Source organism: Aquimarina pacifica (genome assembly GCF_000520955.1).
Lineage (GTDB): Bacteria > Bacteroidota > Bacteroidia > Flavobacteriales > Flavobacteriaceae > Aquimarina > Aquimarina pacifica.
The window spans coordinates 1-57,671 of record NZ_JACC01000038.1 but is presented as its reverse complement, the minus strand read 5'-3'; the positions used below and the strand labels follow the sequence as shown (position 1 = coordinate 57,671).

The 57,671-nt window shown below is 33.0% G+C and carries 58 protein-coding genes and 1 tRNA gene (1 of these 59 running past the window's edge); 33 read left to right on the top strand and 26 right to left on the bottom strand.

What is annotated here, in order from left to right; all coding sequences use genetic code 11:
- Positions 1-228 carry the 3' portion of a bifunctional folylpolyglutamate synthase/dihydrofolate synthase gene (locus tag DZ60_RS0117200; RefSeq protein ID WP_025743267.1) on the top strand. 990 nt of this gene lie to the left of the window's left edge, so 228 of the gene's 1,218 nt are visible here — the last part of the coding sequence; its start codon lies off the left edge, out of view; its stop codon occupies positions 226-228.
- A 91-nt stretch (positions 229-319) separates the two neighbouring features.
- A tRNA-Val gene (locus DZ60_RS0117195) sits at positions 320-394 on the top strand.
- 77 nt (positions 395-471) lie between these two features.
- Here DZ60_RS0117195 and DZ60_RS0117190 read toward each other — a convergent pair.
- On the bottom strand, positions 472-654 hold the full coding sequence (locus DZ60_RS0117190; RefSeq protein WP_025743266.1) for a hypothetical protein: 183 nt from the start codon (positions 652-654) through the stop codon (positions 472-474).
- A gap of 21 nt (positions 655-675) precedes the next feature.
- Positions 676-945, bottom strand: a complete 270-nt coding sequence (locus tag DZ60_RS0117185; protein WP_025743265.1) for a heavy-metal-associated domain-containing protein — start codon at positions 943-945, stop codon at positions 676-678.
- A 338-nt stretch (positions 946-1,283) separates the two neighbouring features.
- Between DZ60_RS0117185 and DZ60_RS0117180 the strand changes: the two genes are divergently transcribed.
- The 3 genes from DZ60_RS0117180 (at position 1,284) to DZ60_RS0117170 (ending at position 4,018) form a co-directional block, all read left to right on the top strand.
- Positions 1,284-2,378 (top strand): adenylate/guanylate cyclase domain-containing protein, encoded by a 1,095-nt coding sequence (locus DZ60_RS0117180; protein WP_025743264.1) that lies wholly within the window; start codon positions 1,284-1,286, stop codon positions 2,376-2,378.
- A 197-nt stretch (positions 2,379-2,575) separates the two neighbouring features.
- Positions 2,576-3,076, top strand: coding sequence for a nicotinate-nucleotide adenylyltransferase (locus DZ60_RS0117175; protein ID WP_025743263.1), 501 nt, complete (start codon positions 2,576-2,578; stop codon positions 3,074-3,076).
- Positions 3,077-3,181: 105 nt separating this feature from the next.
- Positions 3,182-4,018: a universal stress protein gene (locus DZ60_RS0117170; RefSeq protein WP_025743262.1), complete on the top strand. Its 837-nt coding sequence runs from the start codon at positions 3,182-3,184 to the stop codon at positions 4,016-4,018.
- Between the two features lie 89 nt (positions 4,019-4,107).
- On the opposite strand, the gene trxA is transcribed toward DZ60_RS0117170, so the two are convergent.
- The 4 genes from trxA to DZ60_RS0117145 form a co-directional block, all read right to left on the bottom strand.
- On the bottom strand, positions 4,108-4,410 hold the full coding sequence (gene trxA / locus DZ60_RS0117165; RefSeq protein ID WP_025743261.1) for a thioredoxin: 303 nt from the start codon (positions 4,408-4,410) through the stop codon (positions 4,108-4,110).
- Positions 4,411-4,790: 380 nt separating this feature from the next.
- Positions 4,791-5,681 (bottom strand): RsiV family protein, encoded by an 891-nt coding sequence (locus tag DZ60_RS0117155; protein WP_025743260.1) that lies wholly within the window; start codon positions 5,679-5,681, stop codon positions 4,791-4,793.
- A gap of 175 nt (positions 5,682-5,856) precedes the next feature.
- Positions 5,857-6,141, bottom strand: a complete 285-nt coding sequence (locus DZ60_RS0117150) for a hypothetical protein (protein WP_025743259.1) — start codon at positions 6,139-6,141, stop codon at positions 5,857-5,859.
- Positions 6,142-6,291: 150 nt separating this feature from the next.
- Entirely contained in the window at positions 6,292-6,702 is a 411-nt protein-coding gene (locus tag DZ60_RS0117145) for a hypothetical protein (RefSeq protein ID WP_025743258.1), read from the bottom strand.
- Positions 6,703-6,980: 278 nt separating this feature from the next.
- Between DZ60_RS0117145 and DZ60_RS0117140 the strand changes: the two genes are divergently transcribed.
- From DZ60_RS0117140 to hemN, 4 genes are all read left to right on the top strand, one after another.
- Positions 6,981-8,123 carry a PAS domain-containing sensor histidine kinase gene (locus DZ60_RS0117140; RefSeq protein WP_025743257.1) on the top strand — a complete coding sequence of 381 codons (1,143 nt, stop codon included), beginning with the start codon at positions 6,981-6,983 and terminating at the stop codon, positions 8,121-8,123.
- Positions 8,120-9,175, top strand: a complete 1,056-nt coding sequence (locus DZ60_RS0117135) for a response regulator (RefSeq protein ID WP_025743256.1) — start codon at positions 8,120-8,122, stop codon at positions 9,173-9,175. The genes DZ60_RS0117140 and DZ60_RS0117135 overlap by 4 nt, the downstream gene beginning before the upstream one ends.
- A 191-nt stretch (positions 9,176-9,366) precedes the next feature.
- Entirely contained in the window at positions 9,367-10,206 is an 840-nt protein-coding gene (locus DZ60_RS0117130; protein ID WP_025743255.1) for a universal stress protein, read from the top strand.
- 45 nt (positions 10,207-10,251) lie between these two features.
- The gene (gene hemN, locus DZ60_RS0117125; RefSeq protein ID WP_034230009.1) at positions 10,252-11,628 is read left to right on the top strand and encodes an oxygen-independent coproporphyrinogen III oxidase; all 1,377 of its coding nucleotides are present in this window, start codon (positions 10,252-10,254) and stop codon (positions 11,626-11,628) included.
- Between the two features lie 139 nt (positions 11,629-11,767).
- On the opposite strand, the gene DZ60_RS0117120 is transcribed toward hemN, so the two are convergent.
- The 7 genes from DZ60_RS0117120 to ccoS all read right to left on the bottom strand — a co-directional run bounded on the left by DZ60_RS0117120 (position 11,768) and on the right by ccoS (position 18,157).
- Complete coding sequence (locus tag DZ60_RS0117120) at positions 11,768-12,469, bottom strand: sulfite exporter TauE/SafE family protein (protein ID WP_025743253.1); 702 nt, start codon at positions 12,467-12,469, stop codon at positions 11,768-11,770.
- Entirely contained in the window at positions 12,470-12,922 is a 453-nt protein-coding gene (locus DZ60_RS0117115) for a FixH family protein (protein ID WP_025743252.1), read from the bottom strand. It lies immediately after the preceding gene.
- Between the two features lie 90 nt (positions 12,923-13,012).
- On the bottom strand, positions 13,013-14,437 hold the full coding sequence (gene ccoG / locus DZ60_RS0117110; RefSeq protein WP_025743251.1) for a cytochrome c oxidase accessory protein CcoG: 1,425 nt from the start codon (positions 14,435-14,437) through the stop codon (positions 13,013-13,015).
- Positions 14,438-14,486: 49 nt separating this feature from the next.
- Positions 14,487-15,467 carry a cbb3-type cytochrome c oxidase N-terminal domain-containing protein gene (locus DZ60_RS0117105; protein WP_025743250.1) on the bottom strand — a complete coding sequence of 327 codons (981 nt, stop codon included), beginning with the start codon at positions 15,465-15,467 and terminating at the stop codon, positions 14,487-14,489.
- Positions 15,464-15,649 (bottom strand): cytochrome c oxidase subunit IV, encoded by a 186-nt coding sequence (locus DZ60_RS0117100; protein WP_025743249.1) that lies wholly within the window; start codon positions 15,647-15,649, stop codon positions 15,464-15,466. Before DZ60_RS0117100 ends, DZ60_RS0117105 begins: the two co-directional genes overlap by 4 nt.
- 118 nt (positions 15,650-15,767) lie before the next feature.
- Positions 15,768-17,960, bottom strand: coding sequence for a cytochrome-c oxidase, cbb3-type subunit I (gene ccoN / locus DZ60_RS0117095; RefSeq protein ID WP_025743248.1), 2,193 nt, complete (start codon positions 17,958-17,960; stop codon positions 15,768-15,770).
- A gap of 2 nt (positions 17,961-17,962) precedes the next feature.
- On the bottom strand, positions 17,963-18,157 hold the full coding sequence (gene ccoS / locus DZ60_RS0117090; RefSeq protein WP_025743247.1) for a cbb3-type cytochrome oxidase assembly protein CcoS: 195 nt from the start codon (positions 18,155-18,157) through the stop codon (positions 17,963-17,965).
- Positions 18,158-18,272: 115 nt separating this feature from the next.
- On the opposite strand from ccoS, the gene DZ60_RS0117085 reads away from it, so the two are divergent.
- Positions 18,273-18,482, top strand: a complete 210-nt coding sequence (locus DZ60_RS0117085) for a YgaP family membrane protein (RefSeq protein WP_081740523.1) — start codon at positions 18,273-18,275, stop codon at positions 18,480-18,482.
- 214 nt (positions 18,483-18,696) lie between these two features.
- Here the strand turns inward: DZ60_RS0117085 and DZ60_RS0117080 are convergent, their stop codons facing one another.
- On the bottom strand, positions 18,697-21,084 hold the full coding sequence (locus DZ60_RS0117080; RefSeq protein ID WP_025743245.1) for a heavy metal translocating P-type ATPase: 2,388 nt from the start codon (positions 21,082-21,084) through the stop codon (positions 18,697-18,699).
- A gap of 111 nt (positions 21,085-21,195) precedes the next feature.
- On the opposite strand from DZ60_RS0117080, the gene DZ60_RS0117075 reads away from it, so the two are divergent.
- The 12 genes from DZ60_RS0117075 (at position 21,196) to DZ60_RS0117015 (ending at position 30,059) form a co-directional block, all read left to right on the top strand.
- Positions 21,196-22,041: a universal stress protein gene (locus tag DZ60_RS0117075; RefSeq protein ID WP_025743244.1), complete on the top strand. Its 846-nt coding sequence runs from the start codon at positions 21,196-21,198 to the stop codon at positions 22,039-22,041.
- Positions 22,038-22,925, top strand: a complete 888-nt coding sequence (locus DZ60_RS0117070; protein ID WP_025743243.1) for a universal stress protein — start codon at positions 22,038-22,040, stop codon at positions 22,923-22,925. Before DZ60_RS0117075 ends, DZ60_RS0117070 begins: the two co-directional genes overlap by 4 nt.
- A gap of 55 nt (positions 22,926-22,980) precedes the next feature.
- Positions 22,981-23,832: a universal stress protein gene (locus DZ60_RS0117065; RefSeq protein ID WP_025743242.1), complete on the top strand. Its 852-nt coding sequence runs from the start codon at positions 22,981-22,983 to the stop codon at positions 23,830-23,832.
- A 158-nt stretch (positions 23,833-23,990) separates the two neighbouring features.
- On the top strand, positions 23,991-24,839 hold the full coding sequence (locus DZ60_RS0117055) for a universal stress protein (protein ID WP_025743241.1): 849 nt from the start codon (positions 23,991-23,993) through the stop codon (positions 24,837-24,839).
- 65 nt (positions 24,840-24,904) lie between these two features.
- Positions 24,905-25,756 (top strand): universal stress protein, encoded by an 852-nt coding sequence (locus DZ60_RS0117050; protein ID WP_025743240.1) that lies wholly within the window; start codon positions 24,905-24,907, stop codon positions 25,754-25,756.
- A gap of 14 nt (positions 25,757-25,770) precedes the next feature.
- Complete coding sequence (locus tag DZ60_RS0117045; protein ID WP_025743239.1) at positions 25,771-26,193, top strand: hypothetical protein; 423 nt, start codon at positions 25,771-25,773, stop codon at positions 26,191-26,193.
- Between the two features lie 197 nt (positions 26,194-26,390).
- Complete coding sequence (locus tag DZ60_RS0117040; protein ID WP_025743238.1) at positions 26,391-26,813, top strand: hypothetical protein; 423 nt, start codon at positions 26,391-26,393, stop codon at positions 26,811-26,813.
- Between the two features lie 80 nt (positions 26,814-26,893).
- Positions 26,894-27,337 carry an Hsp20/alpha crystallin family protein gene (locus DZ60_RS0117035; RefSeq protein ID WP_025743237.1) on the top strand — a complete coding sequence of 148 codons (444 nt, stop codon included), beginning with the start codon at positions 26,894-26,896 and terminating at the stop codon, positions 27,335-27,337.
- Between the two features lie 90 nt (positions 27,338-27,427).
- On the top strand, positions 27,428-27,871 hold the full coding sequence (locus DZ60_RS0117030; protein ID WP_025743236.1) for a hypothetical protein: 444 nt from the start codon (positions 27,428-27,430) through the stop codon (positions 27,869-27,871).
- Between the two features lie 94 nt (positions 27,872-27,965).
- The gene (locus tag DZ60_RS0117025) at positions 27,966-28,382 is read left to right on the top strand and encodes a hypothetical protein (protein WP_034230005.1); all 417 of its coding nucleotides are present in this window, start codon (positions 27,966-27,968) and stop codon (positions 28,380-28,382) included.
- 20 nt (positions 28,383-28,402) lie between these two features.
- Positions 28,403-29,065, top strand: coding sequence for a hypothetical protein (locus tag DZ60_RS0117020; RefSeq protein ID WP_025743234.1), 663 nt, complete (start codon positions 28,403-28,405; stop codon positions 29,063-29,065).
- Positions 29,046-30,059, top strand: a complete 1,014-nt coding sequence (locus DZ60_RS0117015) for an NAD(P)-dependent oxidoreductase (protein WP_025743233.1) — start codon at positions 29,046-29,048, stop codon at positions 30,057-30,059. The genes DZ60_RS0117020 and DZ60_RS0117015 overlap by 20 nt, the downstream gene beginning before the upstream one ends.
- Here the strand turns inward: DZ60_RS0117015 and cls are convergent.
- The 6 genes from cls to gldJ form a co-directional block, all read right to left on the bottom strand.
- Positions 30,043-31,464: a cardiolipin synthase gene (cls, locus tag DZ60_RS0117010; RefSeq protein WP_025743232.1), complete on the bottom strand. Its 1,422-nt coding sequence runs from the start codon at positions 31,462-31,464 to the stop codon at positions 30,043-30,045. The two genes, DZ60_RS0117015 and cls, sit on opposite strands and share 17 nt — an antisense overlap.
- 25 nt (positions 31,465-31,489) lie before the next feature.
- The gene (locus DZ60_RS0117005; protein ID WP_025743231.1) at positions 31,490-32,326 is read right to left on the bottom strand and encodes a universal stress protein; all 837 of its coding nucleotides are present in this window, start codon (positions 32,324-32,326) and stop codon (positions 31,490-31,492) included.
- Between the two features lie 474 nt (positions 32,327-32,800).
- Complete coding sequence (locus DZ60_RS0117000; RefSeq protein WP_025743230.1) at positions 32,801-33,679, bottom strand: thiopeptide-type bacteriocin biosynthesis protein; 879 nt, start codon at positions 33,677-33,679, stop codon at positions 32,801-32,803.
- Entirely contained in the window at positions 33,676-35,973 is a 2,298-nt protein-coding gene (locus DZ60_RS0116995) for a lantibiotic dehydratase family protein (protein WP_025743229.1), read from the bottom strand. Before DZ60_RS0116995 ends, DZ60_RS0117000 begins: the two co-directional genes overlap by 4 nt.
- Before the next feature lie 168 nt (positions 35,974-36,141).
- Positions 36,142-37,419 (bottom strand): UDP-N-acetylmuramoyl-tripeptide--D-alanyl-D-alanine ligase, encoded by a 1,278-nt coding sequence (locus tag DZ60_RS0116990; protein WP_025743228.1) that lies wholly within the window; start codon positions 37,417-37,419, stop codon positions 36,142-36,144.
- Positions 37,420-37,498: 79 nt separating this feature from the next.
- On the bottom strand, positions 37,499-39,175 hold the full coding sequence (gene gldJ, locus DZ60_RS0116985) for a gliding motility lipoprotein GldJ (RefSeq protein ID WP_025743227.1): 1,677 nt from the start codon (positions 39,173-39,175) through the stop codon (positions 37,499-37,501).
- 804 nt (positions 39,176-39,979) lie between these two features.
- Here gldJ and porV point away from each other — a divergent pair.
- The 6 genes from porV (at position 39,980) to DZ60_RS0116955 (ending at position 46,450) form a co-directional block, all read left to right on the top strand.
- Entirely contained in the window at positions 39,980-41,134 is a 1,155-nt protein-coding gene (gene porV, locus DZ60_RS0116980) for a type IX secretion system outer membrane channel protein PorV (RefSeq protein ID WP_025743226.1), read from the top strand.
- Positions 41,135-41,422: 288 nt separating this feature from the next.
- Positions 41,423-41,905: a cytidine deaminase gene (locus DZ60_RS0116975; RefSeq protein ID WP_025743225.1), complete on the top strand. Its 483-nt coding sequence runs from the start codon at positions 41,423-41,425 to the stop codon at positions 41,903-41,905.
- 151 nt (positions 41,906-42,056) lie between these two features.
- Positions 42,057-43,058: a pyruvate dehydrogenase (acetyl-transferring) E1 component subunit alpha gene (pdhA, locus tag DZ60_RS0116970; protein WP_025743224.1), complete on the top strand. Its 1,002-nt coding sequence runs from the start codon at positions 42,057-42,059 to the stop codon at positions 43,056-43,058.
- Between the two features lie 3 nt (positions 43,059-43,061).
- Positions 43,062-44,672, top strand: a complete 1,611-nt coding sequence (locus tag DZ60_RS0116965) for a pyruvate dehydrogenase complex dihydrolipoamide acetyltransferase (protein WP_025743223.1) — start codon at positions 43,062-43,064, stop codon at positions 44,670-44,672.
- An 82-nt stretch (positions 44,673-44,754) separates the two neighbouring features.
- Entirely contained in the window at positions 44,755-45,729 is a 975-nt protein-coding gene (locus tag DZ60_RS0116960) for a M20/M25/M40 family metallo-hydrolase (protein WP_025743222.1), read from the top strand.
- A 40-nt stretch (positions 45,730-45,769) separates the two neighbouring features.
- Positions 45,770-46,450 (top strand): SDR family NAD(P)-dependent oxidoreductase, encoded by a 681-nt coding sequence (locus tag DZ60_RS0116955; protein ID WP_025743221.1) that lies wholly within the window; start codon positions 45,770-45,772, stop codon positions 46,448-46,450.
- 42 nt (positions 46,451-46,492) lie between these two features.
- Here the strand turns inward: DZ60_RS0116955 and DZ60_RS0116950 are convergent, their stop codons facing one another.
- Positions 46,493-46,870 carry a hypothetical protein gene (locus tag DZ60_RS0116950; RefSeq protein WP_152537465.1) on the bottom strand — a complete coding sequence of 126 codons (378 nt, stop codon included), beginning with the start codon at positions 46,868-46,870 and terminating at the stop codon, positions 46,493-46,495.
- An 83-nt stretch (positions 46,871-46,953) separates the two neighbouring features.
- Positions 46,954-47,481 (bottom strand): hypothetical protein, encoded by a 528-nt coding sequence (locus tag DZ60_RS0116945; protein ID WP_152537464.1) that lies wholly within the window; start codon positions 47,479-47,481, stop codon positions 46,954-46,956.
- A 515-nt stretch (positions 47,482-47,996) separates the two neighbouring features.
- Here DZ60_RS0116945 and DZ60_RS0116940 point away from each other — a divergent pair.
- From DZ60_RS0116940 to DZ60_RS0116925, 4 genes are all read left to right on the top strand, one after another.
- Positions 47,997-48,863 carry a DUF4349 domain-containing protein gene (locus DZ60_RS0116940; protein WP_161634440.1) on the top strand — a complete coding sequence of 289 codons (867 nt, stop codon included), beginning with the start codon at positions 47,997-47,999 and terminating at the stop codon, positions 48,861-48,863.
- Between the two features lie 75 nt (positions 48,864-48,938).
- The gene (locus DZ60_RS0116935; protein WP_025743217.1) at positions 48,939-49,535 is read left to right on the top strand and encodes a SprT-like domain-containing protein; all 597 of its coding nucleotides are present in this window, start codon (positions 48,939-48,941) and stop codon (positions 49,533-49,535) included.
- A 3-nt stretch (positions 49,536-49,538) separates the two neighbouring features.
- Positions 49,539-50,618 (top strand): mannose-1-phosphate guanylyltransferase, encoded by a 1,080-nt coding sequence (locus DZ60_RS0116930; RefSeq protein ID WP_025743216.1) that lies wholly within the window; start codon positions 49,539-49,541, stop codon positions 50,616-50,618.
- 8 nt (positions 50,619-50,626) lie between these two features.
- Positions 50,627-52,072, top strand: a complete 1,446-nt coding sequence (locus DZ60_RS0116925; RefSeq protein ID WP_025743215.1) for a DUF389 domain-containing protein — start codon at positions 50,627-50,629, stop codon at positions 52,070-52,072.
- 21 nt (positions 52,073-52,093) lie between these two features.
- On the opposite strand, the gene DZ60_RS0116920 is transcribed toward DZ60_RS0116925, so the two are convergent.
- Positions 52,094-52,858 (bottom strand): ABC transporter ATP-binding protein, encoded by a 765-nt coding sequence (locus DZ60_RS0116920; RefSeq protein WP_025743214.1) that lies wholly within the window; start codon positions 52,856-52,858, stop codon positions 52,094-52,096.
- Positions 52,855-53,595: an MlaE family ABC transporter permease gene (locus tag DZ60_RS0116915; RefSeq protein ID WP_025743213.1), complete on the bottom strand. Its 741-nt coding sequence runs from the start codon at positions 53,593-53,595 to the stop codon at positions 52,855-52,857. The genes DZ60_RS0116920 and DZ60_RS0116915 overlap by 4 nt, the downstream gene beginning before the upstream one ends.
- A 114-nt stretch (positions 53,596-53,709) precedes the next feature.
- Between DZ60_RS0116915 and pafA the strand changes: the two genes are divergently transcribed.
- Positions 53,710-55,350, top strand: coding sequence for an alkaline phosphatase PafA (gene pafA, locus DZ60_RS0116910; RefSeq protein WP_025743212.1), 1,641 nt, complete (start codon positions 53,710-53,712; stop codon positions 55,348-55,350).
- Between the two features lie 106 nt (positions 55,351-55,456).
- Here the strand turns inward: pafA and DZ60_RS0116905 are convergent, their stop codons facing one another.
- Both DZ60_RS0116905 and DZ60_RS0116900 read right to left on the bottom strand, forming a co-directional pair.
- Complete coding sequence (locus DZ60_RS0116905) at positions 55,457-56,707, bottom strand: fibronectin type III domain-containing protein (protein ID WP_025743211.1); 1,251 nt, start codon at positions 56,705-56,707, stop codon at positions 55,457-55,459.
- 260 nt (positions 56,708-56,967) lie between these two features.
- Positions 56,968-57,615, bottom strand: a complete 648-nt coding sequence (locus tag DZ60_RS0116900; RefSeq protein WP_025743210.1) for a response regulator — start codon at positions 57,613-57,615, stop codon at positions 56,968-56,970.
- Positions 57,616-57,671 lie beyond the last annotated feature (56 nt).

Sequence of the window (57,671 nt, the reverse complement as noted above, 5' to 3'; positions counted from 1 at the left end):
ACGATTTTACCCTTATTTCCTAAGAATGCACGTTATTATTTTGCGAAACCAAACCTTCAAAGAGGACTTGATGAAAAAGTTTTAAAAGAGAAGGCGATAAATTTTGGTTTGAAAGGAGAGCGTTATAATTCAGTTAAGGATGCCTATGTGGCTTCACTACAGGCAGCTACAGAAAAGGATGTTGTTTATGTAGGAGGGAGTACTTTTGTAGTAGCAGAAATAATTTGAAAATTCTGCAAAATTCTTTTGGCAGACTGCAAAACAGTTGTATATTTGCATCCGCAATCAGGAACAAGGTTGCTTCTTTAAAAAAGAAAAAGGGCGCTTAGCTCAGTTGGTTCAGAGCACTTGGTTTACACCCAAGGGGTCAGGGGTTCGAATCCCTTAGCGCCCACAAAAAGGGAATTATCATAGAAAATGATAGTTCCTTTTTTTTTGAAAATATCTAATACCGATTTAATCATAATGGATTTACATTTTTAGAAATTTCAAAACCTCATATATCAGAAATGCTGGCCAAAAAAATGCTTTTACTATTCCGAGGACCCCAATCCAAAAGCTAGTTGCATGACTGGTATAATATATAATAGCTCCAATAATACCTAAACCATAGATAGGGTTTGAAGAAGCTCCCTTTTGTACTTTTTCTTTCATAACATAATGTTCGTTTAGATATTATTTATTAATTTTTCCGATTGCACAACTCAAATAAGATTTGAATTTACTACCTATTGGATTTGCATTTCCCTTAATTGGATAACCTAGTTTGGTCAGCTCTTTTTGAACCGTTTCGAATCCATCTTCTGTTTTGTAAGAAAAAGAAATGGTGCAATCTTCTTGATTAATGAAGACATCTTTAATTCCTTTAAGTGTATGTAGTTTTTTGGCTATGGTACTTTCGCACCCACCACATTTTAGATTTTGTATGGTTACAGATGTTTTCATTACGTTTTTTTTTGAATTTTTAAAAGTATGTAAAGAATGGTATAGGAACTATGATTTAAATCAGTTTTAGAAATAAAATAGAAACTGTTTTTTTTGGACTGACATAAAAACAAAAACAGGTAACAAAATCACTTAGAATCATAGTAGATACAGAATACATCTATTTGTTAAAAATAGAGAGTGTTTTCAAACTTTTTTAAAAGCTTTTTAAGAAATGAATAATGAAGAAAGGTAAGAAGAACTATAGGAGATTGTTATAATTTATCAATAAAAGAGAACGTTGTGCATAGGAGTATAATTTCTCTCGTTTAAGAAAACTATTATATCTTTATGATTAAATGGTACAAGTAAAACTTAAACGCACCCTAAAGCAAGTTATTCCGTTCGGAATTATATGGTTGATTTCGGCACTTGTATATACTTTTTTAGAATTTGGGATTTTAGGAGATTCCAGTTATTATCCCAATACAGGCAATGTGTATAATTTTAAAGTGTCTTTGATTTACGTATGTTCGGGGAGTTTTTTGATGGGGTTAATTCAAGGGTGGATTGAACAGGTTTGGTTTAAAAAGCTGTTTAAGCGTAATCCTCTTTGGGTTAAAGTTGTTTTAAAAAGCAGCTATTATTTGATGTTGATTATTCTTTTTCTGCTGACCATCTCTGTACTAGCAAATTCACTAATTCTAGATGTACCTATTTTTGATCCTGTAATTATTGATATTTCGAAGAAATTCTTTACTTCTTTTTCTTTTTGGAGTATCGTAATTTATATTGGTGTCTCTTTAAATATAGCCTTGTTTTTTTCAGAAATTTCGGAGTATTTGGGGGTCGAAATTTTATATAACTTCTTATTTGGCAAGTATCATAAGCCAATAAAAGAAATAAGAATATTTATGTTCTTGGATATGAAATCTTCTACTACTATTGCCGAGAAGATTGGTCATGAAATTTATTTTGAATTGATTAAGCAATATTATGAAGATATGACTGATGCTATTTTAGAGACTGAAGGGGAGATATATCAATATGTGGGTGATGAAATAGTAATATCATGGAAAGAGAAAACGGGGTTGTATAAAAATAACTGTATTCATTGTTTTAAGAAAATTAGAGATAATTTTAATGTCAAGGAAAATGATTATCTGCATAAATATGGTTTGGTTCCTGATTTTAAGGCAGGTTATCATATTGGTGAAGTTACCACAGGTGAAATCGGAATTATCAAAAGAGATATTATTTATACCGGAGATGTTTTGAATACCGCAGCAAGGATTCAGGCGAAATGTAATGAGTATAACACCAATGTTTTAATTTCTGAGGAACTCATTCTTAAATTATCAAAGGACGCCACATTTCAGTATACTGAAATTGGAAAATTAATACTTCGCGGAAAATCAGAAACCGTTAAACTTTGTAGCATTAACTTTGACTAATATGAATGCTGTAATAAGGATTTAGTGTAGTTTTTTTCATTCTTAAGTAGTTAGTTATCATTAGGTTTTATCATATCTTATTAAAGTACACTTCTTCTATAATCAAAAGGTAATTTTGGGTTAAGAGATGACTATTGTCATTTTATGCGAATGATGGATGATATATTTTTAATGTATTGAAATTTAAAAATTATATCATGAGAAACGTACTAATTTGCATACTTATTCTGGGGTTAACCTCTTCTTTGTTTACACAGAAAACAGAACAATTATCAGAAGTGTTTATTTCTGCAATAAACTATAAATATCTTAGTGAAGTGGATTCTGAAGAAGTATCGGTCCCTTTGGAGTTAATAAAGCGACAAGTAGCAACTTTTAATCTAAAAGAAGCCGATTTTTATCAAGATGATTATGACTTATATCATGTAACATTTTTTATTCCGGAGGGAAAAATTCTGGCTGCATATGATAAAGAAGGTAATGTTATTAGGACGGCCGAAAGGTACAAAGGAGGCAATCTACCTGCAGCGATTTATGCGGCAATAGTGAAAAGATTTCCGGGGTGGGCAATTTCTAAGAATATTTATATTGTTAATTATAATGATCAGGCAGGGGCGGCTAAAACATACAAGTTAAAGTTAGAAAATGGTGATAAAACTATTCGTGTCAAAATGAATGAACATGGCGCATTTTTATAATACTAATAACGCGTATGTACTAGTTTACTAAATATCTAATTTCCTGATTTTGGTCATATTTTTCAAGCAACTAGTCATATACTTTTGTTTTAAAATATATCTACTATGAAAAAAATTCTTGTACCCATCGACTTTTCATTACATTCTGAATATGCGTTAAAAGTGGCAGCCATAATTGCCAAGCAAATGAATTCAGAAATTATTGTATTACATATGCTTGGTTTATCTGAAGCGATTCTTACTAAAGATGAAGCTCAGGAAGCGGCAGAAGCCATTTATTATATCAAATTAGCAGAAAAAAGATTTACTACTTTTCTGGATAAAGATTATCTAACAGGTATTAGAGTAACAAAAGCTGTACAAAATTATAAAATATTTAGTGAGATCAATGAAGTAGCAAAAGAGAAGAAAGCAGATCTTATTGTTATGGGTTCGCATGGCAGTAGTGGGTTAAGTGAAGTTTTTGTTGGATCTAATACAGAAAAGGTAGTACGTACTGCAGAAGTGCCAGTATTGGTGATTAAGAAACCGATGAAAGAATTTAGGATAAAAGAAGTTGTGTTTGCTTGCGATTTTAAGATAGAGAATCTTAAACCTTATCATAAGGCTCTTCAATTACTCGAATTATTTAATCCTAATATACACTTATTGTATGTTAATCTTCCAGCAGAAAATTTTAGGAGTTCGGATCAAATAGAGGAGACAATCAAAGAGTTTCTTTTTAGAGCAGATGCAGGTAATCTTGATAGGTATAACGATGTAATTATTCAAAATGATTACTCTGTAGAAAGCGGAATTTTTAGTTATAGTAAAAAAATAAATGCTGATATGATCATTATACCAACGCATGGTCGTAAGGGCTTATCCCACTTCTTCAATGGTAGTATAGGGGAGGATATAATAAACCATACCAACATACCCGTGATTACTTTGAAAATTTGATAGTATCATATAATTCATCAACCAAAATTAAAGCTGAACAACAATAAGATTGTTCAGCTTTATTGGTTAACATTTATAAGTTGATTTTTCTACTCTAAATGCCCTTTTAATACGGATAGGAGTTCATTTTTTTGTAAAACCCCAGACTGACGCCAGAGCTGTTTTCCGTTTTTAAACAAAATCATAGTTGGGACACCTCGCACTGCATAGGTAGTTGCTAAAGGTTGATTTTTATCTACATCAATCTTTACTATTTTTATAGCATCTCCCAGTTCATCTTTGACTTGTTTTAATATAGGCGCAAGCATTTTACAGGGACCGCACCAATCTGCATAGAAATCTATGAGTACAGGAGCATCGGATTTAATTATTGAATTAAAATTACTTTTCATTTACGTTGTTTATAGATGCAATACTACTTAAAATTTTTAGAATCAAAAGATGTATAGGTTTGAATCCATTTAATACCAATTTTACGTTAAAATTATTAAGTAAAAAGGGAGGTAGTTTGTTTTTCAAAATAAAAGTAATCCGTAGCAAGATGGTCATGCTTGATTTTCCTGTTTTGTCTAGATTAAAGGACTTTTGTTTTGCTTTTTAGTAAGTTTAAGGTAATACTGGTATAACTCAAATGAGCAATATCTTTTATCAATTTCTTCAATTAAATATATAAAACGGAGCTGATGTTACAATTAAAATGAGATCGTCCAGGTGTATACATTAAAAACTAGTTTTTTTTAGATATTTTAGGCTTGTTCAGGTTATATATTTACTATAGTAGTTTTTGAGGGGCATTATATTTTTTGAGTAGATGCATTACATCGGTAATCGGAATTGAAATAGAGTATGTTCCTGTATATGATGGACAAATAATACAATCGTCGAAGTAATATTCTAGGTTAGTATCGTTGATCACAAAATTATTTTTATAAACTCGAAAATCTTCCTCAGCTATTTCCCAACAGTCCATATAAAGTTCTCCAGAATAGATTTGCGCTGTTATAATTTTATTGATGATATTGAATACTTTTTTTTCAGCGTTATTGATAAAAAAATCTCCAAAATACTTAAAATTATAATCAGTAAGGTCATAGTTTAGGCATTCGAACATATAGGTAGAATGTTTCATCCCAGAATAGTAGTTTTCTTTATATAACAGTACGCTAATTAATCGTTCGTTTGCAGCATAAATTTTATAATCAATAATTCTTTTATCCATACATCTACTAACTCCTGCACTATCACAATATATAAATTTGTCATCGAGAATTTCATTTTCCGTAACCTCTATGTTAAGGTAGTTTTCGGTAAAAAAAGTATTAAAGCTTGCATAGTCAGTATCAAGACCTTCATTTAGACGGGGGTATTTATAATCTAGTATGTAGAAGTCATTTTTTTTATATAGTTTCTCTTCAATGACTAGAGTAGAGAGTTGTTCTTTATCATCAGATAATTTGATTAATTTCTGTTTTTTTAAGGGGTTGATTTTCTCTTTGGTAAATTCTATGGGTTCTTCATCTAATAAGGCTATAGTATCGATGATTGACTTGTTTGATTGTATGGTACTAGATTCATTAGTTTGATTGGGAGTGTTTTCTTGTAAAGGTTGGTTTTTACAATTGTATAAAAACAATGGCAAAATAATATAGAGAAGAGTTTTCATAGTACTTTTTAATTTTCTATAAATGTAATTTTGTTGGTTCATAAAAAGTATGACATTGATCAGTAGATAAGATTAGACCCCTTAATTTATCTATGCAAGATGGTATATAGTAAGAATAAAGGTAGACTTCTATGAAGCCTACCTTTATTAAAACGGTTATATGGGTAATGAGAAATTAAAATAGACTATTGCCCACAATGATTAAGCTATTGGCAATCAAGCTTATCATTAAGAGGTCAAAAACTAGTTTCGGTTTTTGCACAGTGAGAATTGCAGCATTATGAGCACTACATAGTACAACTGTAATGAAGACCATGAACATCTGTAAAAAACTATTTCCATGAGATAATGTAGTCATAATAGCTACAGACCCTAGACAAGTAGAAAGAATAATAGCCAGAGCCGAGTTTCCTATATAGTTTTCTGAAAAATCTGCAGTCATTTTTGTATAAAGTGTCATAATTTCATCTTTTTTAGTTTGAAGTAAAATTAGAGGAGTATATAATCGTAAACTATGATAAAAATCAGTTTTCTACGTTCATTTTTGAAGCCTTATTAATGAAAATATACCTCAGATTATAGCTTCTGGTTTTTTCTTTGCGGCATTACTTTACTGATCCCTATTAAAAAGGATATGTAACTTGCCAAGCATTGTTAATTCTGATTTGTTTTTACCAGCAAAAGCATCTGCTATTGCGTTGGCAGTGTCCCAAATAAGTTGTTTTATGTTTTTGGAAAAAAATGAGGGATGCTTTATATAGTAGGATTCAAACTCTTTAAAACATGATTCTGTACTTGGTTCTTCGTGATCCAACCAATCAAAAACAATTTCAATTTGATATGCAGTATCATCACCGAATTCATCTTCTTGATCTTCTAATGTTACCCATACAGATTGAACAAATTCTTGTAGTGATTGACGTTCTGACGAACGGACAACTTTATCTGCTGCGGCAATCGCATAAAATAATTTTCCTAGATGTTGGTAAAATGTAATTCCTAGATTTTGATGTGTATTCATGATAATTTATTTTAAGCCATAAAAATAAACCCTGTGCATGTAGATTTTTATGACAATTATCAGTACTCGATAATTCTAATTGTTTTTTGTCAAAGTAAATCATCTTGTTTTACTCTTAATTTTGGTTAAACTATTCAAAACAGCTCCTAATAATAAATTACACACATCCGTATTTTATTAATTTTAGGTTATTTTTGTGGATGTAGTTTTTACTTAGAAAACCTACTCGATTGACAACCAAAACCAACCACAGTACATAAATAAGCAAAAACGAATTGATGCTTCAGTCCAATGAAAATACGTTTGACATTCTCTCAGAAGCCATTTCTGAAGGTGTAATTATTGTAGATGAACAACAAACTATTGTCGCAACAAATAGTGCTGCAGATGAGATGTTTGGATATGAAAAAACAGAGTTAAAAGGACAACCTCTTAATATCCTTATTCCTCAAGAGTACAGGGGCGGTCATGAAGGACATTTTAAAAACTTTTTAAAGAGTTCTGAAAAACGTCAAATGGGGAGAGGAAGGGAAATTTATGGTGTTCGTAAGTGTAAAAAAACGTTTCCAGTAGAGGCGGGTTTAAGTCCTTTTCAAATTTATGGTAAGACTTTTATTATGGCATTAGTAATGGATATTACCGATAGGAAATATTATACTGAGAAATTAGAAAAAACTGTAGAAGAACGAACCGGAAGATTAAAAAAGGCACTGGCAAAAGAAAAAGAACTCAATGAGCTGAAAACAAAGTTTTTATCATTAGTTTCTCACGAATTTAAAACACCTCTTAGCGGAATTCTTACATCAACAACATTAATAGGAAAATATACAAAGACAGAACAACAAGATAAAAGAGATAAACATCTTAAAATTATAAAGAATAAAGTGAAGTATCTAGATAATATTCTTACTGATTTTTTATCTGTAGAACGTCTGGATACCGGAAAAGTTAATTATAAAATTAGCGCTTTTCCGTTGAGCAAAGTGATCAATGAAGTGGTTTATGATGCAAATATGTTGCTTAAGGATGGACAAAAAATAACATATCCATCGGATATTGATGATTATACTATTCATTTTGATGAAAAAATACTAGAGCTTTCTTTAACGAACCTAATACGCAATGCTATCAAATATTCGGGCGAAAACACAACTATTGATTTGCAGGTCGGTACCAAGGACAATTTCTTTTTGTTTAAGATAATTGATCAAGGAATCGGTATTCCTAATAAGGAGCAAAAGTTTATTTTTAATCGATATTTTAGGGCAGAGAATGCTTTGTTGGATCAAGGAACAGGAATTGGACTTAATATTGTAAAAAGTCATTTAGAAAATTTGGGAGGTACCATTACTTTTACAAGTGTCGAAAATGAAGGAAGCACATTTACAGTACAAATACCAATAAATACTAATCAGATATGACCAAAACCATACTTTTAATAGAAGATGATACTGCTTTACGCGAAAATACAGCTGAGTTACTAGAATTATCTGATTACAAAGTAATCACAGCACCAAATGGAAAAGTAGGTATCGAGCATGCGCAAGGGCAAGCTCCTGATATTATTGTTTGCGATATTATGATGCCCGAAATTGATGGGTATGGCGTTTTAGAGGCGTTATCTCAAAATAGTACAACAAATCAAATACCTTTTATATTCCTATCTGCAAAAACAGAACATAAAGAAATCCGTAAAGGAATGGATCTCGGGGCAGATGATTACCTCACAAAACCTTTTGAAGAAGAAGAACTCATTAGTGCTATAGAAAGCCGTTTGGCAAAAGCTACAATCATTTCTAAACTTATTGCAGAAAAAAGAAGTGCACCCGAAGAATCAAATGATGGGTTGAGAAATCTACATGAATTGAAAAATTTTTTTGACGATCATGGGGAAATCGTTACCTATAAAAAAGGAGCACCTGTATATAAAGAGGGAGACCACTCTAATAAGATATTTTTAATACTCAAAGGTGTATTAAAAACCCATAAAATGGATGAAAATGGTAAGGAACTCATTACGGCATTATATAAACCCGATGATTTTTTAGGATTTACTTCTTTTAAAGATAATATCCCGTATCAAGAATCTGCGAGTGCAGTAGAAGAAGTTGAATTAGCAGGGATATCAAAAAATCATCTAAAAGATATACTTGAAAAAAGCAATACTATATCATTAGAGTTAATGGAGCTACTCACCGATAATCTTTCTGATATAAAAGAACAACTACTGCAAATGGCTTATAGTTCTGTTCGAAAAAAAACCGCACAAACGATACTTCAGTTTGCGGCGATACTAAATAAAAAAATCGAAGACGGGATAAAAATATCTCGTAGTGACCTAGCCAGTGTTGCAGGGATTGCTACAGAAAGTCTCATTCGCACTCTTTCTGGGTTTAAGAAAGAAGGGCTTATCGAGATAGAAGGTAGAAATATTAGAATAATAGATCTCAAAGGACTTGAGTTGGTTGAGTAATACATATACCAAAATTGATTTATTATTCACGTTTTAGATGTTCAAAAACCTACTTCTCTTGCCTCAAATCCTTATGATAAGAACCTCCTAAACAGGCTGAGTTTAAAATAAGTATTCTGAAACTGATTTATATCATATTTTCTCCTTAGTAATCCTTATACATTTGTTTATAAAACAATGTATAAGCACGGATGAAAAATATTCTTTTACCTACTGATTTCTCAGAGAATTCCTGGAATGCTATTCTCTATGCAATCTCATTTTTTAAAAAAAATCAGTGCAATTTTTACCTATTGCATATTTCTCCTTTTGAAGGAGTGACCAATGGTATATCCCTACAATCTGCAAGTTCTTTTTTTAGTGATGAAGAACAAGAAAGTGTAGCAGCAAAATTTGAGAACTTACTTAAAAAATGTGAAAAATTACCTCTCAATCCAAAGCATACATTTTTTACCGTTCATGAGTATGTATTCTTTGTTGATTCAATCAGAAAACAAGTTGCAGAGAAGAAAATAGATTTTATGGTTATGGGGACCAAAGGAGCCACGGGTTTAAAAGAAAAAACCATTGGTAGTAAAACGGGTGACGTGATTACTAAAGTTAAATGTCCTGTTTTGGTAATACCTGAAAAAGCAACATATGTCAAACCAAAAGAAATAGCATTTCCTACAGACTATAATATTTTTTACAAAAGCCGGGTATTAAATACACTTACTAATATTCTGGAGATGAATTGCGGAGCTTTGCGAATTGTACACATTGCCAAAAGTGAAAAAGAGTTGACCAAACTACAGAAAAAGAATAAGGATTTTCTGAATAATTATCTCGGAGAGGAGATAACACATAGCTTTCATTTTTTATCCAATCCTAATATCGAAGAAGCTGTGCAATGTTTTGTAGAAAGTAGAGATATTAGTCTAATTACCATGATTGCAAAAAACCTCAATTTTTTTCAACGAATTTTATTTCATCCCACTATAGAAAAAATAAGTTACCACATTACCATCCCTTTTTTGGTATTACATGAATAGTGATATCATTTTGATTCTTAAATAGACAAATACATAACAGAAAATATGAATTCAAGCCTAATTAATAACTTAATTACGAAGTATAATATTGCAGGTCCAAGATATACAAGTTATCCCACAGTACCATATTGGGATATGAGTACATTTTCATTAAGAGATTGGAAACTATCCGTAAAAAAATCATTTTTAGCCACAAATTCTTCAGAGGGTATCAGTCTCTATATTCATTTACCGTTTTGCGAAAGTTTATGCACGTTTTGCGGATGTCATAAACGAATAACGAAGCGACATGAACTAGAAATTCCATATATACAAGCTATTTTGAAAGAGTGGCAATTATACTTGAACGTATTTGAACAGAAACCAAAAATTAAGGAATTACATTTGGGAGGCGGTACTCCTACTTTTTTTACTTCAGAGAATCTAGCATATTTAGTTAATGAAATATTCAGAAAATCAGATAAAGTACAACATTGTGAGCTTAGTTTCGAAGGTCACCCCAATAATACCACTCGAGATCATTTACAAGTTTTATACGATGTAGGTTTTAGAAGAGTAAGTTTTGGTGTACAGGATTATAATGAAACGGTACAGAAAGCAATTAATCGTATACAACCTTTTGAGAAGGTAAAGCAAGTTACAGAAATGGCTAGAGAGATAGGGTATAGTTCTGTGGGGCATGATATTATTTTCGGATTGCCTTTTCAAACAAAAGAAGATATTAAGGCCACGATACATAAAACAAAAACATTGATGCCAGATAGATTGGCATTTTATAGTTATGCTCATGTTCCCTGGAAAAAAGGAAACGGGCAACGTGGGTTTGATGAAAAAGATTTGCCTTCTGCAATAGAAAAAAGGCAACAGTATGAAATGGGTAAAAAGCTGCTAAGTGAGGTAGGCTATATAGAAATAGGGATGGATCATTTTGCTTTAGAAACAGATACTTTATATCAATCAATGCAGAATAGAACAATGCACCGCAATTTTATGGGATATACAACTTCTAAAACCTCAATGATGATTGGATTGGGAGTTTCTGCAATCAGTGATAGTAGGTATGGATTTGCACAAAATGTAAAAGGAATCGATGAATACCAGCATTTGGTAAATGAAGGAATCATTCCTGTATATAGGGGACATATATTAACCAAAGAGGATGATATAATCAGACGTCATATTCTTAATCTAATGTGCGATTTTGAAACAGATTGGGGTGATAGTGATTTGTATTTTAAAGAGTTGCCAGAAGTGTTGCAGAATCTTCAAGAATTAGAGCAGGATGAATTATTAGAAATTGGTGATTCTCAAATAAAGGTTCTTAAAAAAGGGAAACCTTTTCTTAGAAATATTTGCATGGCTTTTGATTTGCGATTACAACGTAATAAACCAGAAACTACATTGTTTTCTATGACAATATAGTCGAATTCTTTTAGTAGGTTGGAGTGGGGAATATATGACAAAATATAAATTACTAAAGGTCTCATACACCTTTAGTAATTTGTATTTGAATAGTTGTGAACGATATTACTATTACTGAACTAAATTCAACCAGAAAACTCTAACGACATTCAAAATTAGCAGATACAATTTCTGTTGTTGGTTTTGGCGAAATATAGGGAATACCTAATCCCAAACCACGAATGATAAAAAGTAGTCCTATCAATACAATACAAATAGGAATTATTCTTTGGATGGATTGCCGCGTTTTTTGAGTTAAAAAATCACCAATATAAACTACAGTAGTCATAAGAGGGAGCGTACCCAATCCAAAAAAGACCATATAAAAACTACTCATCAGTAATGCTTCTGTGACAATTGCTCCTAGTACGGCCATATATACTAACCCACACGGTAAAAAACCGTTTAAAAAACCTATAATGAGAAACGTATCCGGGGTTTTCTTATTCAATGCTTGACCCAAAGATGATTTTACCTTACTTACTAACCTAGTGATGGGTGTTACGAAGTTATATTTGGTTATTGTTTTATGAGGAAGTACGACTAGTAAGATCATTGTAACACCAATACCTATTGACAGTGCTTGTTGTATTCCTAATAAGTTTAGACTTTTACCAATGAGCCCAAAGAAAAGTCCGATTAATCCATAAGCAAATAATCTTCCCGAATGATATAATAAAATTTGAAAAAATTTTGTCGTTTGATTGGTTTTATCAAGGGGTAATAGAAAGGCAATAGGACCGCACATACCTATGCAATGAAAGCTTCCTAATATTCCTAATATAAATCCAGATAATAGCATCTAATAGGTAATTGATTTTTTGAATAAATACGTATCATTTTTATATTTCCAATTGATAATAATATCCCAACGTCCTTTATGTATTATATCATTGGGGATTAGGTATTCAGAAGTTTTGAGTAGAATCGGAATTGAGAAATCCATTTTTTTATCAGAGGGTCGGTATAAATAGATTGTACCCGAAATATCCGAATAGTTTTTGTCTAAAGGAAATGTTACAATTAATCCACCCTGATGCTGTTTGATGATAATGTTATTAATCAAATCATTTCCTTTTTTTTCGGCATCAATTTCTTGCTGAAAAGCGAGCTCTTTTTTATAGTACTCTTCTGTAACTAAATCATGTTCAAACTTTTTATTGGTATTCATTTTTATCACAAAAAATAGTATAAAGCTAATAAAGCCTATAAATACTATTACGATGGCGGTTCCCCAGTTTATTTTTGTCTTCATTTTTTCTTTTTTATGAATCTTCTTTTTTTATTCGAGTAACATTTTATGAAGACTCTATTTCAAATACTTTACATATTTTTTTGTCTGGTTTTATCTATAATTTCTGGGGCCTAAAAAGGCAGTAGTCGTTGTTTCTATTAATTTATTATTGCTATACACTCCAATTTTTACTCTGTCTTTATCACCACTAAGAGTGGTAGCATTGACTTCAATAAATAAAGTTCCTTCTGCTAATCCTTGTTTAGGCACTGTAAAATTTTGATGAGTAACAGGCGCTATGGTTCCTTGATGCGATAGTAACTCAAAATGTATATCTTCGATCGGAGTCGTTGTCTTATTGACCAACTTATAGGTATATACGTTGCTAATAATATTATTATTTTTTCGTTCATATAATTGTCCTGGTAATCTTAGGATTGTTGCTTCTACATCATTGCGTAAGAAGGACATTCCTAAGAAAATACCTGTTAGTATGAATAGTACAGCAGTATATCCTTGAAGACGTGGTGTAAACCTGAATTTCTCTTTTTTTCCAATATTATCTTCGCTTGCATAACGAATCAATCCTTTGGGTAGATTCACTTTTTCCATCATATGATCACAGGCATCTATGCAAGCAGTGCAATTAACACATTCTAGTTGTGTGCCGTTACGAATATCGATCCCAGTAGGACAAACATGTACGCATTGAAAACAGTCTATACAATCTCCTTTTCCTGTTTCGGGTCTATCTTCATTTTTTTTAAACTTAGCACGCCCTGTTTCTTTTTCTCCGCGTTTATAATCATACGCAACAACTATTGATTTGGCATCTAATAATACACCTTGCAATCTTCCGTATGGGCAAGCAATAATACACACCTGTTCCCTGAACCAGGCAAATACAAAGTAGAAAACTACCGTAAATATGAGAAGAGAAATAAGAGTATTCATATGGGTCAAAGGACCTTCAGTAAATATATATTGAATCAAACGGTCACTCCCTATCAAATAAGCCAAAAATACATTGGCGATCATAAATGAAATAATAAAGAATAAGGTCCATTTGGCTACTCTTTTTTTGATTTTCTCAACATTCCAGGGTTGTTTATCTAATCGAATTTGTTTTCCTCGATCTCCTTCGATCCAATATTCGATTCTTCGAAAGACCATTTCCATGAAAATGGTCTGAGGACATACCCATCCGCAAAATAGTCTGCCAAATGCGACTGTAAATAGTGTCACAAAAATTACTCCTATGATCATAGATATCACAAAGAGGTGAAAGTCTTGCGGCCAGAAAGGCGCTCCGAAAATATTAAAACGTCTTTCTAATACATTAAACAGTAAAAACTGATTGCCATTGATCTTAATAAATGGAGCTGTAAATAGGAATAGTAAGAGACCATAACTTACCCATTTTCTATAAGTGTATAATCGACCATTAGGCTTTTTTGGATATACCCATGCACGTTTACCCTCAGCATTGATGGTGCCGATAGAATCTCTGAATGTTTCATTTTCTGGTGTTTCCAATACAGCGTTTTTATTGTTTAATTCAATTGTATTATAATTACTCTAATGCCTACATTTCTAATTTTGTAGCGTCTATCGATGTGGTGTCTACTGCCACTTCAGGGATTTCTACTTTTGTTGTTGTTTCTGTTATTGTTTCTTTTTTTTGGGCATTAGGGTCGATCCAAATTTCGCCTTGTGCCTCTTTGGGTTCTGCAGCAGTGGTTCCGCCGAGAGTCATAACATAACTTGCTACTTGGGCCATTTCAAGGGGTTTAAGAGTTTGTTTCCAGGCAACCATTCCTTTGCCGTCTCTTCCTCCCTCTGATATGGTTTTAAAAATATTTTTGATGCCACCTCCAAGAATCCAATAGGGATCGGTTAAGTTAGGGCCAATACCACCACCGCCATCAGCTTTGTGACAGGCTACACAATTCGCCGTAAAAATTCCCTTTCCTGCGGTAATATCAGCCGGTTCTGTCAAGACTGTCACTGTTGTTATATCAACTAGATTCTTAGCCGTTTTCTTATAGGCGGCAATGGCAATTTTGGCTTCTGCAACTTCGGTTTCGTACTCTTCTGCCTGAGAATATCCATTAAACACATGAAAACGAGCTAAATAAATTACAGCAAATACAATTGTTGCATAGAACCCATATACCCACCATGGCGGAAGATTATTATCGAGTTCTTTGATGCCGTCATAGTTATGATCTAGAATGATTTCTTCTTCCTCTGCTACAGGTTTGCTGTCTAATAATTTGAGATAGGTTTTTTTTATCCAAGCATATTGCTTTTCTTTCTTTTGTTTTTCTGCTAATAGATAGCGTTCCTTGGCTTTTGGTTTTAGTGATAGAAATAAAATACTACGTAGTGCTTCAATACTAATTTCTATGGCTATAGAAAAAAGTAAAACGATTCCCATTACTACCCAAGATATGGGGTGGGCGATCCATACGGATTCATCTCCTGATTCTATGGTTAGCTCTATTAATATACCTGCTATTAATAAAAGGGCAATTACTCTAATATAGGATGAGGTACTTTTCATAATATGATGTTGTTTTCGTTTTCTAAAGGGATTTTACTTACTTCTTTGATGTACTCTTTTTTGGCAGTAAATACCCACCAAAATAATAGGGCAAAGAAGAAAAAAAATATAAGTAGAGAGATCATAGGGTAGATTTCAATACCTTCAATACTTTCCATATGGCCTTTTATAAATTTTAGCATAACGGTTGTTTTAGTTACTATATGTTGTTATCAAACTAAGCTTGAGGAGGTTGGTTAATCATATAATACGATATGATAACAAGCTTAGCTTGATATGTTTTATGAATCAATATGTTTTTTATTCTGCGTTTACAGTTTCATTCTTTACCTTGATATCGGTTCCTAATCTTTGGATATAGGCAATAAGAGCGACTACTTCTCTATTTCGCATTTCTACAAAATCTTCTCCATTTTTTTGCGCATATTTTTTATCAGCATCATATGTTTTGGCAAAATCAGGATCGCTATATAAGTTCTTTTCTATTTGCAAGGCTTGCTCATCCATCCATTGTTGTGCGCTCTCAATTTCTTCGATAGTATATGGTACGCCAAGTGTAACCATAGCTTTCATTTTGGTTTCTGTATTTGATCTGTCTAGTTCATTTTTTATCAACCATTTATAACTGGGCATAATAGAACCAGATGAGGTGCTTTGGGGGTCATAGAAATGATTGAGATGCCAGTTGTCAGAATATTTCCCTCCGATTCGCATAAGATCTGGCCCTGTACGTTTACTTCCCCATAAGAAAGGATGATCATATACATACTCACCAGCTTTAGAATATTCGCCATACCGTTCTACCTCACTTCTAAAAGGACGAATCATCTGCGAATGACAAGAAACGCAGCTTTCTCGGATGTAAATATCTCGTCCCTCTAATTCTAAGGGTGTGTAGGGTTTTACACTTGTTATTGTTGGGATATTAGATTTTACTAATAAAGTAGGTACTATCTGAATCACACCACCAATCAAAATAGCAATGGTGGCAAAAATTGTGAGTTTTACGGGTCTTCTTTCTAACCATGTATGGTACCCTTCGCCAATAGTTCTTTTGTGTGTTACTTTTTGTAATGAGGCTGCTTCTGCCAGATCATCGCTTACTGTGGTACCCGAACGAACCGTCATAATAATGTTATAAAGCATCACAAATGCTCCTATGATAAATAAGGTGCCACCGATAGCACGCATCCAATACATCGGAATGATTTCGTTTACAGTTTCTAAGAAGTTACCATAGGTCAAACTCCCGTCAGGATTAAACTGTTTCCACATAGATGCTTGTACAAATCCAGCAACATACATTGGCAGTGCATACATGATGATACCCAAGGTGCCGATCCAAAAATGTACGTTTGCTAATGACTTAGACCATAATGAGGTTTTTGTTATTTTCGGCACCAGCCAATACACCATTCCGAAGGTAAAGAACCCGTTCCAAGCTAATGCGCCAACATGCACATGTGCAATGACCCAGTCGCTAAAATGAGCAATTGCGTTTACGTTTTTAAGAGACAACATAGGGCCTTCGAATGTTGCCATACCATATCCGGTAATTGCGACTACCATAAATTTAAGTACAGGATCAGTACGTACTTTATCCCATGCTCCACGTAGTGTTAGTAATCCATTGATCATTCCTCCCCAAGAAGGAGCGATGAGCATTATCGAGAATGCTACTCCTAGGTTTTGAGCCCAGTCGGGTAAAGAAGAATACAATAAATGATGAGGACCTGCCCAGATATAAATAAAAATCAGAGACCAAAAGTGTACGATAGATAACCTATATGAATATACTGGGCGATTGGCGGCTTTGGGGACAAAATAATACATCAATCCTAGAAAAGGTGTGGTAAGAAAAAATGCTACTGCATTATGTCCGTACCACCATTGTACGAGTGCATCTTGTACTCCCGCATATACCGAATAACTTTTAAGAAAACTAACCGGCAGTTCTAAGCTATTAAAAATATGAAGTACTGCGACCGTAACAAAAGTGGCCAGATAGAACCAAATAGCTACATATAAATGTCTTTGCCTTCTCTTAAGAATGGTACCTATGAGATTCCACCCAAAAACAACCCATATGACGGCAATGGCGATATCAAAAGGCCATTCTAGCTCTGCGTACTCCTTAGAGGTGGTATATCCTAAGGGTAAAGTGATCGCAGCACCAACAATAATCAATTGCCATACCCAAAAGTTAATATTGCTGAGTGTATCATTAAACATTCTTGTCTTAAGTAATCGCTGAGTAGAGTAATATACACCTGCAAAAATGGCATTTCCCACAAAAGCAAAAATTACAGCATTTGTGTGTAAGGGACGTAAACGACCAAAACTCAACCATGAGATACCATCTGTAAGGTTAGGAAACAAAAACATAAAGGCTAGTAACAATCCGACAGACATGCCTACAATCCCCCAAAGCATAGTGGCGTATAAGAATTTTTGCACAATTTTGTTGTCATAGTAGAATTTTTCCATTTCCATAATTATGAATCTTTGGTTTTAGTTTTTTGTACATTTTTTTTTGAGTTATCTTTTATAAGTTCATCATCAAATAGTATTCGTATTGATGGTGTATATACATCGTCATATTGTCCCTTTTTTACAGAAAGGATGAATGCAATAAAAAAGAATATAGCAACCAGAATACTAATGGTAAGTAATACATAAATGATACTCATAGTAAAAAATTATGCATCAAAAGTAAGCGTGAAGAATATCTTAAAATATGATATTTATCAGGTTTTGAATCAAAGGATTTTTGCAATTTGATCTTCTAACAATTATACTTATGAAATGATGAAAAAGAATGTAGCAAAAGTTGATTCACTGATACGAATTATGGGTGGGATTCTAATAGCTTATCTGTTTTATAATGATTATATCCCCGGAACCTTAGGCATCCTATTGATGACTATTTCTGCGGTCTTAGTCCTAACAGGTTTTATGGGATGGTGCCCACTATATAGTCTATTAGGGTTTCGTACAAGCAAGACAAAAAAATGATATATAGAACAGGAGAGCGTTCTACTTTTAACTGACCTTTAATTGACCAGAAATATGATGTTGTTGGTGTAATAGATTTTCTACTGCATAAAGCAGGTTAAATGTCTTTGGTTAGACGCTTGTGCCACTTAACGAATTCTTTTACTTTTTATATAACGATAATTTTATAATACTGTGATAGTATGAAATGGATTATACGGGTGTTATTTTTGATCTATAATTTTTTTCCTAACCAACTTGTTAGTCCTGTTACATAAACAACTATCGAGATCGAACTTAATGGCATTAAAATAGCAGCGATTACAGGAGATAACTGCCCTGTGACGGCAAAATACAGTCCGATAATATTATAAATAAATGATATAATAAAACTAGACTTAATAATACGAATTGTGTTTTTTGAAGTACGAAGATAGTGTTCTATTTTCTGAAAATGTAATGCGCTTAGAATAGCATCACAGGCCGGAGAGAATGTATTTATGTTCTCTGACAAAGCGATCCCAACGTTGCTTTGTGCTAATGCCCCAGCATCATTTAATCCATCACCAACCATCAATACATTTTTGCCCTTTTTCTGCAAGGATTCGATATATGTTAATTTGGCATCTGGTTTTTGATTAAATAATAATGTTTTTAATTGGGGCAATAATTGCTTAAGGTGTTCTTTTTCTCCCTCATTATCGCCGGATAAAATAGCAAGTTCATATTTATTATCTAACTCTAAAAATAATTTGGAAAGCCCATTTCTGTACTGGTTATGAAACACATAATATCCTTTGTGCTGATTGTTTATAACTATATGTACACTAGTGTACATTTCATTAGAAGGTATACTATACCCAACAAAATCTGCAGATCCTATTTTTAAAGAATTATGTTCTATCGTAGCTTTAATCCCCTTTCCTATCTGCTCATGGTATTTATTAAGTGTAAGAATTTCTTGTTCTGGAAGTATTTCATATAATGATCTACTTAATGGGTGATTAGAGGGACGTAGTGCAGTTTTGAGTAGTGATTTTTCGGAATAGGTGAGGGGTATTCCGTGATAGGAGATAGTCCCTTTTTCTTTTGTGGTAATGGTACCTGTCTTATCAAAAATAATAGTGTCAATCTGTGCCATTTGTTCTATTACATCTGCATTTTTAAGATAAAATTTATTTTTCCCAAAAACCCGTAACATATTGCCCAAAGCAAAAGGTCTTGATAATGCTAATGCACAAGGACAGGCAATGATTAGGACTGCGGTAAATACTTGCATTGCTTTAGAAGCATCGAACCATAACCAAAAAATAGTAGATAATATCGCTATGAAGAGGATTACTTTGGTAAAATAAGAGCTAATTATATCTGTTAGATTGACAAAAGGTTTTTGAACTTTTTTTGTAAAAGCACTATGGCTCCATAATTGAGTAAGGTAGCTCTGTTCTACAGATTTTAAAGCTTCAATTTCGATGGCGCCATATAGTTGTTTTCCTCCTGCAAAAATAGTATCACCAGACTGCTTCATAACCAAATCACTTTCTCCTGTTACAAAACTGTAATCAATACAGGCGGTTCCGTCTATAAGTATAGCATCTACAGGTATTAATTCTTCATTTCTTATCAATATACGGTCCCCTTTGTTAATGCTATACACCTGTATGTTTTCTTCTTCTCTTTTATGAGTGTTGTTGTTATAATAGATTCGCGTTACTGCTATAGGAAAATAAGACTTATAGTCTCGCTCAAAAGACAAAAAGGAATAGGTTTTTTGTTGAAAGAATTTACCGAGTAAAAGAAAGAATACTAATCCTGTGAGGCTATCAAAAAAGCCAGTCCCCCAATCCATAATAATTTCCGTAGTACTTCGTATAAACAGTACTAGTATTCCTAAAGCAATCGGAACATCTATGGGTAATAATCGGCTTTGTAACCCTTTATATGCAGAAATGAAATATGCTTGAGCGCTATAAAAAACAACAGGTAAAGAGAAGAAAAACATGAGCCATCTAAAGATGTATTTGTATTTGTCTAACCAAAATTCTGATACTTCAAAATATTCGGGAAAGGATAAAAACATGACATTTCCAAAGGCAAATCCTGCAACTCCTATTTTATAGATAAGACTTCGATTTACTTTTTTGTTGGTTTTTTTATAATCTTCAAGACTAATATGAGGTTCATACCCTATTGCATTCAGTAAGACAACTATTTCTTTTAGCGTGGTCTTTTCGGTATTAAAGGTTATCCGTACACTTTTTTTTGGAAAATTAACCTGTGAACTATGGATAGCGGGTTGTAATTTATGCAGGTTTTCTAAAATCCAAATACAAGAACTACAGTGAATGTGTGGGATGTAGAAGGATACGATCTTAATAGTATCGTTGTCAAATTCTGTTAATCTTTGAATAATAGCAGGAGTATCGAGATAATCGTATTTTCCTTTAATTTCTTTAGGAATGGCTCCAGGAGCAGACTGTAAGTCATAATAAGAGGATAAATTATGACTCGAAAAAATATCATACACAGTTTTGCACCCATTGCAACAGAATTTTTTTTGATCAAAGTTGATGACTGTTTGGTTACAATTGTTTCCGCAATGAAAACACATAGATTCTATCATACTTCATATTTGCTACAAAGCTGAAAAAGTTTTCTATCCTAACATATGATAATTATCATAGTTTTCAGAAGGTGAGTTGTATAGTTTTGATATAGAATAAAAAAAAGCAGAATGAGGAGAATAGTAATTCCAACAGATTTTTCAGAAAATGCCATGAATGCAATATGCTATGCCGTAGCGCTATTTAAATATGAACGGTGCGAGTTTTTTATCCTACATGCATATGCTGATGAGGTATACGATGCGAATGCTGATAGCGCAAGAGCAGTTTTTGAAGAGGTAAAAGAGTTGACACAGAAAAAGGTTGCTCAGGAATTAGCACGATTAAATAATCAGATTAAACAAATTTCTCCCAACCCGAGACATGATTATAACATGTTAGCAGTATTTGGCACATTGATAGATGAAACCAATGATATTGTGAATAAAGAAAATATTGATGTAGTAGTCATGGGTACCAAGGGTAAAACAAATGATCGTATGCTCACATTTGGGAGTAATACATTACAGGTTTTAAAATATGTGAAATGCCCAGTATTAGCAATTCCTGAAGAATGTATGTTTGAAAAGCCAAAACATATACTGTTTCCAACAGATTATTTTTTACCCTATAAACGAAGAGAGCTAAAATTGTTGAGTACACTGGCAAAAAGTTTTAGATCAACCATTACAATGATGCATGTTTCGATGTATAAAAAACTGTCGATCAGACAAGAGGATAATAGGATGTTTCTTAAAGAAAGCTTGTCTGATATGACTTTAGAATTCAAAACTATTTCATCAGAGGGCTTGACATTAGCCATTAATGAATACATAAAGAATCAATCAATTGATGTATTGGTTTTGGTAAACTCGAGACACTCTTATTTAGAAAGTGTTCTCTACCAATCTACTATTGATAAGATTGGTCTGCATATTAAGATTCCATTTTTAATCCTTCAAAATTTAGACAGATGAAGAAGATTTTGTTACCTACCGATTTTTCAGAAAATGCGTATAATGCCATACGATATGCGGTACAATTTTTTAGAAAAGAAACTTGTACTTTCTATCTTCTCAATACATTCACCCCTGTTAGTTTTAACCCTGGGTATATGTTAGAAAATCCAATGCCTTATGGTATGGAGGATGTTGCGATGATTAATTCAAAAAAGGAAATAGCCCAGTTAGAAGAAAAAATAAAAGAGGAGTTTGATAATCCACAACATACTTTTGAGAGGATTTCGGCTTTTAATATGTTAGTTCCCGAAATTAAGGATACTATAGAAAAATACAATATTGATCTTATTGTAATGGGAACAAAAGGAGCTACGGGAGCCAAAGAAGTTTTTATTGGAACACATACGATGTATACCATTAAAAAGGTTAAATGTCCAGTACTTGCCGTTCCATTAGGGTTTGAGTATGAAGAACCAAAAGAGATATTATTTCCTACAGATTATAAGGTGTCTGTATCAAATCCATTTTTACCTTTTCTAAAAAATATTTGTGATATTCATACATCTAGAATTCATCTTCTTAATGCATATTACGGAACTCCCTTAAATACGCATCAGGAAGAAGTTCGAGAATTTTTGGATGCTTATTTTGAGAAAAATGCTCATATTTTTCATATTGCTGAAGGTACGGATGTTATAGAGTCTGTAGAAGATTTTCAGAAGATGCATATTATTAATCTATTGGTGATGGTTCATAACCAGCATTCTTTTTTCGAAAACTTATTATTTAAACCAGTAATCAATCAAATTACTTTTCATGCCAATGTACCATTTTTGGTAATTCCTTCAGAGAAAAGAATAAGATCAAACCAGAAGAGTATCTCTGGTATGCATAATGTTTAATGAATCTAACTGATTACAATATTCTAAACGAGTTTTTTTAAATTAACGTACCACAATGAAACGTATCTTACTACCTACTGATTTTTCTGATAATGCATGGAACGCTATTGTGTATGCAATGAGAATATACCAGAATGATCCGTGCGATTTTTACATCTTAAATGTATGCAATGTGTCTGCTGTATCATTGGCGACCACAGTCAGTTCTCAAAAAATAGGACACTTGTATGATCAGGCCAAAAAGAAATCTAAAGAAGGTTTGGTGCATGTAATGAAGGATATAAAAAACTCTAATACACCAGTAAATCATCAGTTTAGTAGTGTTTCTATAGTGGGTGAAGCTGTAGATGAAATCCAAAAGTTTGCTATCGAAAAACAGATAGAATTGATCATTATGGGGACACAGGGGGCTACTGGATCAAGGACTGTTTTTTTGGGGAGTACTACTCACAGTTTACTAAAAAGTATTAAAAATTGTCCGATACTTGTGATACCAGAGACGTTTACGTTTAAAGATATTACGGATATTGGGTTTGCTACCGATTTCAAAAAAATCTATTATAGTTCAGAAGTGAAACCTATTATTGATTTGGCTCAAAATTATAAGGCAGTTATAAGGATGGTTGAGGTCTATAAAAAACCAGCATTGAATCCTGCTCAAGAGTATAATTTACATTCTCTAGAACATTTTTTTAAGAATGAAAAGTATGAGTTTCATGTAATTCCTGATTTTGCTAATGTTGCCCGAGGAATTCTTGCCTTTATAGAAGAGTTAGAAATAGATTTGATCGCTATGATATATTATGAACATAGTTTTATAGAAAGGTTGACACGAGAACCTGTAATTAAAAAGATGGTTTTTCAAACCCCAATTCCATTGCTTATTATACCTGAAGACGAAGATTAATAGTCGACTTATACACTTACATATTTGTTTCTTAAGATTTTGTTTCTATCGATAAAACGAGAATTGTCGTTTGATTTTGATGTCTAACATGAGCAATGTCATAGAAACCCATATCTATTGTTAATAGTTTTATAGGTGCAACCTTAAAACTATGTATCATGAAAAGAATATTAATTCCTGTAGATTTTTCAAACAATTCATATAATGCACTTTTTTATGCAACTCAATTGCTTAAGGCGCAGTCATGTCAATTCTATATACTCAATACATTTGAGGTAAAAACACCAGTATTAACCAGTAGGATAGATACAAGCAAAGGAGATCGTATCTATAAACAATTAAGTAATGCATCTCAAGAGGGATTGGCAGAAACATTTCATGCGATCACTAGAGATACCGAAGATGATAATCACAACTTTGAAACCATATCTGTTTCAAAAAATTTAATTACCACCATCAACAAAACCATTGTCAAAAAAGAAATTGATCTTGTGGTTATGGGAACAAAAGGTGCTACAAAGGCGAAACAAATTTTTATGGGCAGTAATACGGTAAAAGTGTTACAGAGCATAAAAGATTGTCCAGTATTGATAGTGCCAGACGAGTTTACCTACGAAAAACCTATAGAGATTGCCTTTCCTACTGATTTGAAACGTTTTTATGAAAAAGAAGAATTAAAATCATTACTAGAGATAGCTTCCTTGTTTGATTCTGCTATTAGAATTTTTCATATTCATGAAGAAGAAAAGCTCGATGATATACAAGCCTATAACTATAATGCTCTTAAGAGGTATCTCAAAAACTTTACAAATAGCATACACTGGATTTCAAAATTTACTCAAAAAGCCAGGTTAATTAATGATTTTATTGAACAGCAAGAAATAAACATGTTGATTATGGTCAATTATAAACATAGCCTAATCGAAAGCATTACCCGTGAACCTATCATAAAAAGGATAGGGTTTCATCCTATAAAACCTTTTTTAGTTGTGCCTGCAGCAACCTGATAATTGTCATAGTTTTTGAGAGTTTCGGGCAATATATTTGAGTTATTAATCACAAAACAAATCTCATGAAAAAGAAAATCTTATTACCCACAGATTTTTCAAAAAATGCATGGAACGCCATTTCTTACGCAATAGAATTATATAAGAATGAAGTGTGTGATTTCTATTTGCTGAACGCTTTTCAGGCAAGTGGTTATGCAATGGAGAGTATGATGGTGCCCGAACCAGGAGAGAAAATATTTGATAAAGCCAAAGCAGTGTCAGAAAAAGGATTGAGCAAGACGTTAGAAAGAATTTCTATGAAAGAAGAGAATACAAAACACAAATTCTTTGCGGTCTCAAAGTTTAATAATCTTCTTGATGCTATCAAAGACATTGTTGACAAAATGGATATTGAAATGATCATCATGGGAACCAAAGGGGCTACCAATGCTAGCAGTATTATTTACGGAAGCAATGCTATTTTGGTTATGGAAAAAGAGAGAAATTGCCCTGTACTTGCAATTCCTGGTGAAATCACCTATCAAGAACCAAAAGAAATAGTCTTTCCTACCGATTTTAAAACACGAATAAAACGTAGAGAACTTCATTATTTGATAGAATTGGCGAGAATAAGTAATGCTGCAATACGAATTTTACATATTTCTGAAGGTGATGCTTTGAGCAAAGAACAGGAGGCGAATAAAAAATTATTAAAAGAATATTTTGATAGTTTACAATACACATTTCATACCCTACATAATATAGGGGTCAAAGAAGGGTTAAATGCCTTTGTCGAAAGTAGAGAAAGTGACATGATTACTTTTATAAACAAGAAGCACAGTTTTTTCGGGAGTATACTATCTCAGCCTATGGTAAAAAACCTTGGGAATCATGCCAAGGTACCCGTACTCGCATTACACGATTTAAGAAACTAAAAAAAGATAAAAAGATGAACAATATAGGAATATGGATGGATCGAGAAAAAGCTTATGTTATTACTACAGGTGTAGAAGGAGAGCAAATGTTAACTGTTTTTTCTGAAATTGAAGAATATAATATTCATGGTGGGTCAGGAACTCGAATAAAAGGAGGGCCACAAGATGTTGTGCAGGATAGTAAATATCTCGAACGTGAAAAGCATCAATTTAAAGAGTATTTTAAAAAGCTTACTGTTTACTTAAAAGAAGCAAATGTTATAGTGTTATACGGACCAGCAGAAGCAGCAGAAAAGTTTCAAAAATATCTTACTAAATACAATAAGGGGATTGCTGATAAAATTAAAGATGTTATTAGAGTTGACAGTATGACCAAAAATCAAATGACAGCATTAGTAAGAAACTACTTTAAAAAGTCTAGCGAAGGTGTTTTTTGACCCCATTTACTCAATCGAATCTCATCATAAGGCCCGAAAACATAAAGACTCCTGTTGTATAGATTTTTATCTAGTACCACTTTGGTGCTATTTAAAAAATAACTAAGCGACTGTATTTGCATTGATTTAAAGGCATAATAGATTTTTTATTACATAATTCATGTGCAACAACGAACTTTTACATAAACCAAGAAATTATGACACGTACAATAAGCACAACACATATAGATTTAAAGGATATTCATTTTAATGCTTTAGAATGGAAATCTAACCTTCAATTCATAAAAGGAGAATTACAATTCATTAATCAGTTGTTTAACTCTTATGTATTCGAACCCACAACACGTAATCTTTTTGAACGATTGCAAGAATTTAAAGATGGGGTTCTTCGAGTAGAGAAGGAAATTGAGATCTTAGAAGAAGAGATAAAAAAGCACGAAAGTGAACTGGGAGGTATGCTCGAATGTGATACCATTTCATGTGACCATTACTATTATAACAAGCATCAAAAATTGAAAATTACATTGGATGTTTTTTATAAAAACTATCGTAGGTTAAAGTCAGAAATATTTAGTTATACAGGAGGAGTTCTTAAAAGTAATAAAAAGCCCGTAACCTGATAATTATCATTTTATCTGACGAATACGCTTACTAATTTTAGATAAATAATGTATTAATAACTCTAAAAATCCGAATAATTATGTCACTAATTAAATTTAACAAACACAGATCCCCGTGGTTTAACGATAAAGTTTCATCATGGTTAGATACAGATGACTTTTTTGCAGATGATTTTTTTATGCGAGATAGCTCTCTTCCTGCTATGAATGTCAAAGAAAACAAAAATGACTTCGAAATAGAACTTGCAGTTCCTGGGTTTTCAAAAAAAGATATCGAAGTAACTATTGAGGATGATGTATTACACATTTGTGCAAATACAAGTGCAGAAGATGTTAAAGAAGATGATAATTATACACGTAGGGAATTTAGTTATCATTCATTTGATAGAAAATTGCAATTGCCTGGTAGTATTAATCAAAATGAAAAGGTTAAAGCCACATATAACAATGGTATTCTGTCCTTAAATCTTCTCAAAAAAGAAGATGCGCAAGAACCACCAAAAAAAGTTATTGAGATACGTTAAACAGCATGTTAGTAAGGCAGAAAACAGATGGGGGCCTTGTTTTCTGCCTTTTTTTGAAAGCATAGATATAAACTTCATGTATTAAGAACAATGAAATCAAATCCGACAAGTATAAAATATATAGAATGGAAGAGTGCTGAAGAGTTACATGAAAATTCTTTAAACTGGATATCCGAACTTAAGTTCATTAAGGACGAGCAACATTTTCTAAATGAACTTCTTGAAAACTATATGTGGCAACTAATTTCTAACCATACTTCTGAAACTAGTAATAAAGTGATACAAGAGTTATCTATACTAAGTAAAAAAATAGAACCAACTCTAAAAAAAATAATTAGACATCAGAATGAACTTCTAATACTTACTGATGGTTTAGACCAAATTAAAGAAGAAAAGAAGTATAAAACTGACCATCGTGCATTTGCAGAAGAGGTTCACACATATTTTAATAATTACAAAGATGTAAAAAGAAAAGTTTTTGCTTTGATTAAAAAAGGAATGATCCAAAGCAAGCAAAAACGATTACTAAGCTAAAGATAATAGTCTATTGAGAGTTTTTAAAAAAATCATACTCATTTTAAGTATCCTTTTTACAATTTTTTGGATTTGGTATGAATATACATATGCTATGGATACAATAATTCCTTTTGAGGTAAACAAAGATAAGGCAAAAGCTAATGTATTAATAGCATCTCAAGGAAGTAGGTTTAAAGACTCTTTAGTTCAAGGAATACTAAAACATTATCAACAGGATTCTATTTATTTTAAGGTCATTGATGTGTATATGTTGTTTACCGTACCAATCGATGAGTGGGATGCCATTATCATGATCAATTCATGGGAGTATTATGACCCGCCTAGCAATTTAACAAAGTATATAAGAAAGTATCCTGATCGATTAGATAAGTTAATTATTCTTTCTACTGTGGGGAGTAGTAATAGGAGCCTTGAGGATATTGATGTAATTTCAGGAGAATCCATTATCGAAAAAGTCCCTGATTATATGAGTATCATAGTAACCCAGTTGAACAAAATAATTGAGTGAATAAAATTAATGCGTAGAAGATGGATAAATTAGTTAAATATGTAGTTGGGGTTATTTTTTTATTAGGGTGTTCCTCGAGCCAATTGGTAGAGAATTGGAAAAACCCTGAATTCGATTCTTTTGAGGCCCAAAAAGTATTGGTCATAGGCATTACTACAGAAATAGATAATCGAATTTTTTTTGAAGAAAAACTAACTTCAGAATTAAATAATAATGATGTTAATGCTATTAAGAGTTATGAGTTTTTTGAAAAACACTATACCAAATTTCCCAAAACAGAAGAAGAATTAATGCGATTAGAATCACAACTTTTGGAACAAGGGTTTGATGCCATATTGTTATCCAAAGTATTAGGGGTAGAGGAAAAAGTAACCGTATTATCTGCGACACGAAATTTGGATAGAACTTTCAGTAGTTTTAGAGATGATTATTATTACTATCAGAAAATTTATCATGATGATGATTATTACCAGAAGTATAAGGTGTTTCATGCAGAATCATCATTGTATTGTATCTGTCCTGATAAAGAACGAGAACTCATTTGGAAAGGTGCTATTGATATAACAGAACCCGATCATTTGAAAAAGACAGTGAATGATTATGTAAAAGTATTAATGTGGGCACTTAAAGAGCAGCAGTTATTAATCGTAGAAAAAGAGAAAAATGAAAATACTAATATATAGTGCAAAGGATTTTGAGATTCCGTTTTTAGAAAAAGCAAATAATGATCAATTTAGAGTAAAATATATTGCGGATAGACTTACACCTAAAACAGCACGTTTGGCATTAGGTTTTAATGTAGTCTCAATTTTTTCGTCAGACGATGCATCATCTAAGGTGTTAGAGTTATTATGGGGGTTCGGAGTAAAATATGTTATACTACGTTCGGCGGGATATGATAATGTCAATTTGAAAACAGCAGAACGATTGGGTATGAGCATTGCAAATGCACCAGACTATTCGCCCAACGCTATTGCAGAACATGCTGTAGCATTGTTACAGACCGTAAATAGAAAAATTATTCTGGCAGACACACAAGTACATAACTATAACTTTCTGTTGGATAATCTCATAGGATTTGATTTGTATAAAAAGAAAATTGGGATTATCGGAACCGGAAAAATAGGTAAATTACTAGTGAAAATTATGCATGGTTTTGGTTGCGAAATCCTTGCAAATGATGTCAATAAAGATGATAGTTTGTCCGAAAAATTTGATGTAGAGTATGTCACTCTAAAAAATCTTTGTAGTAATAGTAATATCATCATTATCGCTGTGCCGCTTACTACAGAAACTCATCATATGATTGATACTAAAATAATCGATTGTATGAAAAAGGATACAATCCTTATAAATATTGCAAGAGGAGCGATTGTTAAAACAGAAGAGCTAATACTGGCTTTAAAAAGTAACAAGATAAGGGCATATGCAACTGATGTTTATGAATACGAAGATGAGGTGTTTTTTTATGACCGCTCTCAAAATAGACCTAAAGATGTATTGCTAAAACAACTCATTGACTTGCCTAATGTTGTATTAACACCACATCAGGCTTTTGCGACACAAGAAGCACTGACAAGTATTGCACAAATAACATTTAGTAGTATTATATGTTGGCAAAATGAGAGTACTTCTCCCTACGAATTAACAGAAGAATTAGTTATAACACGGGACTAAAAACTTTTGCTATTCCTTCCTTTAATCGATCTAGCCAAGGTCTTTTACTAAAATCACTATAATTAAGTTGGATACTTTTGCTACATTCTTCGATAAAATTGTTTTTAAGATCTAATGCAAAGTTATCGTCAAAAATTACAACATTGACCTCATAATTTTGATCAAAACTTCTAATATCCATATTCGCGGTACCTAACGAGGAAATAGTGTCATCTGCAACCATTGTTTTGCTATGTAAAAAGCCATCCTGAATTAAATAAATTTTTACGCCAGCCTGTAGTAATGTTTCAAAATAGGAGCGCACGCACCATCTAACGATTTGGTTATCTGAGTTATTCGAGAGTAACATTCTCACATCAACACCACTAAGTGCTGCTACTTGCAAGGATTCTATAATCGAATCCCCAGGAATAATGTATGGATTGGTAATATAAATGTAGTCTTTGGCATCTGTAATCATCGAAAAAAATAATTGTCTAATAGCAGAAAAGTCTGAATCGGGACCACTTTGTACAACCTGTGCAGAAGCCTTTCCTTTTTTTTCAAATACAGGAAAAGGCCCTAAGTTAAAGATATGATCTTCATTGGTAATAAAGTGCCAATCCATTGCAAAAACTGCCTGAAGACTGTTTACAATCGGGCCTTCTAATTGCAGATGCATATCGTTCCAAATGCCTAAATGCCGATCGCCCTTCACATATTTATCTGATACATTGATTCCTCCTGTAAAAGCAATGTTAGTATCAATTACAATAATTTTACGATGGTTGCGATAATTGATAGAGGATAAAAATTTGCCAAATTTCATAGGCAAAAAACTATAGACCTGAACACCTATTTTTTTGAGCTTATTAATATAATCTTTACTTAATGAAATACTACCGATACCATCATAGAGGATTCGTATTTGCACCCCTTCCTTAACTTTTTCTTTGAATAAGGCAAAGAAGCTATCTGTAAGTTCTCCTTCTTCAAAAATATAGTATTGAATATTAATAAAATGGGTGGCTTTTTTTAGCGCGTTAAATATTGCCTCAAAAGTTGTTTCTCCATTCTTAAGAAGGTTTACTTTATTTCCCGAAGAAGGAGTAAAGCCAGAATTTTTTGAGATAAGCTCAATTAGTTTTTGATGTTCATTATACTCAAAATTAGTAATATTAAAATGATGATTTTCGACCTCCTTTAAATAGGTGTTGATTTTTTTGGTTTTTTTTTGATGATAGAGTTTTTGTTTCCTACGATTTCTTCCTAATAAAAGATATAATAATATGCCTCCAACCGGAATAGTAAAAATGGCAAGAAGCCAAGCCAATGTTTTGGTTGGACGGACACCATAGATAATTAATTTAAAAATAAGTATGGCTCCCACCAGAAGATATAGGATTAGTAGAATAACGAGTATCATTGCCAAAAAGAATTTGTTGGGGATCCTAATTTCTAAGAATTAAAAGCGGAACTCTGGTTTTATAGCTAATTCTTGATGTGTTTGAGCCCTGAAAGAAACGCTCTAAAAAGGTTTCTTTATGAATAAACATTGCATTCATATCAACATTCATGATTTGCATAAAACAGTCAATAGCCAGTACGGTAGGAACATTTGTTATAGAATGAAAGGTATGTTGCGTGTCTTTAAAAAAATCCTTCATATTTTTTTTATCATCAAATTCGGATACGGTTAGCGTATCATCTTCTTTGATTTTGAGAATTTTAAGGGATGTTTTGAACTTTGTCAAAATATCTGTGAGAGGTTCAATACCGTTTTTAGAAAAATGATCATTATAATCTATCGTATACAATATTTTTTCTGGAGTCTTAAAGGTATATCCATCCGGAATAGCCAAAATAGGGCAGTTTATATTTCGAATCACTTTAATAGTGTTGCTTCCAAAAATTACTTCTTTCGCTCCTGTTGCTCCATTTGTACCCATAACTATTAGGTTAATATTTTTTGATTTTACAACTTGCTTAATGGCATCTGTGAACATATCGTAATCCGTAAGTGCAAAAAAAGTATATCCTTGAGTATTTGTTCCCTTCTTTAATTTGTCAATTAATAGTTTTAGTTTTTCTTTCGTATCATGAGTTACAGAATGATGAATTGAAGCATTTGAAGGGGCGGACATCAAATCATCTGTCATATACGCTGACGCTTTTTCTACGTGTAAAATATAAAATGTGCATAGCTCATTTTTAAATAATTTTAAGGCATAATCAATGGCATTTTTTGCATTTTCAGAAAAATCGGTTGGTAATAAAATATTTTTCATAGTATAAGATTTTAATACTATAAAAGTATGGTAGTAGATAGTTGGTAACTATGATATTTGTCAATTTTACAAGGTGTTATCCGTTGATTGATAATGCTTTGTGTTCATCTTATTTTAAGATTTTATTAATACTGAATTATCTCGATGATTTTGAATGGTTGATATAATAAATACTATTATAGTTGACAACCAGTCAATATAGTTTTGATGGGTTTTATAACCCGAACATAGGTATATGAGTCGAAGAGTAAGAAAGCAGCTATACTTATTGTATCCCTATGTTTTATTTGTTACCATATTGAATATATATCATTCATTTCAAAAAAGCTCAGGGTTTTTGTAGAGCTAATCAACGAGATCAGATCAAGTTTTCGAAGTATGATTCTCAAAAGAACCTTTAGTCTTAGATAATGGGGTGAAATATCAATAAAGTGTTTATTTTTAGGTGTCTAAAACCTTTTATAATATTGGTTTTTAATTTGACTGAGAGTGTAAACTTCTCTTGAGGTCAGAGTTGTATTTCTTGTGTAAGAAATCATAAACTATTAATTCATAAAAACGTTGTTGAGACCTAAAAGCTCTATTCACCAACATATGTATATAACTACTAACAAGATTGTTTATTGGGATTTCTAAGGTCTGATTCTTTTGCTGATGTAATAGCTGTGTAACAATTCTTTTCGTTTTATTGGTCTTGTCAAATAAAAGAGCGTCTAAATATTCATAAACCTCATTATTCGTATACGTAGCGTTTAAGAAAATGGAAATCTCATTCTTAATACCTCCATATTTTTTGTTTAGTTGTTTGTTGAGGTTTTTGTCAGCATTAAATTCTTGTCTGAAACTATCTTTATTTCTAGAAACTATAGTATTTTTTTCTTCAATAGTGAATTTAAAATCGTTTAATAATTGATGTACGGCCTTTAGTATAAAGAGGAAATATAAAGTTTCATCTTCTATCATTGATACTGCATTCACTAGCATTGTACTCTCATGGTAGAACAATTCTTCTGCCAATTCAATAGTCTTGCCACCGTATCTTTCTATTTCTCTAGCATAGGTGTCAACCTGAACTTTATAAATAATATCTTCTTCAAGATATGGTTTTATCATTTTGTTAATTAAAAGAATAACCTCATTAATTTTTTTTGTTTCGGTAAGATGAAACCTAATTCTTAAATGATAATCTGGGTCATTGTATCGTATAAAAAACCATTGGTCAATATGATTAGTCTCTACTAATTTTTCTACCAGTGGCTTGATAGTTTCTGTCAATATTATATTTGCCATTCTGGCACCACAATAAAGCTTGTAATACAACCATTCATCACCTAATAAGAATATTCTCTTCATGTTCTTTTCTTTTTGTTTTGGGTATCTTTAGAGTTTATTGAGATGCATGCCTTTGTTGATGTTGCTAATTTTTCAGCGTTATAAAATGAAAAGACAAATTGATTGGTGTAATTATTATTATTTTCTTTTACCAGACTTTCTTCTGTAAATAAGAATTCTTCAACTATAAACTGATATCTGTTTTTAACAATATCAAGAAACATTCTAATAGATGAAACATTACCTAGATCAATAAGTAACGTATTATCAAAATCAATTAGTTGAACGTATCTCGGTATTTTTAATAGGTCCCGCCAGTCGGTAATTGCAGTAAGAATATCTTTGTTATTAGTAAAGTCAGTTAGCAAAAATTCAATACGGTCTTTAGTTATTTTCCAACGTGCTTTTGAGAGAATAAACTCTTTATACTCAACACGAGGTAGAAATGTATTTTTTTCAAGTAATTCTCCCCACGAAAATCCAATAGCACTTCTTATATTTTGTTGTTGCATATCGCATAGGAAATTATAAATGGGTAGTGCATTTTTTCCTTTATAATTGTGGGCATTGGTTAATTTTGGAAGAATTTCTTGATTATATTTTTTAGATCTGAGAATAATTTTGTCGTATTGTACCGAAACCATTAGGTCTTCTATTGGTATTTGTTTTTCGGCTGATAGATTAGATTTTCCGAGGTAAGGGATTTCATAATTTCGAATTGCTTCTCGACGTATTACATTACCAGTTCTTGACTCGGGCAAGTGAACAATTTCTGCCAAAAGCTTATTCTTTTCTATCTTTTGTTCTATTTCTGCAATATTTTGTACATGATTTTTTATTTCAGTATTTCCTGTAGAAAACCTGCCTAAGAGATTTGCAGCTGATGTCCCACCCATTGAAGATACTATGATTTTTCTTTGACCATTTAACAAGACTAATTCACCCATTGATGACATGGTATCTGGTAAGTCATTCCAATTAGTATCGAAGTTTTCGAAATCCTGGTCATGTAACTGCAAGGTATAGGGATCATTACTTTTTGTGATTTCTTGCAGCTTTTTATTTAAAATATCAAGAATCGGATTCCATGAAGAAGTAGTTTGGTCATTTTTTCTTTGTGGAATATGCAAGTCCTCAAGAAATGGGGTGTGGTCTGCAGCTTCTCGATTTTGTATATATCCTATGCCTACCTCTATGTCTAGCACTTTTGCTAAAGGAATTTCTCGGGTTTCATATCTTTTGACAAAGGCATTCTTAAATTGATGTAGATCTGTGTTTTTAGGAGGTAAACTAAGTTTGTTAAACAAGGTCATTACCCGCCCGATTTTATATGCAATCTGTATATCTAATTCATTAGATAATAACTTAGGGTACATATCGGTCTGGAAAAGGTATTTGAGCTCAAAATCAACATTCAGTTCTTTTACTTTTTCACTATTCTCTTTATATAGATGGGTAGCATTACCTAGGGTTTGGTCGATCGTGTTTAGAAATTCTTGAAAATGATTGATTTTGGAAACAAGTTCAGTCGTGTTTTTGATCCTTTTTAAGCAATTGTTAATCTGGGATAAAAAACCCATTCCTGTAACTGAAGGTTCTAATTCGCTAACCAGTATTTGATTGTCAATGAGTTGATAGATAAAATCTTCTGCCTCTTCTAATGAGATCTCATCATCGATTAGTAGCTCAGCTATTTCAGAGATTTTTTTTCCTTTTTCACAATTTTGTAATATGATTTCTAGATAAGAAGTATGTGTTACGGCTTCAATACTGTGTTGTCTTCTATTAAAAGAATCGTAGGTGTACTCAACATATCTATATTGATTCCCTATTTTATATAAGCTATTGTTTGGATACCATTTTAGTTGTTTTTTGATTGCTTCTTCTTTAGATAATTTTTGTGAGAAGGCTACTAAAAAATTCATATCAAACCGAGTCTGTCTTTGGTTATCTGTATGCGGTTTTAGTTCAATATGTGTTGATTTCGAAAAATGACCCATGCTACATCCTGCAAATAACCCAAAAGGGGTACATCGAGAGGACATTCGTGATAGGTATTTAAGTAGCGAGAATTGTAAGCGTTGTATTTTTTTTTTGTCTTTTAAGTCTCCCAACAACCACTTATCTATTTCTGAAAACAATTCTGGTGATGCAAGAAAAATAGCTTCTTTTATGGTATCATTACTCCAGATCTCTTTGAGTTTTTTAGTAGAGATTTCATTCTCCTTAGTTAAATCAAAGTAAAAGTTTAATGGCAGTAGAGGGGTTCTTAAGCAAAATACATCAAAAAAGGTATATGGATTTTTTTGTTTCAATGGTAAGTATATAGATTAGCCCTAAATTAGTAAAAAACAAATATACATAGCTTTCTAAGTAATTCAGTGTTGCGTTCTATTTTTTATGCAGATCCATTACACTAAGAAAATAATTGGGGACTATCTAAAAACCAAGAAGTTTGTTATTTTTCTTTGGTTATTTCATGTTTAGATCACAGAGACTACACGTTCAAGCTTCATTCCTCGAGACCCTTTGATTAGAATTGTACTTTTTTTATTTTGTAGGTTTAATTGCCTTTCTAAATCTTCAAAAGATTTGAATTTACGAACTCTAGAATCGTCACTAATAGTGGCAAAGAAATTTGTTCCTACTAAAAATATTTCATCTATAGTAGTGGTGCAAGTATGATTTACTATTTCTTGATGCTCATTGGCAGCGTCATTACCCAGCTCAAACATGTCACCAAGAACAACAATTTTAGATTCATAATGTGATTCAGAAAAGCTGTCAATAGCCGCTTTCATACTAGTTGGATTTGCATTATAGGCATCAAGTATAATAGTGTGTTCTCCTTGTTTAAGGATTTGGGAGCGATTGTTTGAAGGTATGTATGCTTCAATAGCTTTCTTTATTTTATCTATTGGGATTTTAAAATAAGCACCAATTGCTATTGCAGCTGCTATATTTGTAAAGTTATAGGCCCCTATAAGATGAGTATGAATTTGTATATCTTCATATCCTACAACTACAGTAGGCGAGGTGTTAAGTAATTTTACGGTCACATCTGCTTGCTCAGATATTGAAAAACTAAAAGTATCTATTTCTAAAGATGCCTTTTTTAATTTTGGATCATCAATATTTAGAAAGACTAATTTGTTATTTTTCTTTAAGTTTTTATAGAGCTCTGTTTTCCCTTTTAAAACACCTTCGATACTTTTAAAGCCTTCTAGGTGGGCTTTACCTATGTTGGTGATATAGCCGTAATCAGGGTTGGTAATTTCGGATAATAATGCTATTTCTCCAACATGATTCGCTCCCATTTCGACAATCCCAATTTCGGTACTTGTATTCATCGATAAAAGTGTAAGGGGAACGCCTATATGATTATTCAGATTACCACTTGTTGCACATGTTTTAAAACCAGAAGAAAGCACACTATTAATTAATTCTTTGGTAGTTGTTTTTCCATTACTACCGGTAAGTGCTATAACAGGAATTTTAAGATGTTGTCGGTGATATAGTGCGAGGTTTTGTAATGTTTTTAGCGCATCAGTGACAAGAATATGCTTATCAGAAATTTGATATTTCGGATCATCAATGATAGCATAAGAAGCTCCTGATTCGACTGCTATTTTTGCATAAGAATTACCATCGAAGTTTTCTCCTTTTAGAGCAAAGAAAAGCGTGTTTTTTTCGATTTTTCGAGTGTCCGTGCATACTCCTTTACTAGAGAGGAATAATTGATGAAGTTGATGAATAGTCATTAATTTTTGAATAAAAAAAAAGCCTTGACACACTAATGTTCAAGGCTTTTATGTTATAACGAACTTTTAGTTGTATTCTTTATTGTTTTGGTTTTTGGTGTCTAGGTGTTTTCTTCTTTTTAGCTTTTGTTCCAACACGTGACATAGCATTCCTGAAACCAATATAATCAGTAGACATATCCTGAGGCATAAATCTTCTTTGCGCAGGATCTAACCAATAGGCTCTATCTTTCCAAGAACCACCTTTATACACTCGAACTTCTTCTCCTACAATGGTTGTTCTTTTACTAGATTCATCATATCTTCTGTCCATTTTTGTGCTATCTTCTGCATCAGGACCAACATAATGAATTGGTGCATTATACATTCTTCTGTTTGGTATGTTTTGATCTTGATACCCTTCGTAATATCTTGAAGAACTTTTATCACCATCACGATAATTTCTGTTATCACTTTCTGTGAAATTAGTTCTCATATATGTTTCTTGTTCATCGATAGGAACTTGTAAAATACCACCTGGTAGCACACGTGCTATTATTTTTCCATTACTTAACGTATCGTATACAATAGAATCGGTCATTACAATTTTAACGGTTCCATCAGGATTTATAGCATTTTTGGTATATACATTACCTCTATAGTAATTAAAATCGTTGTATTCGTCATCAACAATAGGTCTGTATACATCTGCTACCCATTCTGCAACATTTCCAGCCATATCGTATAATCCAAAATCGTTAGGATTGTATGATTTTACAGGAGCTGTAATATCAGCACCATCATCACTCCATCCTGCGATCCCTCCATAATCTCCATCACCTTGCTTAAAGTTAGCTAATTGGTCTCCTCTGGTTCTTCTTTCTCCTGAACGAGTATATTTTCCAGTCCAAGGATATTTTTTTCGTCCTCTATAGATGTTATAACTTCTAAGTTCTACTAAACCAAGAGCTGCATACTCCCATTCTGCTTCAGTCGGAAGTCTGTACTTCGGTAAAAGTAGACCATCTTTACGTTGTATATATAAACCTGTAGAATCGTTTGTTTTTGCATATCGCTCAGAGGCTCTACCTCCTCGAATAGCTTCATCATTACCTCCATAGGTTTGAGAAGGAGCGTTAAGGTATGTTTCTGTATCAAAAGTACTCTCAGCAGAAACATCTTCAAAAGGTGCATTTTGTTTAATTACATCTTCTTCTTCTAAGATTCTTTCATTTACTCGGTTTGTTCTCCAGTTACTAAATTCAATAGCTTGAATCCAGTTTACACCTACGACAGGATAATTGGCATATGCCGGGTGACGCAAATAGTTATTTGTCATCATTTCATTAAATCCAAGTCGATTTCTCCATACCAGAGTATCAGGAAGTGCTCCGTAATAGATATTTCTATATTTTGGCTCTGTAGGAGGGTAAACACCCTTTAACCAATCAAGATATTCTAAATACATTACATTAGTTACCTCAGTCTCATCCATGTAAAATGACTGAACGTGCTGTTGGGTAGGTGTGTTGTTCCAGTCGTGCATTACATCATCCTGCACGCGTCCCATAGTGAAGGTACCACCTTCAATGAACACTAAACCGGGGCCCGTCTCCTGTTCTTTGTAATTTACTGCTGCTTGAAAACCACCGTCCTTGGAATTGTATTTCCAGCCTGTGGCTCTTGAACTGTTCCCATAATCGTTCTTGGAACAACTGAGCATTAAAACACTAACGGCAAGAACCATCAGTGACCTAAAAATAAACGCGTTTCTCATAATTTTAAGTTCGTTAAAGTAGAAATTAGGGCTTGCAATATAAATAATAAACGTTAAAATTAGCCTAATTTTTTCAAAATATTATCAAATCACAATTTTTCATGAATTTGTGATGACTTTGGATTAACGAAATATTTCTGCATTTATTATTTCATCCAATAGAAAAACCAAAAAAAATATTCCATAAAAATAATGAGATCCTCTTTAGTGTTTTTGAAATAAATATGCTTTAAATAATGTATCCCCAAAAGCTAAAGGTAGAAAATAGAATTCATTAATTACTTAGAAAAGGAAATAAATCTTTGTTATGTTATTTTGCGGTATTTCTTGCATTGATTAGGCTACACTTAAAAAGCTTATTTACTTATTAATATAGTATGTTACAGAAATGTTATTTGGTTTTGTTACTTTGAGTAAGCAGAATTGCGTTATTCTATTATTTTTGTATGATCTGTTTTTATTGATATTTGTATTTGTCCTGTTTTTGTTGTGTATTGTTAAAAATTTGTTCTAAAAAGCGATTAAATACTTGTTGATTTTAACTTTTGTTACGTTTTATTTTGTTAATAATTTAACAGTTTGAGTCTTCGAGTGTTGATGTTTCTGCCCAAAATCAGTGAGTTTGACATGTTTTTGTAGTTTTTTTTTAACTTTTTTGATAAAAATAATTCGTGAAAAAACATATGAAAGGCAAGATATCTTGAAAAATACCGTTTACTAGAAAGTATTTCAAAAAAATAAGATCACATTAATTTTTAAATAACTAAATAACTATATATTTGTCGAACTCAATTTTTAATGGATATGAAAAGAACAGTCATCCTTAGTCTGGTACTTAGTACAATTTTAACGATTAAGCTTCAGTCTCAGGAACAGAATAGAGCAATCACTACATCTACTCCTTTTTTATTAATAGCATCAGATGCCAGAGCAGCAGGATTGGCGGATCAGGGTGTTGCTACATCAGCAGATGTATTCTCTCAACAATGGAATCCTGCAAAATATGCTTTTATCAAGAATAAGCAGGGAGTTGGTGTAAATTACACCCCTTACTTAAGTAATCTAGTTAATGATATATTTTTGGGGAACATTAATTATCATAATAGACTTAATGAACGAAGTGCTGTTGCAGCAAGTTTTCGTTACTTTAGTTTAGGAGAAATTGAGTTCAGAGAAACAGCAGATCAATTAGGTTTGATACAAAAACCTAATGAACTTACAATAGATATCTCATATGCTCTGAAATTAGATGAGCGTTTTTCTATGGCAGTTGCAGGGCGTTACCTGCGTTCTGATTTAAGATTGTCAACAACTAATAGTGATGATACTGCACCCGGATCTGGTTTTGGAGTAGATATTGCAGGTTTTTACAGAAGCGATGAGATAGCTTTTCGTTCGTTTAATGGGCGTTGGAGAGCAGGTGTGTCTGTGTCTAACATAGGTCCAAAAATTAAATACGACGATGCAGGACAAGAGAATTTTATTCCTACTAATTTTAGGTTAGGTGGATCGTTTGATTTTATTTTTAATGATGAGAATAGAATTACACCATCAATCGAATTTAGTAAATTATTGGTTCCAACACCGCAAGATTTTGATGGTGACGGAGTAATAGGTGTAGAAGATACTAATGAATATAATGAAATAAGTGAGTATTCAGCAATATTTTCTTCTTGGGGAGATGCGCCTGACGGTTTTAGTGAAGAGTTAAAAGAGATTATTTGGTCTCTTGGTGCTGAGTATATGTATCAGGATGTTTTCGCATTTAGAGCAGGGTATTTTAATGAAAGTGAAGAAAAAGGGGCTCGTAAGTTTTTGTCTCTTGGTGCAGGTTTCAAGTATAATATTGTTAATCTAGATATATCTTATTTGTTTTCTACCTCTGCGGTTAGAAGCCCATTAGAAGGTACGCTACGTTTTGGTCTTTCCTTTAATTTTGGAGATGAGTATTATGACTAAATTAAATATCGTAGTGTCTTTACTATGATCAGTTTAAAATAAAAACAGAGGAGCATCAAATATAATATTTGATGCTCCTCTGTTTTTAGAATATAGTACGTATAATAAAGGAGTTGTGTATAACCGATGTTTTGATGCAGTAGATTAATCAATGGATTGTGAGTTTTTGAGCTTTATTGTGCGGTCTATGTGGTATTATGCTAATATTAGGTATATTGACGACCTAAAATATAGGTAGAGAAAAGACAAGTTTGTCCTTTAATTGTAAAGTAGTAAAACAGATAATAAGTGAAAGAGGTAGAAATAAAATCTATTTTAGAGGTTTATGATGACTTTGATGAATTGCCTGGGGATATTCAGGATTTAATGAAGAAGTCAATGGAGATAAGGGATAAGGCATATGCGCCTTATTCTGATTTTTTTGTAGGAGCAGCGCTTCTCTTAGAAAATAAAGAGATCGTTTTAGGAAATAATCAGGAAAATGCTTGTTATCCTTCGGGATTATGTGCAGAACGTACGGCGTTATATTATGCCGGAGCTAATTTTCCGGATGTTCCTATTATTAGGATGGCTCTTTCGGCTAAATCATTAAAATATCAATTGTTAACTCCTACTCCTCCATGTGGAGCTTGCAGGCAGGCAATTGCAGAATATGAGGTGAAACAAAAAAAGCCAATTGAGATATATTTTATGGGAGAAACAGGAAAAGTGGTTAAATCTTGTTCTTTGTCTAATATATTGCCACTTATTTTTGATAATTCATATTTATAGCCTTTTTATTCATTTTATCGAGAAACTCCTTTCTCCTTAATATCGAATATATTATTTTTGTTTTTCGTTTATTAAAAATTTAACGAAATTATTATTAGGTACTAGTTTTTTTGAACTAGTTTTTTTACATATACACCAGCACTATATATAGATGAAAAAGATTACCAAAAATGTTTACCTGAATTGGTACGAAGAAATGCTTTTCTGGAGAAAGTTTGAGGATAAATTAGCTCAAGTTTATATTCAACAAAAAGTAAGAGGGTTTTTACACTTGTACAACGGTCAAGAAGCAATATTGGCTGGAGCTTTGCATGCAATGGACTTAGACAAGGATAGAATGATCACGGCTTATCGTAATCATGTGCAACCTATAGGAATGGGAGTGGATCCAAAACGTGTAATGGCAGAACTGTATGGTAAAGGTACAGGTACTTCTCAAGGCTTAGGAGGTTCAATGCATATATTTTCTAAAGAGCATCGATTTTATGGTGGTCACGGGATTGTTGGTGGTCAGATACCATTGGGAGCAGGTTTAGCATTTGCTGATAAATACCACAAAAGAGATTCAGTAACGTTAACCTTTATGGGAGATGGAGCTACTAGACAAGGTTCTTTGCATGAAACATTTAACTTAGCCATGCTTTGGAATTTACCAGTAGTATTTTGTGTAGAAAACAATGGGTATGCCATGGGTACTTCTGTAGAGAGAACTGCAAACCATACAGATATCTGGAAACTTGGATTAGGGTATGAAATGCCTTGTGGTCCAGTTGATGCTATGGACCCTGTCAAAGTTGCAGAAGCATTTGACGAGGCAATCACAAGAGCCAGAACTGGTGGTGGCCCAACATTTTTAGAATTAAAAACATATAGATATAGAGGACACTCTATGAGTGATGCTCAAAAATATCGTACGAAAGATGAGGTAGCAGAATATCAAAAGATAGATCCTATTACCCAAGTTCTGGATATTATCAAAGAGAAAGAATATGCAAGTGAAGATGAAATTGCTGTAATAGACAAAAGAGTGAAGGAAAGAGTTGCAGAATGTCAAAAATTTGCAGAAGATTCGCCTTTCCCAGAAAAGAATGTAATGTACGATGTTGTATACGAACAGGATAATTATCCATTTTTATCCCATAAACCACAATAGATTATGGCTACAGTAATTAATATGCCGCGCTTGAGCGACACCATGGAAGAAGGAGTTGTTGCGAAGTGGCTTGTTAAAAAAGGAGATAAAGTAAATGAAGGAGACATCCTTGCAGAAATAGAAACCGATAAAGCCACGATGGAGTTTGAGTCTTTTTATGAAGGGACTTTACTTCATGTAGGTATTGAGGAAGGAGAGACAGCACCAGTTGATCAATTACTTGCTATTATTGGTGAAGAAGGAGAGGATATTTCGAGCCTGTTAAATGGAGGCGAAGCACCAGTTGCAGAGGCACCAACAGAAAGTAAAGAAGAAGCTAAACCAGCAGCAGCTTCGGGTAGTACAGAAATACCTGAAGGAGTAGAAGTGATTACAATGCCAAGGTTGAGTGATACCATGGAGGAAGGAACAGTGGCAACCTGGTTAAAGAAGGTAGGAGATGCTGTCGAAGAGGGAGATATTCTTGCAGAGATCGAGACAGATAAAGCTACAATGGAGTTCGAATCCTTTTATAGCGGTACGTTATTATATGTTGGTATTGAAGAAGGACAAACAGCGCCTGTAGATGTGTTATTGGCAATTATTGGTCCAGCAGGAACTGATGTTTCTGGGTTAAAGGACGGAGTGACAACTTCGACTTCGGCTTCTGCACCAAAAGAAGCGGCAAAAGAAGAAGTAAAAAGCGAAGCAGCAGCAGAAGTTGCAAAAACGAATACCTCTGGAGGTAGAGTTTTTGTATCTCCTTTAGCAAAGAAAATTGCAGCTGATAAAGGAATTGATCTTTCTCAAGTAACAGGTACAGGAGAGAATGGTCGTATTGTTAAGAAAGATGTAGAGTCATTTACTCCTTCTGCGGCAAAAAGTGCTCCGGCAGCAGTAACGCCAGCGGCATCTTCTGCTCCGGCGATACAAACTTTTACACCAGCAGGAGAAGAAAGTTTCGAAGAAGTGAAAAACTCACAAATGCGTAAGGCAATTGCAAAGAGTCTTTCTGCTTCAAAATTTACAGCACCGCATTATTATCTTACTATAGAGGTTGATATGGATAATGCAATAGCTTCAAGAAAAACGATAAATGCATTGCCAGATACAAAGGTGTCTTTTAATGATATGGTAGTTAAGGCTTGTGCAATGGCATTACGAAGACATCCACAAGTAAATACTTCATGGAAAGATGATGCTACTGTATATCATAAGCAGATAAGTATTGGGGTGGCTGTAGCTGTACCAGACGGTTTAGTTGTGCCCGTGCTTAAGTTTACAGATCACATGAACATTATGGAAATAGATGTTAAAGTTAGAGATCTTGCAAAACGAGCTAGAGATAAAAAATTAACACCACAAGAAATGAGTGGTAGTACATTTACGGTATCTAATTTGGGTATGTTTGGTATTCAGGAGTTTACTTCTATTATCAATCAGCCTAACTCAGCAATCTTATCGGTTGGTGCAATTGTAGAGAAGCCCGTTGTTAAAGATGGTCAGATCGTTGTAGGTAATACAATGAAAGTTACACTTGCTTGTGATCACAGAACTGTTGATGGTGCAACTGGAGCTCAGTTTTTACAAACATTACAGCAATATCTAGAAAATCCAGTTACTATGTTGGCATAGTTCAGACTGTACTATAATATTCATACAAAAATCCCGCTTCATATGAAGCGGGATTTTTTATCTTTATGCAAAACATAAATGTATGAGAAAGCATATCTTTTTAAGTCTAGTTATCATTCTATTTATTAATTGTAAGCAATCAACCATTGCGCAAGTAGATGCTATTGAAGACAAAAGTGTCGGCAAGGATAGTAAAGTCTTAGCTTCTGATGTTGCCACTATTGTCGAATTTTTGGCAAGTGATGAATTGAAAGGAAGGGATACTGGGAGCGAAGGTCTCGAGAAGGCAGCTCAGTTTATCGAAAAAGAATTAAAAAAACACAACGTTCAGCCCTATTTTGAAACCTATAGAGATGTTTTTGATGTAGAAGGAGTGTCTACATATAATATAGTCGGGTATCTAAAAGGGACTGATCCTGCTTTGGCTAATGAATTTGTGATTGTAGGAGCGCATTTTGATCATATTGGTGCAGCCAAAGAAGTAGACGGTGATTCTATCGCAAATGGAGCAAATGATAATGCAGCGGGAAGTAGTGCGGTTATCTCTTTAGCGAAACAATTTGCAAACTTAAAGGAAAGAAAAAGAAGTGTACTGTTTGTTCTTTTTGGCGCAGAAGAAAAAGGATTGTTAGGTTCAGAACATCTTTCTAAGGTGCTTCAAGAAAAAAAGATAGATGTGTATGCAATGGTTAATTTTGAAATGATAGGCGTGCCACTTAATGACAAACCATATAAGGCTTATATTACAGGATATGAGATGTCTAATATGGCAGAAAAAATGAATGAATATAGTGGTAGTGAGCTCATAGGGTATCTTCCTAAGGCCAAGGAGTTTGGGTTGTTTAAACGAAGTGATAATTATCCGTTTTACGAAAAATTTAAAATTCCGGCGCAAACCATTTCGACTTTTGATTTTACTAATTATCAATATTATCATCATGTAGATGATGAAGCATCGCAGATGAATTTTGATTTCATGGCAGAGTTAATTAACGATTGCCAAGCTGTGATTGCTAAAATATGTAATACGACTACCAAAGAGATTACTTTGAAATAAATTAAAACATCTCAACATATTATGTTGAGACGAGGCACATATGAAAAATATTATCATTACCGGAGCAAGTCGAGGGATAGGGTATGAACTGGCTAAGTTATTAGCCGATCAAGGACATCATGTATTAGCGTTATCTCGAAATGAAAAACCGATAGTAGAACTAAATCATGAGAATATTCACACATTTTCATTTGATATCAGTAAAGCATCGGACCTGAAAAAAATGACAAGCTTTATAGATACTACCTGGAAAAAGGTTGATATTTTAATTAATAATGCTGGGAGACTAATAAATAAACCTTTTGCAGAAATTACTACTCGAGAATTTGAAGAGGTGTATAAAGTAAATGTTTTTGGTGTGGCAGAAATTACCAAATGTATTCTACCTTATATGGTATCTGGGAGTCATGTTGTTACAGTAAGTAGTATGGGAGGGATACAGGGAAGTATGAAGTTTCCTGGATTAGCTGCATATAGTTCTAGTAAAGGAGCTGTAATTACACTTAGTGAGTTACTAGCAGAAGAATATAAAGAAAGTGGTATAGCATTTAATGTGTTGGCTTTAGGAGCTGTTCAGACAGAAATGCTAGAAGAAGCTTTTCCTGGATACCAAGCCCCATTGACAGCAATAGAAATGGCAAATTATATAAAGGATTTTGCGCTAACAGGTAATACTTTTTATAACGGAAAAGTACTTCAGGTATCTAGTAGTACACCATAAAAAATAATGTTTAGTGCTCTTTATTCGATGGGTATAAGACGATTATTTTATTTTTAACTTCTGAAGAGTATCGAAAGTTACTTTTGTCATTTTTAATTGTTTTTTTTCGATTTCTACTGTAGAAGTTTTGATTATTGATAGTACAGTGTCTATGGCGTTGTCAAAAACAACTGCTGTGGTTATTGTTTTTACAGAATCAGATACAATTGTGAATGGTGTAATGAGTTTAATTTCCTTAATATTACTTTCTTGTTGAGAAAATAATTCATTTTTCTTAGAGTTAAGTTCAAAGTCTGGATGGGATTGCGCTAGTTTTCTTTTATCAATAAGCTCCTGAAGTTTTTGTTTTATTAAGATCGTATATGCATCCTCTTCAGAAATAGTTATGTTTTCTTCTTCTAATTCTAAAGTATTTGACATTTCTCTTGTTTCCCTTTCTACGGATACCCTATTAGAACATGCTAAAAGTAAAAATAACAATACGATGAGAAAAATTTCTTTTATCATGACTTTACTCTGAATTTAAGTTTAACGATTTGCCCATTACGTTTTTGGGATTCTATAATCTCAATATTTTTTAAACTTTGAGTCGGAGTCGTTAATTTATTTATAAACTCCTCCTTTTTGAATATTTCTATGCCTAATCCATAGGGTAATACTTGAAAAATAATTGCATCTTTTGAAAGAATTTTGGATAATTGATTTCTTCTGTTTTTCCAATCATCTATTTTTCCATTGGCATAATAATGTAACATCAATGCATAATCATCTGTCCTGATTTGCAATTTTTCATGTAAATTGCTTGACGCTATCCTGTATATGGTGTCTGTTTTGTGATAGGGTGATTGTACTACAAAGTGAATATAATCATCTTTTGTTATCCATGTTATACACCCATCTTTACTTGTTCTTGTCTTAAAAGGGGATTCCTTATCATTTAATATGATAATTTCTAAGGGAGTATTAGTAATGGGTAAATTTCTATCCTGATCAATAAAACAAAAATGGAAAGTGTTTTCTGAGGAAGGCAAAAGAAAGAAAATCGGCAATGATATTACGCAAAGAAACACAATCCAAAACCACTTAGGTGCGTTTGATATGTTTGTGATTAGTGATTGATTTTTGGATTGGTGATTCTTAAAATCGTTCCAATTTGCATACCCACAATACTTAGATAGTAGATTTAGAATATCAATTCGAGGTAATTTCTGCGGTGAATTCTTAAAATAACTATAAAAAGACTTTTCACTAATTGAAGCTTTAACTTGTTTCTGTAAGTCTTCCTGAAATAGCGTGATATCTTGTCCTTTCCAGTTTTCGATATCCGCGCTGGATGAATTGTTTTCTTTTAAAAACTGCTGGTTTACTGCTTTTTTTAAGCGTTCGAATAGTATTTTTTCTTCAGTGGTAATAGTTTTATTTATTTGGTAGTTAGGTTATTATGTTTTTGTAAAACGATTTACAATTGTTTTGCAAAGGGTTTACAATGGATGCGGGGGTTTACATTCTAAGTTTGTTTTCAGTGAACAATATAAAAAATATAAAAATGAAAACGAACAAATTAGGATTGATTAGAATAGCAAGCTGTATTGCTCTTACATTATTTAGCTTTTCTTGCTCGCATGAAGAAATGGATAATAGGATAAATGAGGAGATTATTCTTGAGGATACAGGAGAGGTCTCCCCATCTCTTGCTCGCACGAATGGAGTCATGGGAGCTAATGAATTTGGTAAGGAAGAGAGGAAAAGTATTGATGATCGACTTAAGATTATAAGAAATGCCAATTGTCGTATCAAAGTAAAAGATGTCACCGAAGCTACATTGTTGACAAAGAAAATGGTCTCAAAGTATAATGGCTATGTGTCAGAAGAAAAGTTTGTGAATACAAATTATAAAAAGGAGAATAGTTGTACGATTAGAATTCCAGAAGGTCAATTTGATGCTGTATTAGATAGTATATGCAATGTAGCTGAGTTCATAGATCATAAAAATATAACAACAATCGATGTCACAGAAGAATATGTAGATATTACCTCAAGGCTGAAAACGAAATTTGAGGTTAAACAACGATATGAAACTATTTTGATGAAACGGGCCAAAACTGTAGAAGATATCCTAAAAACTGAAGAGAAGCTTAGTAAACTTCAGGAAGAAATTGAGTCTGCACAGGGGCGATTGAATTATCTAGGTAATAAAGTAGCTTACAGTACGATTCATATAGATATTTATGAGACCGTTATTCCTGTTAAAGAACCCGAAGAATATAAACCAGGTTTTTTTGATAAAATAAAAAAGGGAGTAAATTACGGATGGTCTTTGGTTCAAAGCATTGTAATAGCAGTGTTTTATTTATGGCCGTTTCTGGTTTTAGGGGTGATTGTTTTTATTTATTTCAGAAAGTTAAGGAAATGAAAATAATAAATTAAGCGTACATTCTCGTGCGCTTAATTTCGTATTTTGCGCGTGTAAAAAGTAAAAGTTAAGTATTTGAAGGAGATCTTAAGTCGATATATACCAGAGCGGTCAATAGACCAAGCTTTTGACTTGATTGTGACGTGCGATGTTCATTTAAAGATTGTTAATGAACGTGTAACTAGGCATGGCGACTATCGAAAAATGCCAGATGGGAGACATCAGATTACAGTAAATGCCTCTCTTAATAAATATAGGTTTCTTATCACATTAATTCATGAGATAGCTCATTTGGTAGCTTTTGAGCAGTATGGCCGTTATATCAAGCCTCATGGGGTAGAATGGAAACGTACTTTTCAAAAACTCATGTTACCGTATATAAATCCAGAGATTTTTCCGAGTAAATTATTACCTGTGATAGCGAATCATTTTAAAAACCCCAAAGCAAGTAGTGATACGGATGAAAAATTATCATTGGCCCTAAAACAGTTCGATCCTCCAAACGATAAAAGTTATATATTTGAGTTGCCATTTGGGAGTACCTTTAGACTCTATAATGGTAAGATTTTCAAAAAAGTGAATAAAAAGGTAAAGCGCTATGAGTGTATTGAACTTAGTACTGGTAGAATATACCTTTTTAATCCAAACGCCGAAGTTGAATTATTAAGTTGATTTATGAATAATAATTATTATGCAGTCTTAATGGCTGGTGGTATAGGATCAAGATTCTGGCCTGTAAGTACAACAGAATTTCCTAAGCAGTTTCATGATATGCTAGGAACAGGAGAAACTTTGATTCAACGTACATTTGGGCGTTTAGCTAAGATTGTTCCGCCTCAAAACATATTTATCCTTACAAATGAGCGGTATAATGATTTGGTTTTAGAACAATTACCACAAGCTGAGCAGCGACAAGTAGTAACCGAACCAGCAATGCGTAATACAGCTCCCTGTATTTTGTATGCAGCATTAAAAATACAAAAAGAAAACCCCAATGCTGTGATGGTTGTAGCTCCCAGTGACCATTGGATAGAGGATGAGGATGCATTTATTGATAATTTAGAACAGAGTTTTAAACTCTGTGCTCAATCTGATATATTAATGACTTTAGGGATTCAGCCAGGGTTTCCGAATACAGGATATGGCTATATTCAATATGATAAAGAAGGTAAGAATTCACATAAAGAAGTAGCACAATTTACAGAAAAACCCGATTACCCAACAGCAAAAAAATTCATTAGTGAAGGTAATTATTTGTGGAATGCTGGGATCTTTATTTGGAGTGTGAAAAGTATTGTAGGCGCTTTTGCAAAGTTTCAAAAAGAAATGACCGCATTATTCGAAAAAGGTATTGCCGTCTATAATACTGAACAAGAACATGATTTTATTGCTTCAAATTACCCACTTTCTGAGAATATATCTATAGATTACGCGATACTAGAAAAAGCGACAAATGTCTATGTGCTTCCTGCTACATTTGATTGGAATGATCTTGGAACCTGGGGTTCTTTGTACGATAAGTTAGATAAAACAGAAACAGATAATGCGGTAGTCAATGCAAGTTTATTGGCAGAAGATGCATCTGGTAATATGATACGAACAACGAATAATAAAGTGGTTGTTGTTGATGGACTACAGGACTATATTATTGTTGATAAAGAAGAAGTACTGTTGATTTATCCGAAAAGTAAAGAACAGGATATTAAGAAAGTACTTAAGAAAGTAAAAGATACATACGGCGAGCAATACGGATAAATAAAATTATGGAAGAGCAGAAAAATCAACCGGGGACTGATCAGGATCAGATTGCCGAATCTGTAAAAAGAGATGCAAAAGGTCTTTTTGAGAGTCTTACTAAGTTTCTAAGAGAGTTATTAGATATTAGGTTAGAAACAGATAAGGATCAAACGATCCAAGATGTAAAAAATGACATTCCTTTTAAAGGGCATAATGCTTGGATTCTTATTTTTTCTGTATTTGTCGCTTCTATAGGACTTAATGTGAGTTCTACCGCTGTGGTTATTGGTGCGATGTTAATTTCTCCTTTAATGGGGCCAATTGTCGGGATCGGGCTATCGATTGCTATCAATGATATCGATACGCTAAGAAGGTCTTTGGTAAACTTAGGTGTAATGGTAGGGCTAAGTGTTATTGCTGCTACTTTATATTTTTGGGCTTCTCCTTTGACAGAGTTGACTCCTGAGTTAGAATCCAGAACAGCACCCACGATTCTTGATGTATTAGTAGCAATTTTTGGAGGACTAGCGTTAATTATAGCAAAATCAAAAAAAGGGACAATGGCAAATGCGATTGCTGGTGTTGCGATTGCTACTGCCTTAATGCCTCCATTATGTACGGTGGGATATGGTATTGCAGAATGGGAACCATTATATGCACTCGGAGCTCTTTATTTGTTTTCTATTAATGCAACTTTTATAGCCTTGTCTACTTTTATCGTAGCAAAACTATTACGTTTTCCGATGCTCAGATACGCTAATTCTGCGCGAAGAAAACGAACAGCACAATTTGCATCTTTATTAGCGATTTGTGTAATGATACCTGCTATTTATACATTTTATACAACCCTTAATGAAAGTAATGCAGCTAGAGACTACAAAGCTTTTATGGTAGAAGAAATTGATTCTAATGAAAATTTATATCTGCGAAAAGACTTTTATAATTATGATGAGGAATCTATAAAGCTATACTTTGATGGAGAGATTAATGAGGCAACGATTAGTGATTTACAAAACGAAATAAAAAAATATCCTGGGATCGAAAATTTTAAATTATCTATAAATGGTAATAAATCCAGAGGTATTGATCAGATATCAAAAGCTTATGAGCGATCTATCGAGCAAATAAATCGTTTAGAAAAAGAAAATGACAAGTTGTTGGATGAAATTGAAGGATTTAAGATCAAAATGGCAGGATTAGAAACACAACTTAGGGAGGCTAATAAAGTAGTGCCAGTTGATGTGATGCCATATAGCTTGATAGCAAAAGATGCCAAAATTCGTTTTCCAGACTTAGCAGAATTAGGATATGGAGAAGTATTAAAGTCAAATTTCTTAAAAGTAGATACGGTTAAGGTTATTTTTCCACGATGGAAATTTAAAGTGTCGGATAGCATTCATACAGAAAGAGTGGATAAATTGCATCGCTGGATTATCAAAGAAATGAAAGTAGACACTTTATACGTAGAATAAGGGTATGTTTTGTGTTTTTAATTAAAGCCCTTTTAGTTGAGCGTCACGAACTTTTTTGAAAAGATTAGATGAATATACAAATTCAGTAACAGCCTTATTATCTGTTTTGAATATTTGGGACTTATCACCTTCCCACTCTAAATAACCGTTTTTGAGGAAAACAATCTTTTCTCCAATCTCCATAACAGAATTCATATCGTGCGTATTGATTACAGTTGTAATATTATTCTCTTCGGTGATCTCTTTGATTAGATTATCAATTACAATGGCTGTTCTTGGATCTAGCCCTGAGTTTGGTTCATCACAGAATAAGTATCTTGGTTTGGTAACAATGGCACGAGCAATTGCTACGCGTTTTTGCATACCACCACTGATTTCTGACGGAAGTTTGGTGTTCGCATTTTCCAGATTAACACGTGCTATAACTTCATTTACACGTTCTAGCATTTCTTCCCTTTTTTGCTTTGTAAACATCATTAACGGAAACATGACATTCTCCTCTACTGTCATAGAATCAAATAAAGCACTCCCCTGAAAAACCATACCCATTTGTTCTCTTAAATTTCTTTGCTCTTCAAGAGTTAGATCAGAATAAATATCACCATCATAAGATATTGATCCTGTTTCAGGTGTAAAAAGCCCGAGAAGACATTTTAAGAACACTGTTTTACCACTACCACTAGTTCCAATAATCAGATTTGTTTTGCCACGGTCAAAAGAAGTTGTAATTCCTTTTAGAATTTCTTCTCCATTAAACCCCTTGTGTAGATTTTTAACTTCTATCATGCGCTAAGTAATAATTGGGTGAGAATATAATTAGAGATAATAATAGCAACAGTAGTCCAAACAAACGCCGATGTACTTGCTTTACCCACTTCTAGCGCACCACCTCTCATATAATATCCATGAAATGATGGGATTGTTGCAAGTAGGAAAGAAAATAAAAAAGTCTTTAGAAAAGCATACACCAGATGGTAAGGGATAAATTCTTCTCTAAGTCCTGTTAAAAATTCGGAACTCGAAATAAACCCGCCATAAACTCCTGCAACATAAGCGCCAAGTATTCCTGTGAACATAGCTATCGCAATAACAAACGGATACATTAGCATGGCAATAATCTTAGGGAATACAAGGTAGTTAAGAGAGTTAATCCCCATTACTTCTAAAGCATCAATCTGTTCTGTTACTCTCATGGTACCAATACTTGAGGTAATAAAGGATCCAACTTTACCAGCCATAATCACTGAAATAAATGTAGGAGCAAATTCGAGAATTACAGACTGGCGAGAGGCAAACGCAATTAATTTTTTAGGAATTAAAGGATCTGTAAGATTTAGTGCTGTCTGAATTGCTACCACAGCACCAATAAAGAAAGCAAGAAACATCGTTATTCCTAAGGACCCCATAATCAAATCGTCAATTTCTTTGAGAATAAGATTTCGTAATACAGAACCTTTTGTCATTCGACTAAAAACTCCTTTTAACATTAAGAAATAACGACCAATATCGTCTATATAAAACATTCTTTATCGATTAGAGAAGCTAAAATAGAAAAAAAAATAGCCATAGCATTTAACCTTTTATTAAAGTTTTACATTTGTACAAATCATATTTTTGCTGTCTAAACAATTAAGGTAATGATAAAAAAAATATTCTTGATCTTTTGGTGTGCCATGGGATCTATTATGGGATACTCTCAAGATGCGGATAAAATAAATACTTCACCAAAACTTGTGGTAGGTATTGTAGTTGATCAAATGCGATATGATTATCTAACAAGATTTTATAATCGATTCGAAAATGATGGATTTAAGCGAATGATTAGAGAGGGATACAACTGCAAAAATACTCATTTTGATTATGTGCCAACATATACAGGACCAGGACATGCGTCTATATTTACAGGTACTACTCCTCAAAATCATGGTATTATATCCAATAACTGGTATGATAAATTTAGTAAAGAGAGCGTATATTGCGCTAGTGACTCTTCGGTAAAAGCAGTAGGCTCTGATAGTGAATTAGAGCGAATGTCTCCGCATCGTATGAAAACTACCACTGTTGCGGATCAAAACAGGTTACATACTCAATTAAGAGGGAAAACTATAGGTATTGCCATAAAAGATAGAGGTGCCATTTTACCAGCAGGACACTCGGCAAACGGAGCGTATTGGTTTAGAGGTAAAGATGAAGGGAAATGGATCACAAGCACGTATTATAGAAATGAATTACCTAATTGGGTCAAGAAATTTAATGATTCTGATCAAGCAGAATCTTACTTAAAGGTTTGGGGTACACTGCATGATACAAAAACATATGTAGAAAGTGGGCCAGATCAAAATGTATTCGAAGGAGGATATAAAGGTAAAGAGGAAGTCACTTTTCCTTATGATCTTAAGAAGTTAAAAGATCAGAATATGGGATATGATATTATAAAGGCCTCAGCTTATGGCAATAGTTTGACAGCCGATTTTGCTATTGCAGCAATTGACGGCGAACAATTGGGAGCAGATGATGTGACAGATTTTCTAACCGTTAGTTTTTCAAGTACAGATTATGTTGGACATAATTTTGGAGTAAACTCAAAGGAAATTCAGGACACCTATTTGCGATTAGATGCCGATTTAGCTCGATTTTTTAATGCGTTAGATGCTAAGGTGGGTAAAGGGAAATATACTGTTTTTCTTACCGCAGATCATGGAGCAGTACATGTGCCTTCTTACTTACAGTCGGTAAAAATACCTGCAGGTTATTTTGATAGAGATGTTTTTGCTACGAAAGTTAATAATTATGTAAAAGAAGAATTTAAAGTAGAGGGACTAATAGAAAACATATCTAATAATCAATTGTTTTTTGATTATACAAAATTGAAGAAAAATAATATCGCCAAAAAAGACCTACAAGAGGCATTGGCTCATTTTATTCTTCAAGAAGATCAGGTAGATAAAGTATTTACCAGAGATCAATTAGAAAAAGGAGAATATACAAGAGGGATAGCTAGTTTGATTCAAAAAGGGTATAATCAAAAAAGAAGTGGAGATATAGTTGTAGTAATGGATCCAGCAACAATATCATACTCTAAAACAGGATCTACTCATGGTAGTGGCCTTATGTATGATACACATGCTCCTCTACTATTTTTTGGACAGGGAATAGAAAAAGGAAGTACCACAGTAGAAACTAAAATAACGGATATTGCACCTACCATTGCCGCTTTATTAGGAATCGCATTTCCTAATGGTGCAACTGGTGATGTGTTGCCTTTTGTTTTAAAATAATATTAGGAATACTGATGTAAAAGTCGTTTTCTAAAAAAAATGTCGAAATAAAGAAACCTTTATTTCGACATTTTTTTAGTAATGATTAGTCACTTGTTAACTATTATTATGGGATTAATTCTATAGAACCCCATGTAGATGGGTTTAATTCAGAGACACCTGCAGGCCATAAAGCATACACCCCGAATCCTGCAGAGGTGTCAAAGTCAATATAACTTAATTGTATGCGCACTTCTACAGTGTCGTTACTATAGGTCCAATCATTATTTGCTTGCCATTCGTCTTTTTCTTTTTTACAGTTATTATATAATAAGTTAATATCACCTTGGGCTTGGCAATCTGATGCAGAAACATGAAAATACCAATCATCTGACATAAATTCTTCTGATTGATCTTTATTAATGTCAAAAAAGAACTCTAACAGATATTCTCCTGCGGATTCACTTACAACATCTGTAAAAGCTAACATTAAATGCGTGTCATTGTATTTAACCAGTAGTTCGGCATTTTCATGACCTACATTACTCAATGATATCGTCGTGGCATCTGTCCATTCTTCATTTGATATGATTCCGTCAATAGTAATATCATTTCCTTTTGGAGCATAAATAGTATTTTCTGAAACAATAATGTCTTTGGTAGTGAACTCTAATTCTTCACCATATGTAGTAACATCGTCTTCATTAGTTATATATGCTTTATAATAATATTTGGTGTCAGCAAGAAGGCCTGATAATGTACTCGTATAATCAGAGGCACCAGACCCTTGATATGTTTGGCTATTATTTATGATATCTAGATTTGGCTCGGTACCATAGCAAACACCTTTTTCGATGATTTCACTTCCTGAGTAGTCAGATAACATTCCTCCTGTATCTGCAGACGAAGAAGTTATGTTGGTTACCTCTACAGTAGAAATTTTTGTTTGTTCATTGTTATCCTCTCCTAGCGTAGTAAAATTAAGTTCTTCGCCATATGAGGTGCCTTTTGCATTTGTTGCATACGCTTTATAATAATATTGGGTGTTGGGGATTAGATTAGTAACGAGACTTTTGTATGTGTTCCCATCAAGGTTATCAATAGTTTTTTCGCTTTCTATTGTAGGATTTGTTTCGGTACTATAACAAACTCCTAGTTTTGTTATTTCACTTCCTCCATCATCATTTAAGGTTCCGCCAGTACTAGTAGAAATAGCAGTGATATTAGATGCGGGAATCGTAGAAACAGAAGGTTTGGTGTCAAATTGATCATCGTTTAATTCTTCTTCTAATGGATCATCGCTTTTACATCCAGAGATAGAAAAAAGGAATAAAAGGATAGTGATGAAAAGGGTTGGATTGAGTAATTTAGTGTTCATTTGTTTTGAATTGGTATGAATAAATGTTTCAGTGTTTACTTTTTGTTGAAGAATACTTCGAGGTAGTAATGCTTAATATTTCTTTAGAAAAAAGGCATAGTGTTTTTAAGGAAATAAAAATAAAGACTGTATTGATGATTTACAGGATTTATTCCCTATTAATAAGCTAGGGGAAAACCCTGAAAAATGATTTTTAAGATCAAGAGTGTAACCCAAAATTATGGAGAAATGTTAGGATTAGAAAGCTAGACATGGCACTTCTAATCTAAAAAACCTAGTTCCATGGCTTTTTTTATAAGTCCAACCATGTTACGTGCTCCAAATTTTAATAATAGGTTCTTTCTGTGAGTTTCTACGGTTTTTTTACTAATGAACAACTTTTCAGAAATTTCCTGTGTCGTAAGTTCTTGTGCTATTAGCTGTATGATCTCTTCTTCTCTAAAAGTGAGTTCTATTTGATTAATTTCTATTTCCGTTTTGTTAACTATATAATTAAGGATGATCTCATTGATTGAGCGGGTATAATATTTTTTTCCGCTAAGAATAGCGGGAATGGCTTCTGATAGATCTTGTATACTATCTTCTTTAAGTAATAGTCCATCGACCTGAATAGTGTATAATTGTTTGATCATCCATATTTTTTTATGCTGACTAATTACAATGATTTTTGTTTTGGGGTAGTGTTCTTTTACTTTACGACATAATGCAATGCCATCATTACCTTCCATGGATATGTCTGTAATCAAAAAATGGTAATCATCATGAGAGAATTTTTTAAAAGCACTACTTCCAGATTTAGCAAAATCAATTTTTGAGTTAGGCCAATTCTTTTGTATAACATTAAACAATCCTTGTAAAACAACTTCATGGTCATCACATATTAGAAAACTACTTGGATTAAGACTCATAGTTAGGTGCTTTTTATTTTTTTAGAGTGTCTTGTCCTGAAATAGCGTTACAATTA

Bases quoted from the DNA above. Each gene is read 5' to 3' on its own strand.
- hemN (WP_034230009.1), top strand. From the start codon at position 10,252: ATGAATTCAAGCCTAATTAATAACTTAATTACGAAGTATAATATTGCA.
- DZ60_RS0116955 (WP_025743221.1), top strand. From the start codon at position 45,770: ATGAAAAATATTATCATTACCGGAGCAAGTCGAGGGATAGGGTATGAA.
- trxA (WP_025743261.1), bottom strand. From the start codon at position 4,410: ATGAAAAGTAATTTTAATTCAATAATTAAATCCGATGCTCCTGTACTC.
- pdhA (WP_025743224.1), top strand. From the start codon at position 42,057: ATGAAAAAGATTACCAAAAATGTTTACCTGAATTGGTACGAAGAAATG.
- DZ60_RS0117040 (WP_025743238.1), top strand. From the start codon at position 26,391: ATGACACGTACAATAAGCACAACACATATAGATTTAAAGGATATTCAT.
- DZ60_RS0117150 (WP_025743259.1), bottom strand. From the start codon at position 6,141: ATGACACTTTATACAAAAATGACTGCAGATTTTTCAGAAAACTATATA.
- DZ60_RS0116905 (WP_025743211.1), bottom strand. From the start codon at position 56,707: ATGAACACTAAATTACTCAATCCAACCCTTTTCATCACTATCCTTTTA.
- DZ60_RS0117020 (WP_025743234.1), top strand. From the start codon at position 28,403: ATGGATAAATTAGTTAAATATGTAGTTGGGGTTATTTTTTTATTAGGG.
- DZ60_RS0117130 (WP_025743255.1), top strand. From the start codon at position 9,367: ATGAAAAATATTCTTTTACCTACTGATTTCTCAGAGAATTCCTGGAAT.
- DZ60_RS0117190 (WP_025743266.1), bottom strand. From the start codon at position 654: ATGAAAGAAAAAGTACAAAAGGGAGCTTCTTCAAACCCTATCTATGGT.
- DZ60_RS0117075 (WP_025743244.1), top strand. From the start codon at position 21,196: ATGAGGAGAATAGTAATTCCAACAGATTTTTCAGAAAATGCCATGAAT.
- DZ60_RS0116950 (WP_152537465.1), bottom strand. From the start codon at position 46,870: ATGTCAAATACTTTAGAATTAGAAGAAGAAAACATAACTATTTCTGAA.
- gldJ (WP_025743227.1), bottom strand. From the start codon at position 39,175: ATGAGAAACGCGTTTATTTTTAGGTCACTGATGGTTCTTGCCGTTAGT.
- porV (WP_025743226.1), top strand. From the start codon at position 39,980: ATGAAAAGAACAGTCATCCTTAGTCTGGTACTTAGTACAATTTTAACG.
- ccoS (WP_025743247.1), bottom strand. From the start codon at position 18,157: ATGAGTATCATTTATGTATTACTTACCATTAGTATTCTGGTTGCTATA.
- DZ60_RS0116960 (WP_025743222.1), top strand. From the start codon at position 44,755: ATGAGAAAGCATATCTTTTTAAGTCTAGTTATCATTCTATTTATTAAT.
- DZ60_RS0116965 (WP_025743223.1), top strand. From the start codon at position 43,062: ATGGCTACAGTAATTAATATGCCGCGCTTGAGCGACACCATGGAAGAA.
- DZ60_RS0117170 (WP_025743262.1), top strand. From the start codon at position 3,182: ATGAAAAAAATTCTTGTACCCATCGACTTTTCATTACATTCTGAATAT.
- DZ60_RS0117080 (WP_025743245.1), bottom strand. From the start codon at position 21,084: ATGATAGAATCTATGTGTTTTCATTGCGGAAACAATTGTAACCAAACA.
- DZ60_RS0117050 (WP_025743240.1), top strand. From the start codon at position 24,905: ATGAAAAAGAAAATCTTATTACCCACAGATTTTTCAAAAAATGCATGG.
- DZ60_RS0117005 (WP_025743231.1), bottom strand. From the start codon at position 32,326: ATGAAAAATATTTTATTACCAACCGATTTTTCTGAAAATGCAAAAAAT.
- DZ60_RS0117100 (WP_025743249.1), bottom strand. From the start codon at position 15,649: ATGCTAAAATTTATAAAAGGCCATATGGAAAGTATTGAAGGTATTGAA.
- ccoN (WP_025743248.1), bottom strand. From the start codon at position 17,960: ATGGAAATGGAAAAATTCTACTATGACAACAAAATTGTGCAAAAATTC.
- DZ60_RS0117135 (WP_025743256.1), top strand. From the start codon at position 8,120: ATGACCAAAACCATACTTTTAATAGAAGATGATACTGCTTTACGCGAA.
- DZ60_RS0117015 (WP_025743233.1), top strand. From the start codon at position 29,046: ATGAAAATACTAATATATAGTGCAAAGGATTTTGAGATTCCGTTTTTA.
- DZ60_RS0116990 (WP_025743228.1), bottom strand. From the start codon at position 37,419: ATGACTATTCATCAACTTCATCAATTATTCCTCTCTAGTAAAGGAGTA.
- DZ60_RS0117175 (WP_025743263.1), top strand. From the start codon at position 2,576: ATGAGAAACGTACTAATTTGCATACTTATTCTGGGGTTAACCTCTTCT.
- DZ60_RS0117115 (WP_025743252.1), bottom strand. From the start codon at position 12,922: ATGAAGACAAAAATAAACTGGGGAACCGCCATCGTAATAGTATTTATA.
- DZ60_RS0117185 (WP_025743265.1), bottom strand. From the start codon at position 945: ATGAAAACATCTGTAACCATACAAAATCTAAAATGTGGTGGGTGCGAA.
- DZ60_RS0117120 (WP_025743253.1), bottom strand. From the start codon at position 12,469: ATGCTATTATCTGGATTTATATTAGGAATATTAGGAAGCTTTCATTGC.
- DZ60_RS0117035 (WP_025743237.1), top strand. From the start codon at position 26,894: ATGTCACTAATTAAATTTAACAAACACAGATCCCCGTGGTTTAACGAT.
- DZ60_RS0116900 (WP_025743210.1), bottom strand. From the start codon at position 57,615: ATGAGTCTTAATCCAAGTAGTTTTCTAATATGTGATGACCATGAAGTT.
- DZ60_RS0117045 (WP_025743239.1), top strand. From the start codon at position 25,771: ATGAACAATATAGGAATATGGATGGATCGAGAAAAAGCTTATGTTATT.
- DZ60_RS0116940 (WP_161634440.1), top strand. From the start codon at position 47,997: ATGAAAACGAACAAATTAGGATTGATTAGAATAGCAAGCTGTATTGCT.
- pafA (WP_025743212.1), top strand. From the start codon at position 53,710: ATGATAAAAAAAATATTCTTGATCTTTTGGTGTGCCATGGGATCTATT.
- DZ60_RS0117140 (WP_025743257.1), top strand. From the start codon at position 6,981: ATGCTTCAGTCCAATGAAAATACGTTTGACATTCTCTCAGAAGCCATT.
- cls (WP_025743232.1), bottom strand. From the start codon at position 31,464: ATGATACTCGTTATTCTACTAATCCTATATCTTCTGGTGGGAGCCATA.
- DZ60_RS0117070 (WP_025743243.1), top strand. From the start codon at position 22,038: ATGAAGAAGATTTTGTTACCTACCGATTTTTCAGAAAATGCGTATAAT.
- DZ60_RS0117180 (WP_025743264.1), top strand. From the start codon at position 1,284: ATGGTACAAGTAAAACTTAAACGCACCCTAAAGCAAGTTATTCCGTTC.
- DZ60_RS0117085 (WP_081740523.1), top strand. From the start codon at position 18,273: ATGATGAAAAAGAATGTAGCAAAAGTTGATTCACTGATACGAATTATG.
- DZ60_RS0117000 (WP_025743230.1), bottom strand. From the start codon at position 33,679: ATGAAGAGAATATTCTTATTAGGTGATGAATGGTTGTATTACAAGCTT.
- DZ60_RS0117030 (WP_025743236.1), top strand. From the start codon at position 27,428: ATGAAATCAAATCCGACAAGTATAAAATATATAGAATGGAAGAGTGCT.
- DZ60_RS0117065 (WP_025743242.1), top strand. From the start codon at position 22,981: ATGAAACGTATCTTACTACCTACTGATTTTTCTGATAATGCATGGAAC.
- DZ60_RS0116930 (WP_025743216.1), top strand. From the start codon at position 49,539: ATGAATAATAATTATTATGCAGTCTTAATGGCTGGTGGTATAGGATCA.
- DZ60_RS0117055 (WP_025743241.1), top strand. From the start codon at position 23,991: ATGAAAAGAATATTAATTCCTGTAGATTTTTCAAACAATTCATATAAT.
- DZ60_RS0117025 (WP_034230005.1), top strand. From the start codon at position 27,966: ATGGATACAATAATTCCTTTTGAGGTAAACAAAGATAAGGCAAAAGCT.
- DZ60_RS0117155 (WP_025743260.1), bottom strand. From the start codon at position 5,681: ATGAAAACTCTTCTCTATATTATTTTGCCATTGTTTTTATACAATTGT.
- DZ60_RS0116915 (WP_025743213.1), bottom strand. From the start codon at position 53,595: ATGTTTTATATAGACGATATTGGTCGTTATTTCTTAATGTTAAAAGGA.
- DZ60_RS0116920 (WP_025743214.1), bottom strand. From the start codon at position 52,858: ATGATAGAAGTTAAAAATCTACACAAGGGGTTTAATGGAGAAGAAATT.
- DZ60_RS0116925 (WP_025743215.1), top strand. From the start codon at position 50,627: ATGGAAGAGCAGAAAAATCAACCGGGGACTGATCAGGATCAGATTGCC.
- DZ60_RS0117105 (WP_025743250.1), bottom strand. From the start codon at position 15,467: ATGAAAAGTACCTCATCCTATATTAGAGTAATTGCCCTTTTATTAATA.
- DZ60_RS0117145 (WP_025743258.1), bottom strand. From the start codon at position 6,702: ATGAATACACATCAAAATCTAGGAATTACATTTTACCAACATCTAGGA.